The 57,671-nt window shown below is 56.0% G+C and carries 50 protein-coding genes and 1 other annotated feature (2 of these 51 only partly in view); of the genes, 11 read left to right on the forward strand and 39 right to left on the reverse strand.

What is annotated here, in order from left to right:
* On the forward strand, nucleotides 1-76 hold the end of the coding sequence (locus AC0YNU_RS07935) for a helix-turn-helix domain-containing protein (protein WP_475755003.1). 884 nt of this gene lie to the left of the window's left edge; the window shows 76 of its 960 coding nt (coding positions 885-960); the start codon falls outside the window, past its left edge; it ends in the stop codon at nucleotides 74-76.
* Nucleotides 77-83: 7 nt separating this feature from the next.
* Here AC0YNU_RS07935 and AC0YNU_RS07940 read toward each other — a convergent pair whose 3' ends face one another.
* The 4 genes from AC0YNU_RS07940 to AC0YNU_RS07955 all read right to left on the reverse strand — a co-directional run bounded on the left by AC0YNU_RS07940 (nucleotide 84) and on the right by AC0YNU_RS07955 (nucleotide 5,105).
* Nucleotides 84-965 (reverse strand): carbohydrate ABC transporter permease, encoded by an 882-nt coding sequence (locus AC0YNU_RS07940; RefSeq protein ID WP_475755005.1) that lies wholly within the window; start codon nucleotides 963-965, stop codon nucleotides 84-86.
* Nucleotides 966-983: 18 nt separating this feature from the next.
* On the reverse strand, nucleotides 984-1,892 hold the full coding sequence (locus tag AC0YNU_RS07945; RefSeq protein ID WP_475755007.1) for an ABC transporter permease: 909 nt from the start codon (nucleotides 1,890-1,892) through the stop codon (nucleotides 984-986).
* Nucleotides 1,893-1,989: 97 nt separating this feature from the next.
* Nucleotides 1,990-3,762 (reverse strand): type 2 periplasmic-binding domain-containing protein, encoded by a 1,773-nt coding sequence (locus AC0YNU_RS07950; RefSeq protein WP_475755009.1) that lies wholly within the window; start codon nucleotides 3,760-3,762, stop codon nucleotides 1,990-1,992.
* Nucleotides 3,763-4,259: 497 nt separating this feature from the next.
* Complete coding sequence (locus AC0YNU_RS07955) at nucleotides 4,260-5,105, reverse strand: helix-turn-helix domain-containing protein (protein ID WP_475755011.1); 846 nt, start codon at nucleotides 5,103-5,105, stop codon at nucleotides 4,260-4,262.
* Between the two features lie 124 nt (nucleotides 5,106-5,229).
* Here AC0YNU_RS07955 and AC0YNU_RS07960 point away from each other — a divergent pair, with 124 nt between their 5' ends.
* From AC0YNU_RS07960 to AC0YNU_RS07975, 4 genes are all read left to right on the forward strand, one after another.
* Nucleotides 5,230-6,090: a phytanoyl-CoA dioxygenase family protein gene (locus AC0YNU_RS07960; protein ID WP_475755014.1), complete on the forward strand. Its 861-nt coding sequence runs from the start codon at nucleotides 5,230-5,232 to the stop codon at nucleotides 6,088-6,090.
* A 38-nt stretch (nucleotides 6,091-6,128) separates the two neighbouring features.
* Nucleotides 6,129-6,965 carry a phytanoyl-CoA dioxygenase family protein gene (locus tag AC0YNU_RS07965; protein WP_475755016.1) on the forward strand — a complete coding sequence of 279 codons (837 nt, stop codon included), beginning with the start codon at nucleotides 6,129-6,131 and terminating at the stop codon, nucleotides 6,963-6,965.
* A 323-nt stretch (nucleotides 6,966-7,288) separates the two neighbouring features.
* Nucleotides 7,289-8,233: a hypothetical protein gene (locus tag AC0YNU_RS07970; RefSeq protein WP_475755018.1), complete on the forward strand. Its 945-nt coding sequence runs from the start codon at nucleotides 7,289-7,291 to the stop codon at nucleotides 8,231-8,233.
* Between the two features lie 206 nt (nucleotides 8,234-8,439).
* Nucleotides 8,440-8,682, forward strand: a complete 243-nt coding sequence (locus AC0YNU_RS07975) for an NHLP leader peptide family RiPP precursor (protein ID WP_475755020.1) — start codon at nucleotides 8,440-8,442, stop codon at nucleotides 8,680-8,682.
* A 39-nt stretch (nucleotides 8,683-8,721) separates the two neighbouring features.
* On the opposite strand, the gene AC0YNU_RS07980 is transcribed toward AC0YNU_RS07975, so the two are convergent.
* The 4 genes from AC0YNU_RS07980 to AC0YNU_RS07995 all read right to left on the reverse strand — a co-directional run bounded on the left by AC0YNU_RS07980 (nucleotide 8,722) and on the right by AC0YNU_RS07995 (nucleotide 14,686).
* Nucleotides 8,722-10,641 carry an ATP-binding protein gene (locus AC0YNU_RS07980; RefSeq protein WP_475755022.1) on the reverse strand — a complete coding sequence of 640 codons (1,920 nt, stop codon included), beginning with the start codon at nucleotides 10,639-10,641 and terminating at the stop codon, nucleotides 8,722-8,724.
* Between the two features lie 244 nt (nucleotides 10,642-10,885).
* Nucleotides 10,886-11,605: a YebC/PmpR family DNA-binding transcriptional regulator gene (locus AC0YNU_RS07985; protein ID WP_475755023.1), complete on the reverse strand. Its 720-nt coding sequence runs from the start codon at nucleotides 11,603-11,605 to the stop codon at nucleotides 10,886-10,888.
* A gap of 167 nt (nucleotides 11,606-11,772) precedes the next feature.
* Nucleotides 11,773-13,434 (reverse strand): flavin monoamine oxidase family protein, encoded by a 1,662-nt coding sequence (locus AC0YNU_RS07990; protein WP_475755025.1) that lies wholly within the window; start codon nucleotides 13,432-13,434, stop codon nucleotides 11,773-11,775.
* 175 nt (nucleotides 13,435-13,609) lie between these two features.
* Complete coding sequence (locus AC0YNU_RS07995; protein WP_475755028.1) at nucleotides 13,610-14,686, reverse strand: branched-chain amino acid aminotransferase; 1,077 nt, start codon at nucleotides 14,684-14,686, stop codon at nucleotides 13,610-13,612.
* 121 nt (nucleotides 14,687-14,807) lie between these two features.
* Between AC0YNU_RS07995 and AC0YNU_RS08000 the strand changes: the two genes are divergently transcribed.
* Nucleotides 14,808-15,740, forward strand: a complete 933-nt coding sequence (locus AC0YNU_RS08000) for a LysR family transcriptional regulator (protein ID WP_475755030.1) — start codon at nucleotides 14,808-14,810, stop codon at nucleotides 15,738-15,740.
* Here AC0YNU_RS08000 and AC0YNU_RS08005 read toward each other — a convergent pair.
* Nucleotides 15,716-16,891, reverse strand: a complete 1,176-nt coding sequence (locus AC0YNU_RS08005; RefSeq protein WP_475755032.1) for an aminotransferase class I/II-fold pyridoxal phosphate-dependent enzyme — start codon at nucleotides 16,889-16,891, stop codon at nucleotides 15,716-15,718. The two genes, AC0YNU_RS08000 and AC0YNU_RS08005, sit on opposite strands and share 25 nt — an antisense overlap.
* A gap of 55 nt (nucleotides 16,892-16,946) precedes the next feature.
* Nucleotides 16,947-17,187 (reverse strand) — a binding site (T-box leader).
* 205 nt (nucleotides 17,188-17,392) lie between these two features.
* Here AC0YNU_RS08005 and AC0YNU_RS08010 point away from each other — a divergent pair.
* Complete coding sequence (locus AC0YNU_RS08010; RefSeq protein WP_475755034.1) at nucleotides 17,393-18,187, forward strand: SDR family NAD(P)-dependent oxidoreductase; 795 nt, start codon at nucleotides 17,393-17,395, stop codon at nucleotides 18,185-18,187.
* Nucleotides 18,188-18,230: 43 nt separating this feature from the next.
* Here the strand turns inward: AC0YNU_RS08010 and AC0YNU_RS08015 are convergent, their stop codons facing one another.
* Together AC0YNU_RS08015 and AC0YNU_RS08020 are read right to left on the reverse strand one after the other, a co-directional pair.
* Nucleotides 18,231-18,593 carry a DUF948 domain-containing protein gene (locus AC0YNU_RS08015; protein ID WP_475755036.1) on the reverse strand — a complete coding sequence of 121 codons (363 nt, stop codon included), beginning with the start codon at nucleotides 18,591-18,593 and terminating at the stop codon, nucleotides 18,231-18,233.
* Nucleotides 18,590-19,237, reverse strand: coding sequence for a general stress protein (locus AC0YNU_RS08020; protein ID WP_475755038.1), 648 nt, complete (start codon nucleotides 19,235-19,237; stop codon nucleotides 18,590-18,592). Before AC0YNU_RS08020 ends, AC0YNU_RS08015 begins: the two co-directional genes overlap by 4 nt.
* Before the next feature lie 289 nt (nucleotides 19,238-19,526).
* On the opposite strand from AC0YNU_RS08020, the gene AC0YNU_RS08025 reads away from it, so the two are divergent.
* Nucleotides 19,527-19,877 (forward strand): hypothetical protein, encoded by a 351-nt coding sequence (locus tag AC0YNU_RS08025; protein WP_475755040.1) that lies wholly within the window; start codon nucleotides 19,527-19,529, stop codon nucleotides 19,875-19,877.
* 79 nt (nucleotides 19,878-19,956) lie between these two features.
* On the opposite strand, the gene cyoD is transcribed toward AC0YNU_RS08025, so the two are convergent.
* From cyoD to AC0YNU_RS08080, 11 genes are all read right to left on the reverse strand, one after another.
* Entirely contained in the window at nucleotides 19,957-20,307 is a 351-nt protein-coding gene (gene cyoD, locus AC0YNU_RS08030) for a cytochrome o ubiquinol oxidase subunit IV (protein ID WP_475755042.1), read from the reverse strand.
* Entirely contained in the window at nucleotides 20,308-20,931 is a 624-nt protein-coding gene (gene cyoC, locus AC0YNU_RS08035; protein WP_475755044.1) for a cytochrome o ubiquinol oxidase subunit III, read from the reverse strand.
* A 1-nt stretch (nucleotide 20,932) separates the two neighbouring features.
* Nucleotides 20,933-22,906: a cbb3-type cytochrome c oxidase subunit I gene (locus tag AC0YNU_RS08040; protein WP_475755046.1), complete on the reverse strand. Its 1,974-nt coding sequence runs from the start codon at nucleotides 22,904-22,906 to the stop codon at nucleotides 20,933-20,935.
* Between the two features lie 21 nt (nucleotides 22,907-22,927).
* Nucleotides 22,928-23,947: a ubiquinol oxidase subunit II gene (locus tag AC0YNU_RS08045; protein ID WP_475755048.1), complete on the reverse strand. Its 1,020-nt coding sequence runs from the start codon at nucleotides 23,945-23,947 to the stop codon at nucleotides 22,928-22,930.
* A gap of 349 nt (nucleotides 23,948-24,296) precedes the next feature.
* Complete coding sequence (locus AC0YNU_RS08050; RefSeq protein ID WP_475755050.1) at nucleotides 24,297-24,605, reverse strand: hypothetical protein; 309 nt, start codon at nucleotides 24,603-24,605, stop codon at nucleotides 24,297-24,299.
* A 122-nt stretch (nucleotides 24,606-24,727) separates the two neighbouring features.
* On the reverse strand, nucleotides 24,728-25,153 hold the full coding sequence (locus tag AC0YNU_RS08055) for a MarR family winged helix-turn-helix transcriptional regulator (protein WP_475755052.1): 426 nt from the start codon (nucleotides 25,151-25,153) through the stop codon (nucleotides 24,728-24,730).
* Nucleotides 25,154-25,464: 311 nt separating this feature from the next.
* Nucleotides 25,465-27,642 (reverse strand): hypothetical protein, encoded by a 2,178-nt coding sequence (locus AC0YNU_RS08060; protein WP_475755054.1) that lies wholly within the window; start codon nucleotides 27,640-27,642, stop codon nucleotides 25,465-25,467.
* Between the two features lie 170 nt (nucleotides 27,643-27,812).
* Entirely contained in the window at nucleotides 27,813-29,486 is a 1,674-nt protein-coding gene (locus AC0YNU_RS08065; protein WP_475755057.1) for an extracellular solute-binding protein, read from the reverse strand.
* A gap of 123 nt (nucleotides 29,487-29,609) precedes the next feature.
* A complete protein-coding gene (locus AC0YNU_RS08070) occupies nucleotides 29,610-30,506 on the reverse strand; it encodes a carbohydrate ABC transporter permease (RefSeq protein ID WP_475755059.1) in 897 nt (298 codons plus the stop codon).
* A gap of 24 nt (nucleotides 30,507-30,530) precedes the next feature.
* Complete coding sequence (locus AC0YNU_RS08075) at nucleotides 30,531-31,448, reverse strand: ABC transporter permease (RefSeq protein ID WP_475755061.1); 918 nt, start codon at nucleotides 31,446-31,448, stop codon at nucleotides 30,531-30,533.
* A 275-nt stretch (nucleotides 31,449-31,723) separates the two neighbouring features.
* Complete coding sequence (locus AC0YNU_RS08080; RefSeq protein ID WP_475755063.1) at nucleotides 31,724-32,914, reverse strand: GntR family transcriptional regulator; 1,191 nt, start codon at nucleotides 32,912-32,914, stop codon at nucleotides 31,724-31,726.
* Nucleotides 32,915-33,379: 465 nt separating this feature from the next.
* Between AC0YNU_RS08080 and AC0YNU_RS08085 the strand changes: the two genes are divergently transcribed.
* Nucleotides 33,380-35,446: a GxGYxYP domain-containing protein gene (locus AC0YNU_RS08085; protein WP_475755065.1), complete on the forward strand. Its 2,067-nt coding sequence runs from the start codon at nucleotides 33,380-33,382 to the stop codon at nucleotides 35,444-35,446.
* A gap of 465 nt (nucleotides 35,447-35,911) precedes the next feature.
* Here AC0YNU_RS08085 and AC0YNU_RS08090 read toward each other — a convergent pair whose 3' ends face one another.
* Together AC0YNU_RS08090 and AC0YNU_RS08095 are read right to left on the reverse strand one after the other, a co-directional pair.
* Entirely contained in the window at nucleotides 35,912-36,208 is a 297-nt protein-coding gene (locus AC0YNU_RS08090) for a hypothetical protein (RefSeq protein WP_475755067.1), read from the reverse strand.
* Nucleotides 36,209-36,260: 52 nt separating this feature from the next.
* Complete coding sequence (locus AC0YNU_RS08095) at nucleotides 36,261-37,073, reverse strand: helix-turn-helix domain-containing protein (RefSeq protein ID WP_475755069.1); 813 nt, start codon at nucleotides 37,071-37,073, stop codon at nucleotides 36,261-36,263.
* A gap of 116 nt (nucleotides 37,074-37,189) precedes the next feature.
* Here AC0YNU_RS08095 and AC0YNU_RS08100 point away from each other — a divergent pair, with 116 nt between their 5' ends.
* Both AC0YNU_RS08100 and AC0YNU_RS08105 read left to right on the forward strand, forming a co-directional pair.
* Nucleotides 37,190-38,416: an MFS transporter gene (locus tag AC0YNU_RS08100; RefSeq protein ID WP_475755071.1), complete on the forward strand. Its 1,227-nt coding sequence runs from the start codon at nucleotides 37,190-37,192 to the stop codon at nucleotides 38,414-38,416.
* A 99-nt stretch (nucleotides 38,417-38,515) separates the two neighbouring features.
* Nucleotides 38,516-39,292, forward strand: a complete 777-nt coding sequence (locus tag AC0YNU_RS08105; protein ID WP_475755073.1) for an ABC transporter ATP-binding protein — start codon at nucleotides 38,516-38,518, stop codon at nucleotides 39,290-39,292.
* 161 nt (nucleotides 39,293-39,453) lie between these two features.
* Here AC0YNU_RS08105 and AC0YNU_RS08110 read toward each other — a convergent pair whose 3' ends face one another.
* The 15 genes from AC0YNU_RS08110 to AC0YNU_RS08180 all read right to left on the reverse strand — a co-directional run.
* On the reverse strand, nucleotides 39,454-40,773 hold the full coding sequence (locus AC0YNU_RS08110; protein ID WP_475755075.1) for a DUF4179 domain-containing protein: 1,320 nt from the start codon (nucleotides 40,771-40,773) through the stop codon (nucleotides 39,454-39,456).
* The gene (locus AC0YNU_RS08115; RefSeq protein WP_475756220.1) at nucleotides 40,760-41,302 is read right to left on the reverse strand and encodes an RNA polymerase sigma factor; all 543 of its coding nucleotides are present in this window, start codon (nucleotides 41,300-41,302) and stop codon (nucleotides 40,760-40,762) included. Before AC0YNU_RS08115 ends, AC0YNU_RS08110 begins: the two co-directional genes overlap by 14 nt.
* A 190-nt stretch (nucleotides 41,303-41,492) precedes the next feature.
* Entirely contained in the window at nucleotides 41,493-42,239 is a 747-nt protein-coding gene (locus AC0YNU_RS08120; RefSeq protein WP_475755077.1) for a WecB/TagA/CpsF family glycosyltransferase, read from the reverse strand.
* A 219-nt stretch (nucleotides 42,240-42,458) separates the two neighbouring features.
* A complete protein-coding gene (locus AC0YNU_RS08125) occupies nucleotides 42,459-45,617 on the reverse strand; it encodes a discoidin domain-containing protein (protein WP_475755079.1) in 3,159 nt (1,052 codons plus the stop codon).
* Between the two features lie 428 nt (nucleotides 45,618-46,045).
* A complete protein-coding gene (gene modA / locus AC0YNU_RS08130; protein WP_475755081.1) occupies nucleotides 46,046-46,909 on the reverse strand; it encodes a molybdate ABC transporter substrate-binding protein in 864 nt (287 codons plus the stop codon).
* A 163-nt stretch (nucleotides 46,910-47,072) separates the two neighbouring features.
* Entirely contained in the window at nucleotides 47,073-48,983 is a 1,911-nt protein-coding gene (locus tag AC0YNU_RS08135) for an AAA family ATPase (protein ID WP_475755083.1), read from the reverse strand.
* A 136-nt stretch (nucleotides 48,984-49,119) separates the two neighbouring features.
* Complete coding sequence (locus AC0YNU_RS08140; RefSeq protein ID WP_475755085.1) at nucleotides 49,120-50,415, reverse strand: MFS transporter; 1,296 nt, start codon at nucleotides 50,413-50,415, stop codon at nucleotides 49,120-49,122.
* Nucleotides 50,416-50,640: 225 nt separating this feature from the next.
* Nucleotides 50,641-51,804: a winged helix-turn-helix domain-containing protein gene (locus AC0YNU_RS08145; protein ID WP_475755088.1), complete on the reverse strand. Its 1,164-nt coding sequence runs from the start codon at nucleotides 51,802-51,804 to the stop codon at nucleotides 50,641-50,643.
* Between the two features lie 83 nt (nucleotides 51,805-51,887).
* Nucleotides 51,888-52,643, reverse strand: coding sequence for a class I SAM-dependent methyltransferase (locus AC0YNU_RS08150; protein ID WP_475755089.1), 756 nt, complete (start codon nucleotides 52,641-52,643; stop codon nucleotides 51,888-51,890).
* A gap of 63 nt (nucleotides 52,644-52,706) precedes the next feature.
* Nucleotides 52,707-53,252, reverse strand: coding sequence for a QcrA and Rieske domain-containing protein (locus AC0YNU_RS08155; RefSeq protein ID WP_475755090.1), 546 nt, complete (start codon nucleotides 53,250-53,252; stop codon nucleotides 52,707-52,709).
* A gap of 40 nt (nucleotides 53,253-53,292) precedes the next feature.
* A complete protein-coding gene (locus AC0YNU_RS08160) occupies nucleotides 53,293-54,558 on the reverse strand; it encodes an MFS transporter (protein ID WP_475755091.1) in 1,266 nt (421 codons plus the stop codon).
* Nucleotides 54,559-54,883: 325 nt separating this feature from the next.
* A complete protein-coding gene (locus AC0YNU_RS08165; protein WP_475755092.1) occupies nucleotides 54,884-55,426 on the reverse strand; it encodes a YhjD family protein in 543 nt (180 codons plus the stop codon).
* Entirely contained in the window at nucleotides 55,423-56,679 is a 1,257-nt protein-coding gene (locus tag AC0YNU_RS08170; RefSeq protein ID WP_475755093.1) for a DNA polymerase IV, read from the reverse strand. The genes AC0YNU_RS08165 and AC0YNU_RS08170 overlap by 4 nt, the downstream gene beginning before the upstream one ends.
* Before the next feature lie 287 nt (nucleotides 56,680-56,966).
* Nucleotides 56,967-57,395: a hotdog fold thioesterase gene (locus AC0YNU_RS08175; protein ID WP_475755095.1), complete on the reverse strand. Its 429-nt coding sequence runs from the start codon at nucleotides 57,393-57,395 to the stop codon at nucleotides 56,967-56,969.
* 113 nt (nucleotides 57,396-57,508) lie between these two features.
* Nucleotides 57,509-57,671, reverse strand: the end of a protein-coding gene (locus AC0YNU_RS08180; RefSeq protein WP_475755097.1) for an HAD family hydrolase. It continues 500 nt past the right edge of the window; 163 of the gene's 663 nt are visible here — the last part of the coding sequence; its start codon lies off the right edge, out of view — the gene reads right to left on this strand; the stop codon is at nucleotides 57,509-57,511.

Here is a 57,671-nt window from a genome sequence, read left to right on the forward strand (position 1 = left end):
CCGCCTCTTCCAGCGGGCCGAAGGCTGCGCGCCGAGCGAATACCGCAGAAGGTTCCAAGCCGGGCTGTCCCTTTAGGCGCAGCTCATTCCTTGACGGAACCGAGCATGATGCCGGATATAAAGTACTTTTGCAGGAACGGATAGACGCATAGAATCGGAATCGATGCCACGAAAACCTGCGCCGATTTGATCGTCCGGTCGGACACCATGCTCATGAGCTTCGCATACTGCTGCGTCATGACCTGGGAGTTGGACTGCACCAGAATCGTCTGCAAATACGATTGCAGCGGATAATGCTTCTGGTTGTTCATGTAGATCAACCCGTCGAACCAGGCATTCCAATGGCCGACCGCGATGAAGACGATCAACGTCGCTATAATCGGCATCGACAAGGCCAAGTACAGCTGTCCCAGGATGCGAAAATGTCCCGCTCCGTCCATGAACGCCGACTCCTCGATCTCCTTCGGAATGTTGCGGAAGAAGTTCGACAGCAGCAGCACGTTGAACACCGACACCGCGCCGGGCAGCACCAGCGCCCACATGGAGTCAAGGATCCCCGTATATTTGACGATCATGAAGGACGGCACGAGTCCGCCGGAGAACAGCATCGTGACGACTAGATACCAGGCGAACGTCGATTGATGCTTGAACGACGCCTTGTTCTTGGATAGCGGATAAGCGATCAAGATCGTCAACAGCATGCTGACGACCGTACCCAGCACGACGCGTTCCAGCGACACGCCCATCGCGGTCCAATATTCCGATTTGTTTAAAATATACGCATAGGACTTGAACGTCCATTTGACAGGCCACAGCGTCACTTCTCCCGCGTTGACCGCGCTGCTGGCGCTTAACGATACCGACAGCACATGAAGCATCGGCACGACGCAGCTCAGCGAGAACAGAATGAACACCAACCCGTTAAGCGACGCGAAGACGCGCCTTCCCATGGAACGATTCTGCATGATTCCCCGCCTCCCTTCCTAGAAGATCCGATGATCCGAAATTTTGCGCGCGACGTAGTACGAGACCGAGATCAGCACCAGGCTGACGACCGAGCGGAACAAGCCGATGGCCGAAGCCAGCGAATATTGCGATTGCTGCAGCCCCATCCGGTAGACCCACGTATCGATGACGTCGCCGGTCGAATAGACGAGCGGACTGTAGAGCATCAGCACCTGCTCGAAGCCGGCGTTCAGAATGTACCCCATGCTGAGCGTCATCATGAGAATAATGGTCGACTTAATGCCCGGAATCGTAATGTGGATGATCTGCTTGAAGCGGCTCGCGCCGTCCATGACCGCCGCTTCGTACAACGTCGGATCGATGGTCGTAATGGCGGCCAGAAACACGATCGTGCCGAAGCCGGTCACCTGCCACGTCTCCGTGCCGACCAGCAGGAACGGGAACAGCGCGGCTTTCGACAGGAACATAATCGGGGCGATGCCCAGTTTGCCGAGCAGCACGTTGATCAGCCCTTCGCGCGAGAGCAGGTCGCGAAGGATGCCGCCGAGGATGACCCACGAGAGAAAATACGGAAAATAGATGATCGTTTGCACGACGCGCCTGAATAATTTGGACAGAATCTCGTTCAGCAAGACCGCGATGACGATGGCGGCCAGCGTCTCGACGATAATTTTCATCGAAGCGATGAAGAGCGTGTTGAGCACGACCTGCTTCACGTCGGGGATGTACATCAAGCGGCGGAAATTATCGAACCCGACCCAATCGGAGCGCAAGAAACCGAGACTCGGCTCGAACCGCTGGAAGGACATCACGACTCCGAACATCGGAAGATACGCATAAATGAACAGTACGACGACCGGCGCGATCAGCATGGCGTACAAGGCCAGCTGTCTCCGCGGAATCGTAAACGCTTGCAGCAATTTCATGGTTTCCCTTCACTCCCATTCAGCGTCTCGCGCGTCCGCGCGGATAACAAAGCCCGCGGATGCAGCATCCGCAGGCCGTTGCCGCGAGCGTCGTGCTTTATTTGCTCTCGAACCATTTCTGGATGCTGTCCTTGTTCTTCGCTTCGAACCATTTGTTGACGCCCGGATAGACCGCGGACATGTAGAGCGCGTCGTATTGCTTCAGGAAATCGTCGTACTGGGCGATGTCCCCGCCCTTCACCACGTTCAGGAACATGACGTCGTATGCCTTCTTGATGATCGGCGCGTTGTCGATCATCTCTTGCGTCGGCATCGCGGTGTACTCGTTCATTTGAAACGCTTTGTTCTTGATGTAACTGTCGACGACCGCAAGGCTGCCTTGGTCGGTATAGGACAAGTAAGACGGGAAGCCGGCTTTGTCGTTCTTGTCGGCGTAAGCTTTCGCCTGATCGTAGAAGAGCTTGTCGGATTCCGGCATGCCGTCGGCCTTGCCCGTCTTGAACGCATTACCGACGACTTCGAACGCTTCGTAGTTAAACGACGGATTATATACAGGCATCGGATATGCGAGGAAGATGCCTGAATTATCGACCGGATCGGTGTTGTATTTGCCGAACTGCATCGTCTCCGGGTTGTTGTTCAGGTCGTGGAACAGGTTCTCCATCTCGACGAGCGCTTCCGGATGGGCTGCGCCTTTCTTCGCGACGCTCACGCCGAGCACGGTCGCCGCCGTTACCGAAGATTTGGCCTGCTCGCCGTCCGCCGACGGTATGGCGACCGGCAGCCATTTGGAGTCCGGATGCTTGTCGAGGTTCAGGTTAAGCGGCCACCATGCGTCCCACAGTCCGCCGAACACGATCGAGGACTGGTTATTGACGATCGATTCGTTGTACTTCGCATCGTCGAACGTCGCGAAATCCGGATTAATGTAGCCCTTCTTGTAATAATCCTGCAGCTTGAGCAGCGCTTTGCGCGTATTCTCCCTGTGCTCGGGACCGAACATGCCGTCTTCCAGCTCGCCCTTGCCGTTCTCGACCCAAATATTCGGATAGGCATGGAACATATTGAAGAAGGCGTCGCCGATGCCCCAGAACGTCGAAGCGATGTTCGCGTCCTGCAGCGCGATCGGATATTTCTCGCCGCCGCTGTTGTCGTAATCGTTGTTTTTGAACGCATCGAGTATCTTATCCAAATCGTCGACCGTCTTCGGCAGCGTCAATCCTGCCTTCTGCACGTTGTCCGAGCGCATCCATAGCATGAAGCCGGAATCGTGGTACGTCTGTCCGTTTGGAATGCCGTACACCTTGCCGTTCCTCGTGACGCCTTCGAGCAGGCCGGCATAGTCGCCCGTCAAGTATTTCTTCATATATTTCGTGCTGTAGTCCTTCAAGACTTGCGTTAAGTCCTCCAGCTGCCCGGTCGAAGCCAACCGTTCGAACTGCGATGGCGAGACGTAGAAGAAATCGGGCAAATCGCCGCTCGCGATCATCAGGTTCATCTTCTCTTCGCCCTGCGCTCCGGGCGACGTCCAATTGAATTTCATGTTAATGCCGAGCTTCTCCGACCATGTACGCGTGTAAATATTGCTTTCGAGCGTGTCGGGCTTCTTGAGGTTGGATGCGACCTCGTTGTTCGTATGCACGGTCGTGACCGTAATCGGCGGATCGAATTTGCCGAACGGATCTTTCGTCGGCTCCGCGTTCGGATCGAGCAGCTTGGCGATATCCGTTGCCGATCCGGAAGAATTCGAGCCGGAAGCGTTCGAGCCGGAGCCGGCAGAATCGTTATTGCTGCAAGCGGACAACGAAATCGTTAATGTAAGGCAGACTGCAAGCGAAACCGGTTTTACGAGAAGTTTCTTCTTCATCATGCAGATTTCCCCCTGTACGGGCTCGACGATCCCCGTCATTTGTTTGATGCTTCCTTTATTGCCCGCATTGCATGTTCCTGCGAAATGACTCTGTTCCGGCGATACCTGGTGTAAGCATTTCCTCGGGAACGATGTAAGCGCTTTAAGTTCTGATTGAATTATAGAGCACCCGCTGGTGGCAGGATTGTATAATCAGGCGCGCATTTGTATAATTGTCAGAAAAAAATAGACGGCACCCTTCCGGGAGCCGTCTAGTCATTCCATATAAAGAGGCAGCGATTCTATTCTGTTAACAGCCTCTTAACAGCCTTTCATCTGTCTCTTGTTTATCTATTGTCTATCTCTAGCCTACCTCTTGCCCATCTCTTGCCTATCTCTTGCCTATCTCTTGCCCGTTTTTTATTTACCTTACAGAACCGATAATACCCGACATGCTATTGGATATTCCCATAACCCGGGTCCGCGATTTGTAAATTAATACTGCAGTAATCATGCATTTATTGGAACGCATGCCCTTCGCGGTAATCTTGAGGCGTCAGCGACAGATGCGCCTTGAACGCCTTGGAGAAATGCGCCCCGTCGTAGAACCCGCTGACGACGGCGATTTCCGTAATCGGCATGTCCGTCGTCTCCAATAGCCGCTTGGCGATTTCGACGCGCGCGGTCAAGATATATTTGCCGATCGTCGTCCCGGTCACCGTCTTGAAGAGTTGATTCAAGTACCGTTCATTGAGCGAATGGCGGGCTGCCACTTCGGGAAGCAAAATTTTGCCGCCCGCGTCAAGCCGCTCCTGAATATCCTCGATGACTTGGCGGACGATCGTCTCATGCCGGTTAGGCTGTCCGGTATTCTCGAGTTGCTCGACATACATCCGCGCGAAGAAGTGAAGGAAATAATATTTGGCCAGCACGGATTTCTGGCGGTCCATGCGCAGCTCGGCAATAAGCGCCCGAAAGTCCGTCTGCAGACCCGGCATGGACAGCGGCGCTTGGTCGAGCTTCAGCTGCCCGAGCAGCTCCCCGATCTGCGCGTTCAACGCCGGCGAGTCGAATCGGAACATGACATAATACAAATCGAAGGCACCGTCCTCGCAGCAGCTGCTTCGTACGTTATCCGGCACGTAGATCAAATCGCCGTGCTTGAAGTGCAGCGTGCGCTTGTCCTGAACGACCGTGTTCGTCCCCCGGGTATAGTAATTCAATTCGAATCCCGAACCCGAGCCGTTCCACCCTCTGTCTCGCCAGAAGCCGAAGGAATGAATCGAGAACCGCTGCCATTCAGAATCGAGTAATTCAATGACCGACTTCAATAGCGATGTGGATTTGGTCTCGTTGCTCCGCATGGTGATCCTCACTTTTTTCTTACAATTTTACAATTGATAGTCCATCTTTACAATACGTATGCCGTAATGTGATCTATACTCGGTTCATATTCACTAGTCCCATCAAGAGAAGAGGATGTGAAGCATGAAGGACATGAATGGCCTTATTACACAAGCAGATAAAGAATTTTACAAGGAGAACGGTTATTGGGTCAGCCCCGTCCTGTTCAGCGAGCATGAGATCGAGGAGCTGCGCCGTGCCCACGAGCGTATCTGGGCATTCGATTACGACGGCGACGGCTATCCGCTTGACGAATGGCGTCCGTCGAACAACCCGAAGATGCTTCGCAAGATCGACAATTCCTGGTGGATCAACGACGCCGTGCGCGCTGCGGTGACGAATCCGACGCTCGGCAGGCTGGCCGCCGGGCTGATGGATAGCAGTGAAGCGAGATTGTGGTACGACCAGGTCATCTACAAGCCGGGAACCGGCACGGGCGAGAAAGACGCGCTATCCCCGGGCAACGTCGGCTGGCATCAAGATTATATCTATTGGCAGTGCACCGATACCGACAATTTGGTTACGGCTTGGATTGCGCTGCAGGATACGGATCTATCGAACGGCTGCATGTCGGTCGTCCCGGGCTCGCATAAGTGGGGCCTGCTGGCCGGCAGCGACGCGTTCTTCAATCGCGATCTCGAAGCGGTCAAAGACCGCATCGCCCAGGAATCGGGGAAGCAGTGGAAGGAAGTGCCCGTCACCTTGAAAGCCGGCCAAGCCAGCTTCCACCATGCGCTCACGATACACGGCTCCGGCCAAAACTATTCCGAGGACCCGCGTCTCTCCGTCGTCGCGCACCTCATGCCTCACGGCATGGCGTACAAGAAGCACGGCCGTCATAACGTCGATAACATCCGGCTGCTTGGACCGCGTCCGCAGGAAGGACAGCGGTACGATAATCAGTATTTCCCCCTGCTCTATTCCGAGAACGCCGAGAACGAATAATTCACGGCCTGAAGAAGGCTTAACGGAGGTAATCGACCATGAAAATGACATTAACGGCCGAAGAAATCAAAAACGGACGCCTCGAACCGGAGAAGCTCGCGATCGCGATCGAACAAGTGAAGGCGAACGGCTACATCGTATTCGACAAAGTCTATGGCGAAGAGCAAATCGCGGAGCTTCGCGCCGCGTTCGATCCGTTGTTCGACGAATATATCCAGCGCTGCGGCTACAATACCGGCACCAACCGCGCCCAGATGCACCTGCCGTTTCAAGCGCCGTTCAACGATCCGTCCATCATCGAGCACCCGATAGCCTTATCCGTTATCGACGGCCTGCTCGGCGAGTACAGCAAGATCACGTATTTCGCTTCGGACACGCCGATGCCGGGGTCGGACTACCAGGCGGTGCACTGCGACATTAATCCATTATTCCCGGATATGTCCGTTGCGCTTCCCCCGTTCAGCCTCGTTTTGAATATTCCGCTCGTCGATACGACCGAAGAGAACGGCCCGCTCGAAGTATGGCCCGGCGGCACGCATCTGCACGGCGACCGCGCGAACCAGGATACGCTCGGCGGCATCGTCAATCCGCACATGCATATCGTCAGAGCCTCGGAATACATGCATTCCGAGAAAGTCTACATGTCCGCGGGATCCATCGTCATCCGCGACATCCGGATGTGGCATCGCGGCACGCCGAACCGTTCCGCTTATCGCCGCACGAATATCGCGCTGATCTACAATCGCGATTGGTTCGGAACCGGCTATTCCATTCCAATTCCGCGCGAAACGTACGACAGCCTGCCGAAACGCTCGCAGCAGCTGCTTCGCACGGAGAAGGTCGGGTATCCGGTGAGAATGCCTTGGGAAATGTAGGCTAAGCATAGGAGACGAGGCATACAGCAGCGCATGAAAGTAGTTTGATTGGCCTTGCGTAATTCGAAACAGCCCGTTCAATGATGAACGGGCTGTTTCATGGTTGTTCTTGCGGTTACTGAACTAATGAATGCCCTCTCTGATCTAGCAGCCGGACGAGAGAACCCGCGGTAGCATAAAAACGATGGTGCGATACGCCGATAGAAGGTATATTGAAAGAACAGCTATATTCGCCTTAAACGAGCCTATCTGCGGATTCGATATATGAATTGCGACTTGCGTGCAACGTTCGTCATGATAGCGACAATCACGGAGGATGATGAATGATGCCATGGAGATCCGAATACGAAGAAGAACTCATCGCCGTGTTCCGCGAGGCGGAGCATCTGATCGAAGCTTACCCCGCGCCATTGAACGCGAAAGGCCTCTCTTACATGCAAGCCTTCAATCCCCTCCATCCATCCAGCACCAAGAATCATATTTGTTACCTGCTCCCGTTCTGGATGAAGCCAATTACGAACCTGGAACCCCAAGTATACCGGCAGCTCTCGCTCGCGAATGTATTCGTCATGCTTTACTTTTTCATCCAGGACGATCTCATGGATACGGCGCCTGTCGATTGGAAAGAGAAGCTGGCGCTCGGCAATCTATTCCATCTGAACCTGCTGGATCTATATCGAGGTTTATTTGAGCATGACTCGCCGTTCTGGGGCCGTTTCCGGGATTATGTGACGGACTGGTCGTTGGCCGTCGCGTATGAACAGCCGACGAGCAGCTTAAACCCGGCCCAGTTGGCCCGGAAAGCCTCCCCCGTCAAACTGGCGAGCACCGGTGCGCTGCTGCTGGCTGAGCGCCCGGATCTTGAACCTGTCGTATGCGATGCCGTCGATCTTGTGCTCGCCACATTGCAATTCTCGGATGATTGGGCGGACTGGGAGGAAGATTTCGATCTGAAGAGCGCGAACAGCCTTGTCGGGATGATTTCCGCCGAGCGAGATGCCGAGGCCGCTCCTCTAACGAAGAATGACGTGAAGAACGCAATTTACGTGAACGATGCCCTTACCCGATATGCTCAACTGGCCCAAGCGAATAGTCATGCACTGGACAAGCTTTCGCTTCCGCTCCCTCACCTCGTTACATTTCAAGCGAATCTGGCTGACCATTTGACAGCTACGTCGCAGCGTTTGGCACAAACGAAGCGGCAACTGTTGGATGGTGGATTTTCGTATTTGTTGTCGAATGCCATGCCTGCTCGATCCGGTCATTAATGTACGTACAATAGCCGCATCAACAGCAATCCACCTTGCCACGGTAAGGAAAAATCAAACCAATCCGCCTCGAAGAATCGTCCTGGAGCGACGATTCTTTTTTATATCTTTTGTCATATATTAGCGAAAATAGCACTAGATTGAAAGACCCATTAATGGTACACTCTTCCTGATAAAATATTCCTACTAAAAGGTGCGTGTCGACAATGTCCGAACAAGTAACAAGACAACAAATCATCGAGAAAGCCTGGTCCGACGAAGCATTCAAAGCCAAATTGCTGGCCGATCCGAAAGAAGCGCTAAAAGAAGCGTTCAACCTTTCGATTCCGGATGACATCGAAGTAGTCGTTGTCGAAGAATCGCCGAAGAAAGCCGCGCTGGTTATTCCACAGCATCCTTCTGAAGTATCCGCTGCTGACGGCATCGAAGCCGCTCCTTTCACGTGGTAACTTCCGTTCCTAATAGACTGCAATAACTAAACGCGAAGGTCATATGACCTTCGCGTTTGTTTGTATAAACCTGGCTGCCGGGAAACGAATCGTTGCCTCCGTCCCTACCCCCTTCTCACTCTTGTAAGTGAGCGTACCCTTCATCGCTTCAATAATTCGGAACGTGACCATAAGACCAAGCCCCGTGCCCTTCGACTTATTCGTGAAATACGGTTCTCCGAGCCGCTCGAGAATCTGATCGTCCATGCCCCCGCCGCTGTCAGCGATGTGGATGACAACATAGTCCTGCTCCTCATAGGCCCAAACGCGAACGAGTCCCGATCCTTCAAGCGCTTCAATACTATTCTTAATGATATTAATAATCGCTTGTTTTAACTTTGGTGAATTACCCATGATGCGCAGTGACCGCGGCATCTGAATCTCCAATCTCCCTCCTTGTAGATTGGCAAGGGGAATGATGATGCCTTCGACATGCTTGAATTCTTCCGCGAGATTAAGTTCTTTGACTTGTTCCATCTGCGGCTTAGCGAACGTCAAGAAATCGGTGATAATGACCGACGCCCGATCCAACTCTTCGATCGCCAGACGATAGTAATCGTCCTCGTTCGGAGCAGGCTCGTTGCGTTTCCCGAGCACTTGCAGCAAGCCTCTCGTGACCTGAAGCGGGTTACGGACCTCATGAGCGACCGAAGCTGCAAGTTGGCTGATAATTTCCATTTTCTCGGAACGCTGAAGCTCCGTGTTGTAAATTTCCAGTTCTCTCGAATACATAACGATCAGCTTATGCTGGTAAGCGAACCGTCTGCCGAGCACGACGATAAGCGACAGGACGAATGCGGTCAACCCCCACTTCCACCAGGACAATTCATAAGCTTGCTCCGAGGAATAGTACAAAGTCAGCTCCCCTACGCTGATGGCAGTGAAAGTGACAAGACCGCAAGCAATAATGATTGAATCGATATTTCGCTTCCATAACTGGCGGACCAACACCAGGAACATAAGAAGGAATTGAAGCAGCATGATGATGCCGATGCCTTTGATCGAAATGAACCTGTATAACGCCAAGAACGATTTGTCCGTGGCTACGTAAAGGATTAATGCGGCAACACTGCATGATGAGACGCCTGTGACTAACCGTCGGAAATTCTTGACAATGGACCTATAACCGCTTCCGAACAACTGCTCGAAGAAGATCATTAACGCAGGCAGAAACAGATAGAGGGAAAGATCGAACATGTATTGATACTGCTGTCCGTATTGTCCATAGAACGTATACAGGAATGGAGAATAACCGATCATCAACCCGCCGATGGGTAGGATAATGAAGGTAAGCGAGAGCCAAATCTTCAATTGCTGCCGATCTAGAAACACCGAGCATACGAGCATGACGAAAGCGACGAATATATAAGCACAGCCGATAATGATATCGAGAAGATCCTTCTTCGCATAATCGGTGGCCAGCTGCTGGTAATTCCCGAAACGGAGATCCCCGTCCAGACCTAGCCGGCTCGTATTGCTTTCCGCATGAATATAAAGCTCTTTGCCTGAATCATGCTTCTCTAGGCTAATCAGAACACGGTTCTTATCGAATTGATGCTCGTGTTCGGAATGAAATAGCACTTCTCCATCCAAATAGACCGTGACGTTCTGTCCGTAAATGCCTGGAAAGAACGCTCCGCTGTTGTTCGCAAGTTCCGGTAATTTCATGCGGATCCAAGCGGATTCCATGTTCTCCGGACGCAGCTTTATCGGTTCAGCGATCTGAATCTTCTGCCATGCCCCGGCGGCGGCCGCCTCTTCAGGTAAAGACGTTTCCTGGTCAGCGTGTTCCCATCTCATTTCCCATGAGGTCACGCTCGGCGACTCCAGCGAGGAAGCTGCCCATGCTGCCGGGCCTGGCAAGAGCGTAAACAAGCAAAACATTGCGATAAATACGGTTAGCATCGTTTTCAGCTTCATTCGGAACCTGCACCTCGGACTCATCGAATAGTTAATCTGTTTACCTTCACTACATGTTGAGTTTGACTTTTTATGACTTTATTCGACAATTTCAACACACACTCATATAGGCACTATGACTTACATATGGAATTCCTTATCCTGCATCTACCATCTATATTACCTCATATTTACAACGAATGGCACAAAAAAAAGCCGCAAAACCGCGGCTTTTTCATATTTTTAACTATTTTACCAAGCAAGACTATTCCTCGAATTCCACGTTGTGGTAAACCTGCTGCACATCTTCCAAATCCTCGAGCATGTCGATTAGACGCTCGAATTGCGCCTGCGATTCTTCAGGAATCGACACGTAGTTCTGAGCCATCATCGTTTGCTCGGCAACCGTGAAATCGGTAATGCCGGCCTGCTTGAACGCCTCCTGGACCGCTTGGAATTGATTCGGCTCCGCGTACACGATAACCGCCTCGTCCTCTTCGACGATGTCCCGGACATCGACGTCCGCTTCCATCATCAGCTCAAGCACGTCGTCGACTGTTTTGCCTTCGACGCCGATGACGGCTGTCGCGGTAAACATATAGGAGACGGAGCCGCTGACGCCCATGCTGCCGCCGCATTTCGTGAAGGCGGAGCGAACTTCCGGCGCCGTGCGGTTTACGTTGTTCGTGAGTGCATCGACGATCACCATGGAACCATTGGGACCGAAGCCTTCATAACGCAGCTCCACGTAATTGTCGTCGCCGCCGCCTTTAGCTTTGTCAATGGCGCGGTCAATGATCGCCCGGGGCACGTTATATGTTTTCGCGCGTTCCAGCACGAATTTCAAGGCTTGGTTGGATTCCGGATCCGGCTCGCCCTTCTTGGCGGCTACGTAAATCTCAAGACCGAATTTGGCATAAATACGACTCGTATTGGCATCCTTCGAAGCTTTCTTCTCTTTGATATTATTCCATTTACGACCCATCTTGGTTCATTCCCGCTTTCTTTGGATTTCAATAGCCTGCAAAAAAACATTCCGTTGTTTATTATTACATTTTCAGCACGGTCAGAACAAGCTTTACGGCGAAAAATGCGTTGAATTTCAGTGACAAGACGACAAAAAACCGGCTCCTCCGCAGGAACCGGTTTCTTTCAACGTAAATCTTCAATAATCTCGCTGGCTGCGCGTTCTCCGCTTTCAACCGCGCCGTTCATATAACCCTGGAACTCGATGGACGTGTGCTCCCCGGCAAAATGGCAATTGCCGAACATCCCCTCGCGCTCGCCTTCGATGCCGGCAAACTTCGTATACTGGCCGATTTTGCGATAGGAATAGGAGCCGAGCGAGTACGGATTGCCCAGCCAATAATCGCGTACGGCTTTGCCGTTCCACTTTGCCGATATTCCCGGGAGTACAGGCTCGATCTGCTGCAGGAACCGCAGGGCCCGCTCCTCCGCGCTTCCTGTCAGCATGCCTTCTCCGATACTGCCCCCCGTATAATCGACGAGCAAGCCTGCCATCCCCGGCTGCCCGCGGACGACGTCGAAGGTGTTCTGGTAGCCGGTATCGGCAATCGTATCCCCGTTCGAGCCGAGCGACAGCCAGTGGCGGTCCGCGAACTGCAGGTGCAGCTTGCTGTTCGTCCCCATGCCGAGCTCATGGATCGCATCGCGCTTCAGCGATCGGAACCCGGCTTGGCTGATGTCGACGGAGGAGCGAAGGATGGAGAACGGAACCGTGAGCACCACCTTGTCCGCTTCGACGACATCAATCTCCCCGCCTTGCTGAAAGGAAAGACGATAGCTGCCGTCTGCATTCTCGGCGATCGCGACAAGCCGGCGTCCGCGGACGATCGTTTGCTCGTCCAGCTTGGCGGCAAGCCGCCAGACCAATTGTTCATTGCCGCCTTGCACTTGGAATCGCTCGTCGGACAGGCCAAACATGCTGAACGCGTCAGCCTCCTCCATCAATCCATGCAAATAAAGAAAATTCAGCGCACTCTGCATGCCGGCTTCCGCCCCGTATTCGATCGTACAGGCAATGTCCAGCAGCCGCCCGAATCTCGAGCGCATTCCACCAGGGACCGACGCCTCGATCCAATCGGTGACGGACATCTGGTCCAGCTCCTGTCCGCGCCTAGTATGGAGGTTATACAGCGTCGGGAATCCCGCGGCTTGCAAATCGCGGTTGAGCGTCGGCAGAACAGCCTTGAAGTCTTCCGCTGCCTCGGCAAACGTGTATGGCTGATCGTCGAAGTAATAGCATGGCTCCGATCCCGGCGGCTCCGCCGCAAGCAAATCGGTCAGCTTCAACCCCAACTCCCTTGCGAGCCTTCGGATCGCGAGGTGGCCGGTATCGATGAGCATGCCGCCGCGTTCGGCGATCTGCCCTTCCTCAAAATCATCATACCGCGTGCTGCAGCGGCCCGCGGCTAGTTTATCATCCGCTTCATAGAGCATCGCTGTATACCCAGCCTGTCGAAGCCGGTACGCGCATGTCAGGCCTGCCAGACCGGCGCCGACAATCACAATTCGCGGCTTAGTTGAATTTGGTCGCATGCGTTTCTCCCACGACTTCGCCTCCGTCTGGAGCACGGGCTTCAACGAATAAGCCGCCTTCTCGTCGCTCTTCCCGTTTCCTCTCCGTTTCGCCGTCAACGTATGCCACTCTGACCATTCCCGGATCACTTCTTCTACCGGTAGCTTGCTATGGCTTGACCCGCTTGCGACGACAACCATTTCTCGCAGTAATCTAGCTAATGGCGTGCGCGGCATCCAATCATCCTTTGAAAACTCCGATTTGCTCGTCAGCATGAGTTGTCTTGCTACAGCATATGCGGTGCGCAAATGATAGGAAGTACGCGCTCGTCTGTTTTTCATAGAGTTATAGAATTGAATCATCGAGCAGGCTTCTGCGCAAACAAAAAAACGCCGGACAGATCCAATGGACCTACCCGACGCTTCGGGACCGCGCGGTGCGCAGTCAAACTTATTTCACTTCGACCATCCAGTTGAACGGATCTTCCAGCTTGCCGTATTGAATGCCCGTCAAGTTGGTGTACAGCTTCTCGGATACTTGGCCCGTTACGCCGCCGTTGATGACCAGCTTCTCGCCGAGCCAGTTCAACTCGCCGACCGGCGAAATGACAGCCGCGGTGCCGGTGCCGAATGCTTCCTCCAGCTTGCCGCTGCGGCCCGCTTCGTAGATTTCTTCGACGGAGAGCACCCGCTCCTCGACCGGGATGTTCCAATGCTTCAGCAGTTGGATCGTCGAATTGCGCGTGATGCCGTCTAAAATGCTTCCGTTCAGCGCCGGCGTGTAGACGGTGCCGTCGATTTTGAAGAATACGTTCATGCTGCCGACTTCCTCGATATACTTATGCTCCGCGCCGTCCAGCCAGAGAACTTGCGTATAGCCCTTCTCGTGAGCCGCTTCCTGCGCTTTGAGACCGGCTGCATAGTTGCCCGCCGTCTTCGCTTCCCCGACGCCGCCGATCATGGCGCGTACATAACGGGATTCCACGAAGATTTTGACCGGGTTGATGCCTTCCGGATAGTAAGCGCCAACCGGCGACATGATGATGATGAACTGATATTCATGCGATGGATGAACGCCAAGAAGAGGCTCCGTCGCAATGACGAACGGACGGATGTACAGCGAGTTGCCTTCGCCGTCCGGGATCCATTCCTGGTCGATGTTCGCGAGCGCCTTGACGGCTTCGATTCCCATTTCCACGGGAATGGGAGGAATGCTCATCCGATCGTTGGAGCGGATCAGGCGCTTCATGTTCATGTCGGGGCGGAAGAGCTGCACGCGGCCGTCTTCGGTGCGGTACGCTTTCAAGCCTTCGAACACGGTTTGGCCGTAATGGAACACTTTCGCGGCCGGATCAAGCGTGATGGGCTGGTAAGGCACGATGCGGGCTTGGTGCCAGCCTTGCTCGGACGAATAATTCATGATGAACATATGGTCCGTAAAATAGACGCCGAAGCCGAGTTTGTCCTGAGGCGGTTTTACTTTAGGCGAAGTCGTGCGTTCGATCGTGATCGGAGTAGATGCGATCATGGGAATCCCTTCTTTCGTCATATTCGTTGTTTAATTGCATTTTACTATGACCGTAGCTATATTAATAATATCTATTTTATCCATTTTGCATACCCTGAAGGTATGGAAAGGAGCGATTCCCATGGACTTGAAACAATTGAAATATTTCCTCGCCATCGCCGAGGAGAAGCAGATCACGCGCGCTGCCAAATTGCTTCATATGGAGCAGCCGCCGCTCAGCCGCCAATTGATGCTCATGGAAGAGGAGCTGGGCGCGAAGCTGTTCGAGCGCGGCCGGAAGCAGCTGACGCTGACCGCGGCAGGCGAGCTGCTCCGCTCCAAAGCCGAATCGCTGCTGGCGCAGCTCGACGAGACCATGCTGGAGGTCAAGGAATTAGAGGAAGGCGTCCGCGGCACGCTCTCGATCGGCGCCGTCGTATCCTGCGTGTCGATACTGCCGAAGCCCATCCAGCAGCTGCGTGCCGCTTACCCTCAGATTACGTTCAAAATTACCGAGGGTGACCATTTCCTGCTCGGCGAAATGCTGGAGAAACGTTCGATCGAGCTCGTCGTGTCGCGACTGCCGTTCGAAACCGGCATATTGCCGGCCAAGCTCGCGACCCTGCCTTTGCCGTCCGACCCTTATGTAACAGTCTTCCCCAGTTCTTGGGTGCCGCAATCCGGCGATGACAACCAAAGCATCAGCATGCATGAACTGGCCGAGTATCCGCTGCTGACGCTCAAGACGGACAAGACCATCCGCATGCACGAGCAAGTAGTGAACGAATTCAGACGTCACGGCTTGGAACCGAACATTATATGCGAATGCTCCAGCGTGACCGTTATCATGTCCTTGATCGCGTCCGGCATCGGCGTGACCGTGTTTCCCAAATCCATTCTTGCCTCCTTCCCGTATGGCGACGTGACCATGCTGCCTATCCGGGATGCCAACTTCCAATCGGATATCGGCATCCTGTGGCTGAAGGATCATCTGCTGTCGAAGCGCGCGCAGCATTTTATCGATTATTTCCAAACGCCTTCATCGTTGATTCATAACGTGCGCAAGAACGTATGAATCCGCTCCAGCGCCGCATCCAGTTGTGCCTGCGAGGCCGCATAGCAGCAGCGGATGAAGCCTTCCCCTTGCGCGCCGAACACGTGTCCGGGCACCGTGACGACGCCTGCATCATCGAGAAGACGTCGCGCGAATTCATCCGAAGAGAGTCCCGTAGGCGCGATCGACGGAAAGGCGTAGAACGAACCGAGAGGTTCATGACATGGAAGACCGATCTCTCGAAGCCCCGACACGAAGCGCTTCCGGCGCCCATCGTAGGACTCCACCATCCGATCCTTCTCTTCCAGCCCGTTCGTCAGTGACTCCAAAGCAGCGATTTGACCGATAATCGGCGCGCACATCGCGGTATATTGATGGATTTTGAGCATGACCGACACCAGCTCTTCGGGTCCGCATGTATAACCCACCCGCCAGCCCGTCATGGCGAATGCTTTGGAGAAGCCGCTGATGAGCAGCGTCCGCTCCTTCATGCCTGGCAGCTCCGCTATGCTTTCGTGCTTCCTTCCATACGTCAGCTCCGCATAAATCTCATCCGTGATGATGATCAAATTGTGCTCGACGGCAAGCTGCGCAATAGGCAGCCAGTCTTCGCGCGTCATGATGCCGCCTGTCGGATTATTCGGATAGCTCACCATGAGAATCTTCGAGCGCGGCGTTAGTTTGCTTCGCAGTGCATCGGCCGTCAGCTTAAACTGATCTTCGGCTCTCGTATCGATCGGTACCGTTACGCCGCCGAACAAGGCCGCAATCGGAGAATACGCGATGAAGCACGGCTCCGGAATCAAGATTTCGTCGCCCGGCGTAATCAAAGCCCGCAGCGCAAGATCGATCGCTTCGCTGCTGCCGTTCGTGACCAACACTTCGTCAGACGGTTCGTAGTTCAGCGCGAACGAGGAGGACAAGTAGTCCGCGATCGCTTCCCGAAGCTCCGGTAGCCCGGAATTCGGCGTGTACGACGTGCGCCCCTTCTCGAGCGCCAGGATGCAGGCATCCCGCACTAGCTTCGGCGTCACGAAATCCGGCTCGCCCACGCCGAGCGATATCACGTCTTTCCGGCCCGCCGCGTAATCAAAATACCTCCGTATGCCCGATGGCTGCATCTCGCGAGCCGCCGGCGACAATAAATCCGATAACGTTGTTGTTCCGATCATCCGTTTCTCCTCCTTGTTTCGAATCGACGCCTAAGAACGCAAAAAACCCGTCCCTAAAAGGGACGGGTATATACCCGTGTTACCACCCTAGTTCCGCTTTCCGATCAGGAAAACAGCACTCGTTCACGTATCCGACAATACGCGTCCCGTTAACGCTGGACCTGCGGCGCCGCTTACTATCATTTCAGCTGGCTTCTCGGAGATGGCTTCGGTCAGCGCCTGAATGTTGGTTTGCACCTGCCCCAACTCTCTGTGAATCAGACGGATGACGTACTCTTTCTCGTCAACGAATTTGTGGTTCATGTGAAGTTTGAAGTCATTATAGCGATAATGTCGGGTCAGCGTCAATAGGCAAATGTCAATTAAGCGAATCCAATTAATCATTGACGGTCCAAGGCACGTCCATTATTGTTTGAGTTAGAGGAAAATCGTTCCCGTCAGGATGGCGTATTCCGCAGCCGCGAGCGCCGCCCGGTTCTAACTACGAAGGAGTGAAAGCGCATGCAAGGTCAGCATAAACAGCTTCAGGGGCGGGTCGCTTTGGTGACAGGCTCGGCTAAAGGAATCGGCAGCGGGATCGTTCGCGAATTGGCTGCCCAAGGCGCATCGGTCTGCGTGAACTATGCAACCAGCGCCGAAGCCGCCGAACGGCTTATTCGGGAGCTTCATGCTCAAGGCTGCCCCGCATTCAGCTATCAAGCCGATATCGGCGTTCCGTCGCAAGCATCCGCGCTCGTCGATGCGGTCGTCGAACGCTTCGGCCGCATCGATATTCTCGTTAATAATGCGGCGATCGATCCGGTTATTCACTGGGCATCCGTAACGGAGCACAATTGGGACAGCATTATGAATGCCAATTTGAAAGGCACGTTCTTCGCGGCACAGGCCAGCGCAAGGGTTATGCAAACGCAGGGGTTCGGACGAATCATTAACATCAGCTCCGTTCATGCGAATACGACGATGCACGGCTATGCCGTCTATGCCGCCTCCAAGGGCGGAATGAATGCGCTCACCAGGCAGCTGGCGCTCGACCTGGCCCCGCTGGGCATCACGGTGAACGCCGTCGCGCCAGGCCTTGTCGAGGTCGAGAAGCACAGCTACGACACGGAGGCAGAACGCGAGTACGATGCGGTTCAAATTCCGGTCAAGAGAGTCGGCGTACCTGGCGATATCGCCCCGCTCGTCGCTTTTCTCGCATCGGATGCTTCTTCGTATATCAACGGGCAAGTGTTCACCGTCGACGGCGGCTCCAGCGCGCGTTTCTATCTGAAGCAAGGGCCTGTCGAAGCGGAATAAAGGAACTGCGGCCATCGCTTGCACCTTTAGCCCATAGCTCTTCTCACCATTTCTTAAACCCGCTCTTCCGCACGGACACATCGTTTGGCTCGATGCCGTCATTCAGTCCGACAGCTTTCTTCACCGACATCGTCACCTTGTGCAGCACATCCCCCATATCGTGGGCGCTCTCGAGCAGCGGATCGACGTTATTGAGCCGTACTTTCACGTCTTTGACGGTTTCGTTCAGCGTATGAATCGTCGACGTCGCTTCCTGCACGACGTTCCTGGCCGATACCCGCACCTCGGCAATCGTCCTTCGCGTCTCGTCCAGGGAGGTCATGAGCTTCTTCATCGTCTTGATGCCATAGAAGACGAGACAGGAGAAGGAAGCTGCCGCAACGGCCGCGCTTATGCCCGCGATCATCCTTCTTCACCTCCGATGGATGGATGAACGATAAATTCCTGTACGGGAGCAAGCGCATCGAGCGTATATTCCGAAGCCTTCGTTCCGATCACGACTCGAATATCGTCCGGCGCGTGCCGCTTCGTTATTTGCTCGAGCGCAGCGGTTGACGCTGCCTGCTGCTGCAAGGAGCCATACGCCAGAAAAATCCGCTCGACGCTCGAACGCTCCGCCTCCGTAACCGATGCTATGACCAGAAAATGATCATTCTCGATGAGCAGCCGGTAGTCTTCCGCTTCCGTCTCCGGAATGCCGAGACCGACCAGCCCGCCGACCAGCGTGCCCGTGCTTCCGCCGACCGCCGCGCCGGCAAGGAATACGGCCGCGGGACCTGCGGCAAGCAGCGGCCCGATTCCCGGAATGAGCAGCAAACCCGTCGTCGCCAAGATACCGACCGTGCCGCCAAGCACAGCCCCCGTCACCGCCCCGGCAGCCATTCCCTCCGCTCCGTTCGTCCCCGTAACGACATCCACCTGCCGCACCACTTCCCGACTGCGGCTGATCACGGACAGATTCTCCTCGCTCCAACCCATCGCTTTCAGCTCTTCGATGACATCGAACACGTTCTGTTCATTGCGAAATATCCCGACAATTGGCGTCTTCATGGTTATCCCTCCGTCTCTTTTTCGGTTCCCCTGCTAGCAGCTCTCGGCTGATTACTAGCTTTTTCACCAGACTGCCGGACGGGAAAACAGGATGGACAAGCCGGGAACGAACTATATTTTTAGAACCTGTTTCCGTCATTTTTTTGAACAACCATATCATGCTGAACGGAGGGCATTCGATTTCAGGCCCTGAAGCTGCGCGGCAGCAGCGATTCCGATCCTGTACGGCGGCTGTATGCTGCGCTATAATCAAGCCAATGTAATTAAATCCCAGTTGCCGAAAGGGTGCTTGGACATCGCATTCCTGACTTTCAAACCGATTCAATGGCTTGGCTTCGTCGCTGTCCTCCTGTCGATCGCCTTATGGATTCCTCTCGCCTGGACCGATCCGTACTTCGAGGGCATGAACAAGCTTAGCAGTCCGTCCATCTCATTCACGATGCTGGTCCTGCCGGCTTGCCTATTCTTCTACGGTCTATTGCGAGCCAGAGTCATGCCGCTCCTGATCGCCTTCATCTGGAGCTTCCCCTTCAATGCCATCCTGCTGTTCAGCTCGAACATCTATGCGCTGTTCGGCGTGAGCGGCTGTCTCTATCTGCTCTGCATCCTGCTGCTCCGGTTGAAGCAGGTCCGGTACTAGTAAACGACAAAAAGCGCGGCCCCCATATCGGAGACCGCGCTTTTCTTGCTTTCTAGCGTCTATTCAACGCCGTTTCGCATTATTGAACAACCGAGTTAAACGACATGATCCATACGGAGCCCGCGACGATAACGACGACGATAAACAACCCCACGATAAGCGCCATGACGTTATACTTCGGCCCTTCTCCTTCGCGGATGTGCATGAAGAAGAAGAGCTGCACGATCAGCTGAATGACGGCCATCGTAATGATGGTGATGATGACGCCGGTTTTGTTCATGCTCGTCTGGAAGACGACCAGAAGCGGAATGACGGTGAGGACGATGGAAATGATGAAGCCGATGACGTATGCTTTCAGCGAACCGTGATCCTCATGCTCGCCGTGTTGGCCATGACTATGATCGGCCGCGCCTGCCGGATGCTGACTCATTTACATCACCCCCATCAAGTATACGATCGTGAAGAGGAAGATCCACACCACGTCGAGGAAATGCCAATACAAGCTGATAACCGTGATTTTACGGCGCGTGACCGGCGTAATGCCGCGCATTTTCAGCTGCACCATCAGGCCGATCATCCAGATCAACCCGACCGATACGTGAAGTCCGTGCGTGCCGACCAGCGTGAAGAAGGCGGTCAGGAACGCGCTCGTGGAAATTTTCGCGCCTTCGTGAACCATGTTCACGAACTCGTTGATCTCGAGTCCGACGAACGAGGCGCCGAGCACGGCGGTTACGATCAACCAACCGATAAGCTGGTTGACCTTGCCTTTATTCATGGCCAGCACCGCCAAGCCGCTCGTGAAGCTGCTCGTGAGCAGGATGAACGTTTCCGCCACGAAGCCCGGAATTTCGAACAATTCTTTGGCTGTCGGCCCGCCGTCGACATGTCCCTTCAGGACAACATACGTGGCGAACAACGTACCGAACAGCAGGCAGTCGGTGACGAGAAAGATCCAGAAGCCGAGCACTTTCATCGATTCTTGATCGTGATGCCCGTGATCATGCGACGCATCCGCGTGCTGCGAATGGCCGTGTTGCATGGCTTGCTGCATATTAAACCGCCCTCCCTGCCGCTTTTTCGGTCTCGATGACTTCTTCGAGCGGAACGTAATAATCAGTGTCGTACGTGAACGATCGGACGAGCAGCGAGATGCCTACGCCGGCCAATCCGGCGAACGCCATCCAATTCCAGCCGAAGACGAAGCCGAAGCCGGCGACGAACCAGCAAGCGGCGAAGATGATCGGAACGCCGGAGTTCTTCGGCATATGAATCGATTCCAGCTTCGAGACCGGAACGGGATCCGCCGGAGCGAAGTCGCGACGTTCCTTCTCTTCCCAGAACGGATCGCGTTCGTCGACGACAGGCACGACCGCGAAGTTGTACATCGGCGGCGGCGACGGAATCGACCATTCCAACGTCCGCGCGTTCCACGGATCGCCCGTCGTGTCGCGTTCGCCGTATTTTACGCTGTACAGAATCTGCCACACTTGGAACACGAATCCGATGCCCATAAGGAAGGCGCCGATCGTCGAGACCAGGTTGAGCGGTCCCCAGCCCATGTCCCAACCGTACGTATACACGCGGCGCGTCATGCCCATGAAACCAAGCGCATACTGCGGCATGAAGCAAACGTAGAATCCGATATTCCACAGCCAGAACGCGTATTTGCCAAGCCGCTCGTTCAGCTTGAAGCCGAACAGCTTCGGCCACCAATAGTAGATGCCCGCCAGATAACCGAAAACGACGCCCCCGATAAGCACCTGATGGAAATGCGCGATCAGGAAGTAACTGTTATGGTACTGGTAATCCGCCGGCGCTACCGCGAGCATGACGCCCGTTGCGCCCCCGACGACGAAGCAAGGAATGAACGCGAGCGTCCACATCATCGGCTGCTCCAGGCGTATTCGGCCTCGGAACATCGTGAAGAGCCAGTTGAACACTTTGGCCCCCGTCGGGATCCCGATCGCCATGGTCGCGATCGCGAAGGCGACGTTGACGTCCGCGCCGGAGCCCATCGTGAAGAAGTGATGCACCCAGGTGAAGAAAGATAGAATGCTGATGCTCATCAGTGCGAAGACCATCGATTTATAGCCGAAAATCCGCTTGCGGGAGAAGGTGGCGACGATCTCCGAGAAGATACCGAACGCCGGCAAGACGACGATATATACCTCGGGGTGACCCCACATCCAAATCAAGTTGATGTACATCATCGGGAACCCGCCACCGTCCATCGTGAACAGATGGCCGCCCATATAACGGTCGATGAAGAGCAATGCCAGCGTGACCGTCAAGATCGGGAACGCGAAAATAATGATGATGCTGCTGGAGAAAACCGACCACGTGAACATCGGCATTTTCATGAATTTCATGCCTGGCGCGCGCATCTTGAGGATCGTGACGATGAAGTTGATCCCCGTCGCGAGCGACCCGATCCCGGAGATCTGGATGCCCCAGATGTAGAAGTTCTCCCCGACCCCCGAGCTGCCTGACAGCTCCGAGAGCGGCGGATAGCTGAGCCAGCCCGCATCCGGCGAACCGCCGATGACGAAGCTGATGTTGAACAGCATGGCGCCGAAGAAGAACAGCCAGAAGCTGACGGAATTCAAGAACGGATACGCGACGTCGCGCGCGCCGATCTGCAGCGGCACGACCATGTTGAACAGCCCGAACATCATCGGCATCGCCATGAAGAGAATCATAATCGTGCCGTGCGTGGTAAATACTTCGTTATAGTGATCCGCCTGCAGGAAATGCACGTTCGGAAGCGCGAGCTGCGTCCGCATGAGCAAGGCATCCACCCCGCCCCGGAAAAGCATGAGCAAGGAGGCGATTAAATACATGATCCCGATTTTTTTGTGATCGACGGTCGTCAGCCATTCCCGCCACAGCCAGCCCCACTTCTTGAAATAGAAGAGGACGAACAGGACGGCGATGGAGGTCAATGCGATGGAGACGTCCGCGCCGTAGATCAGCGGGTCGCCCGTCACAAAAAACGAGGAGGCGAAAGATTTTATACTGGCATACATATGATGTGCTCCTCCCTCAACCTACTTGTGATTCATTTCACTTGAATTCATATTGCTCATATCCATATTGCTCATGTCCATGTCGCTCATATCGTCCATGTCGTGAGCGCCTTTCGAATCGGACTTTTGTTCGTCCGTGTCGACCTTGTCGTCTTTGTTCTCGTCCATATCCATGTCCATGTGATGGCCGCCGTTCTTCTTCACGATGGAATCGAACAGCTCCGTCGGATACGAGGAGAAGGTTTGTTCGTCGGATTTGCCCGGTATCGCGAGCTCGTTATAACCGGCTTCCGTCAGCTCGTTCGACTTGCCTTTGACGGAATCGACCCATTTATTGAAGTCGGCCTGCGACTCGGAGGTTACGTTGAAGCGCATATGCGCGAATTCTTTCCCGCTGAAATTGGCGCCCGTGCCGTAGAAGCTGCCCGTTTTATCGGCTTGCAGCCACAGCGACATCGCCATGCCCGGCATCGTATATTCCTGGCCGCCCAGCTGCGGAATCCAGAATGAGTTCATCGGCGCATCGCTCGTCAATTCGAAATGCACCTGCACGCCGGCAGGAATGTGCACGTAGTTGACGGTCGCGATGTTTTGGTCCGGATACATGAACAGCCATTTCCAATCCAGCGACGTGACCTGGATTTCAACCGGCTTGACGTCCGTGACCGCGGTCTTCGGCGTTCTCGCCAGCGCATACGTATCGCGGGCCGTGTATCCGCCCAGGATCGCGATAATGACGATCGGAATGCCCCACCAGAGAATCTCCAGCACCTTGCTGTCGTCCCAATGCGGTTTGTACGGCGCGGTGTTGCCCGGTTTGTCCCGGTAGCGCAATACGATGAATACCGTAATGGCCAGCACCGGAATGACGACGATCGCGCATAAGATCGCCGACAATATAATGAGCTTGTACTGGGTCTGCGCCACGGGTCCCTGCGGATCGAACACGACGAATTTGCCGTCGCAGCCCGATAGGAGCACGGTCGTCAGCAGCCCGGTTATCAGCAGCAGCAAGCCGCGGAGGTTGGATCGTTTCTTCATTTGCTACTCATCTCCTTACACATGCAAGCGTCCTTGTATGGCCCTTTGACGCTAGCATATCAGATCGCGTCGCGATTGGAACCGCCGTTCGCCGTCGTTAACAATTCCGTCAACGTTCTGTTTCTTTTCGGACACTTTTCGTTCAATAGTCGTTCAAGAATAGCGCTGCAAAGGCTTTCAATTGGCTTCCGTTACCTGCAGCGATAATCCGATAAAACGCCACTGAGGACAACCTTTGGTGCATGCTGGCCGAACATCTTCCTTATTTTCCCGAATGCGGATACAACAAAAAGAGGCAGCGACGATTCGCTGCCTCTTGCTCTATGCGTCCTGTTCGAACGCCGTACGATTATTGGTGAACGCGTTCCACTTGTTGACGCGCCGGCGCCGCGGAGGAGCCGGTAACGAATTTCGGCTGGAGCGCGTGGAACAATGACCCCAGCAACAACACTTGAATGCCGCCGATGATAAATCCGAACCCGATCATCAATCCCAAATTCGTATCCTTGAACTCGTATGAGAAGCCTGCGCTCATAAGAACACCGATAATCATAAGGGCCAATCCCAGCTTCGGCATCAATGAAGTCCAGTAATTGATCTTATCGTTCTGGGTTGGATTCTGCATGTCCGCACTTGCCGGTTGTTGGTGGTCGTTCATTGTGCAACACTCCCGTTGGCATAATATAGTTATACTATACCACAAAATCGTCACGAAGCGTTCACTTTTTGTTCAAATATTAAAAAAGGGTAAATTTCGGCGCTTGCCTACATCCGGCCGTTCTATGCTTCCTTCTCGTTCGAACCCGGGTACAGCTCCTTGAATTCCAACAGTCCCGCGCGCTTCAGCTCTTCCATATGGATTTCCGACAGCTCTTCCAAAATTTCCTTCGAGGTATCCGTCAGCCGAATAAATATACTGCGGCGGTCGCTCGGATTCGGAAACCGCTGGACAAGGTTCAACTCCTCGCAGCGCTGAATCAATTCAATGCAGGCATTCGGCGTAATCTGCAGCCGTTCCGCCAGCTCCTTCGGCGTCGCATGCTCGCGACCGGGAAAGCCCATGATCGACAGCATCAGCTGATGATACTGCGGCGTCAGCCCTTTGCTGCGGGCGGCTTCCTCGCTGAAGCGGATGAATTTGCGAATCTGGTAACGGAAATAAGCAAGCTGCTCGTAAATATGTTTGGGCAATCGTTCCTGGCTCATCTTGTTGCTCCTTCCTCGTGTACAAGCATCCCGCTTAGCGTTCATGTTATATAACATAACATAAACCATTCCACTTGGATTGACAATCTTTATTACCAGGATATACGCGTCCGCCCAACAGGATGCTTCTATAAAAGAAGCGCCCAACCGGCGCTGCATATGCGAGCGGTTGAAGCGCCTAACTTGGATGGCCTCGCTTGGATGATCTCATTCGTTCCTACATCTATTCTATATCGATCTACATCTATTCTACATCGATCTAAAGATAACGTTATTTCATATAGCCATTATTCCAATGCAACCTTCTTCATTTAGAAGGAGATCTTGACCTGTACGCCCGTCGGACTGCTTGCATGGCGGACAAGCAGCGTCCCTGAAGCTGCATCGTACTGTACCGCGATCTCGTCGCCGTCCGCCGTGACCCGACGAGGTGCATCCGAGAGGCGAATACGCGTGCTGACCGTCATGTCCGACGGGGATTCCGACACATAACGGAATTCCGCGGAATTCCGCTCTTCGTCGCGAACGCGGGACGAGCTCGCGAGCACGGCCGGCGATTCGCCTGCTCCATGACGCAAGTCGTAAAGCAGGCAGTTATCGCCCGGCTTCAGCTCGATGCCGTCACGGACCGGCAGATCAGCTTCGAACAGATCGAGGAACGAGCCCTGCAGCTCTGTCCCTGTGTCCGACTCCGTCTCATCCAGCGCCTGCGCGATGACATAAGGTCCGCGCTGGATGCGCAGAACGCCGCTCTCGCGATAGTCCGCTGCTTCTCCACGGATTCCGAGCGCGCGCTTGATGCTGTCCGTTACCCGCTCCGCGCCTTCGGCAGACTGCGCGAGAGACGCCGGATTGACCCGCAGGTACATGACGGCGCCGCTGCCTACGGCATGCTCGCCTTCTTGCGGCTCCCGTCCGAGTCCAAGCGATTCGAACAGATGCTCCTCTGCCCGATCGTACGTTTTGCTGCCGGCTCCGCGGTTCCACCACTCGCTTACCCCATGGAACGGGTCGGTGCCGTCGCCGACGTAGATGAGCACGCCGCCGTCCCGCACCCATTGCCCGAGAGCCTGGTGAATGCCCGGATGCTCCGGCTTCATGAACTCGTAGCTGAGCAGCAGCACGCGGTAATCGTCCATGTAGCCCGGGAAGGTAAGAATATTGTCCAACTGCACCGGACGCAGCGGAACGCCGCTCTTCACCAGCGGCAGCGCCAAGCCGTAGAACGCCGACCAATCCAGCAGGTCGCGCTGCTCTTCCGACAGCTTATCCGCCGATTCCGTACCGTCGTACTTGAATGCTTCGCGGCCGTCGTCCTCGCCGATGACATCCCCCCGCTGATACATGGCCGAATTGGCCAAGCAAAGACCGATGCCGCGCGTATACTCGGTTCCGGCATCCGCTTCCTCATGATTGTGCATATCTCGCAGCACGTTCATGACCGTCAGCAGCACCGTCGCGTAATCCGCCGGAATCGTCTCTTTGCCCTTGCCGTCTTCTTTGGGATACGGCAAAGAGAATACGCGCCAAGGCCAAGGACAGACTTCGTATTGGCTGACGCCGGGATGCAGCAGCGAAGCAACGACGGTCTGACGGTAATTGAAGCGATAGTCGCTCCACGCATAACGCGGGTTATCTTCGATCGGATCGTGCAGGAACCACATCTCCCGCCCAGTGCCGCGCGTCAGCTCCTGCATAATGCCATACTCGAGGTAAGCCGTCTCGAACGTGCGCTCGCGGCGAACGCCCTTGTAGACATTCGGCGTACGCGCTGTACCCGTCCAGATCTGCGCAATGAATCCATCGCAAGCAGGCATGGACACGAGCAGCGCTTCCGGACTGACGATCCGCCACTGCGTATAGTTGATAAGGCTGTGCGTCGGCACGTAGAAACGGACCGTTCGGCCGTAGGTGACAAGCGCGTACTCCTTCATTTGGCTGCAGATCCGGTCGAGCGCTCTGTAATACATAGCCGCCTTGAGCTTGGAAGCGCGGTATTGCGCGTCCGGCGTCACATGCGGAGGAATCCAGTCTTCGCCGTAGTAGTTGAGCCATTCGCGCTTGAAAGCTTCTTCGTAACCAGACTGCGCCCAGAATTCCGGCTCTTCCATATGGATGGCTTCAATGCCGCAGTCGATCGCTTTCTTAATATAGGTGGCCAGATACTCTGCAAACGAAATCGTCGGCACCATGTACGGCACGTCCTTGCCATGCAGCATGTGACTGCCGTCCCGAATCGTCTGCGCCTCGTCCCAGTGATCCCGTCCGTCGAACTTGCCGTACAGATAATCCTGATATTCGCCCCATGAGACGCCCGTCATCAGATGGATCGTATAGCCGGCTTCCTTCCAGCCCTCGATCCGTGCGGGCAAATCGTCGCCGATGCCATAAACCATGACGAAATCCGTGCGCAAATCATATTTCGTTCCATAGGGTCTCGATTCCTGAAAACCTGTCCATTCGGGATTCGTTTTCTTCTTGCGGCTCAAATCCGTCGCCTCCTATAGAAAGGCCGGGCCGGCAATTATGCAGGCCCGGCCTTTGCGATTAGTATTGCGTTCGTGTTCGACATTCGGTGCATCCGGACACCGAATGGTTGGCGGGTTCGCCGAAAGCATGGTCAATATCTATTTAAGCATGGTCGATACTTAGGAATGAATTAGTTCGCCATTTGCAGCTTCACGACTTCTTTGCCCTTCAGGCTGTCGTTGACGAATTTCATGGCATCATCGTAGCCTGTTTTCTTGATTTGCGTACGCAGTTGGTTGATGACTTTAAGCGCTGCTTCGTCCGACTTCGCGAACACGGCTTCTTTCCACACGTCGCCGATTTGGTCCATCGACGGCTTGAGCGTTTCCCATTGCGGCGATTTTGCGATGAAGTCGCCGGCGTTGTAAGCGGAAATCACTTGAATGCCGTTCGGACGGAGAATTTTGCGCGCGCTGTCCATGGCAGCCGTACGCTCTTGGTCAGCCCAAATGTCGCCGCCGAGCGTGTTGGTACGATCCAGGCCAGTCATCGATTCAAGACCGATGCCGAAGCCTTCGTCTTTCTTCGCTTTGCCCGTCGTATCCGCATTGAACTTGTCGAACACGTCTTTCTTCGCTACCGGTTTGCCATCGACCATGTCATAGTCGGTGCCTTCGATGCCGTAATGAACGAGCTTGAAGCCTTCGTCGGAAGCCAGGAAGTCAAGCAGCTTCAGCGCAGCGTCGACGTTCTTGCATTCTTTGGTGATGACCGTAACGTTGTTGCCTTGAATGCCGAGATCGACCGGACGGTTATCTTCGGCGCCAGCGCGCTCCAGCGGACCTACCGGCACGTAATCGCTGCCCGGATGCGCTTTCACGTATTCTTTGGAAGCGTCGAGAATGGCCGGATAGTGGGCAGCCAATACCGCGATACGGCCTTGGTTGATTTTCTCCTTCGCGATCGGGTCCGTCTGCGTGAACGTTTCCGGATCGAGCAAACCATCGGAAATGAGCTTACGGTAGTAGAGCGTGTAGTCTTCGTAAGGCTTCGTGAAGAAAATATGCTCCAGCGTGCCGTCGCCTTTATCGGCATAATCGGAACCGTAGAACATCGTGTTGCCGATGCCTACCGCCCAGCCGTTCGAGAAGCCGCCCAGCGGGAATACCGGCATGCCGTTCTCCTGCAGGTTCGCGTCTTTGATTTTTTGCAGGAAAGCAACCAGTTCGTCCTTCGTTTTGACCGATTGCGGGTCAACGCCGATCTTCGTCGCGATGTCCTTGCGCACGTAGAAGCCGTAGAGCCAATCCATGGCATCCTTGTCGCTGGCCGGCTGGTTTTGGAACAGCATGTACTGCTTGCCGTCGATGCCGCCGATCGCTTTGTCATACAATGCCGGCGGAACGTTCTCTTTTTGAACTTCCTTCGCCAGGTTCGGGTATTTGTCCAGCTTGTCGGTCAGGTCGACCAATTGGTCTTCCTTCGCCGCTTTGATTACGCCGTCCAACTCGCCGCCCCATGCCGGGCCTGTATAAATATCGGGCAAATCCTGCGTTGCGAAGATCGTGTTGATCTTCTCGACCTCGCTGCCTTTCGTATACTCGAATTTCACGGTAACGCCCGTTTTCTCTTTGATGGCTTTCGCGATCGGCGTCATGTCGGGTTCGACGTTGCCGGCTCCCGAACCGTTCCAGTTATGAAGCAGCTTGAGCGTAACCGGTTTGTTATCGCTTCCGCCGTTGCTTGCTCCGTTTGTCGATCCGTTCGTGTCCCCGTTGTCGTTGTTGCCGCAGGCTGCCAGCAAACTTCCCAGCATCGCCGTCGTCAAGACGGTCGCTGCCACTTTGCCTCTTGCATTCCACATATGAACCCCTCCGCATTATCGTGGTTTTATGATAAAGATTCTTGCCCGCCCATCCAGGCCGCAAAGCCGGACGGGGCGAGCACGAAACCGATACCCGAGCTTTAACTTGCGCTTGATGCGAAATTAGCCTTTGACCGAACCGATCATCGTCCCTTTAACGAAGAAACGCTGCAGGAACGGATACACGCATAGAATCGGGAATACGGCGATAACGAGCAATGCCATTCGCAGCGACTCCGGCGTGGAACCCGCTCCATTCATGTTAACCGTCTGCCCGCCATTCTGGGATGCCTGCTGCGCGGCGTTTGACAACGCTTCCGCTTCCGTCAACATTTGCTGAAGCATCGTTTGAACCGGAATGAGATCCTTATTCGACACGTAATAAGCGCCGGTAAACCAGTCATTCCAATGGGCGACCCCGACGAACAGCCCGATCGTCGCCAGCACCGGTCCCGACAACGGCAGGATGATGCGGGTGAAAATTTGAAAATCGCCGTATCCGTCGATGCGCGCCGATTCCTCGAGTTCCTCGGGAATGCCCTGCAGGAACGTACGAATAATGACGATATGCATGAAGCTGAACAGCGACGGAATGACGTACACCCAGAACGTATTGATGAGATGCAGCTTCTGCAGCGTGATGAAGTACGGAATGAACCCCGCGCTGAAGATCGTCGGCAAGAAGATGTAGAAGGTGAAGAACGTCCGGCCGGGCAGCGTCTTCTTCGACAGCGCGTACGCCATCAGCGTGCTTAGCAACACGGAGAGGAACGTCCCGAGCAGCGTCCGCAAGAGCGTGATTTTGTAAGCCGCCCAGATCTTCGGATTGTCGAACACCTGCCCATAGTTGTCGAACGTGAATTTGCGCGGGAAGAAGTAAAGCGCGCCCATCATGGAGTCCTTGCCGTCGTTCAGCGAGTAGACCAGGATGTAGATAAACGGATAGATCATCGAGAAGCCAAGCAACGCCAAAACCGTATAATTGAGCCAATCAAATGGCGAGATACGTCGTAATCTCATGTCGGTATTCTCCTTCCTGCGGGTTTAAAAGAGGGACACATCGCTGACCTTGCGAGCGACCCGGTTGACCGTCAAGATCAGCACGAGCGCGATAACGCTTTGGAATAATCCGACTGCGGCCGCATAACTGAGCCGGCCTTCGTTGATCCCGGCATTGATGACGTGTACGTCCAGTACGCTGCCGATCGCCGCCGTCGCCGGTCCGTTGAGCAGGAGGAGCTGTTCATAACCCGCGCTCATCAAGCTGCCTGTTGCCAGGATGAACAGAATGACGGCGATGTTGCGTATGCCGGGCATCGTTATATGCCAGATTTGGCGGTAGCGTCCGGCGCCGTCCATCTTGGCTGCCTCGTACAGCTGCTGATCGATGCCCGCGATGGCGGCGATATAGATGATGGAATTCCATCCGATGTTCTTCCAAACGTCCGAGCCGAGAATGACTTGATAGAACCAGCTCGTGTTGTTCAAGAATTGAACGGGATCCTTGACGAAATCCGCCGAGACGAGCAAATTGTTGACCGGACCGCCGTATTGCGATAACAAACGCTGCATCAAGGTGACGACGACAACCCACGATACGAAATACGGCAAGTACGAAAGCGTTTGCACGGTTTTCTTAAATCTAACGTTCTTCACTTCGTTAAGCAGGATAGCCAGCACGATCGGCATTGCGAAGCCGATCAGAAGCTTCATCAAGCTGATAAGGATCGTATTGCGAATGAGCTTGCTGGATTGGTAGTAGTCGAAAAATTGATGGAAGTATTTCAGTCCGGCCCATGGGCTTCCGCTGAAGCCGCCGGAGAATCTGAAATCGCGGAACGCGACCTGTACGCCGTATAGCGGTACGTAAGAGAATAAGAAAAACCAGATGATGCCGGGCAGCATGAACAGATAGAACAGCTTGTGCCGCCAAATTCGCTTCCAAAGCAATGATGCGGTCATATCGCGACTCCTCCTTACGAATGTTATGACTGGTTCGTACGCCCCGCTGCGGGACCGAACCAATGTCTTCCTTATCTATTTATCAATATATATTAAATATTATATATATTCAATATGTTTTAGAAATCTTTTAGCATTCAAACGATTAAAAATTTCTCAATCCCGTTCCCACGGCTTTCGCAAGCCTTCTGGACAATTGTCCACTTGTCCGTCCCGATTCGACAACAAAAAACCCGGTTTCCGTCGATACGGAAAACCGGGTGGTACGAACTTGCCTATTCGTGCGTGCCGCGGGGAGGTCCGGATGTCTGACGAACGACGAGCTCAGGCTCGATAAGCGTCTTCATGAATTTACCGCCATTCGCGCCGTCCGGGCGAATGATCTGCAGGAGCATCTCCGCCGCGCGGCAGCCCATGTCGTGCTCGAACTGCTTCACGTGCGAGAAGAGGCTGAAATCTTCCACCATCGACGTCGGGTCGTCGAAGCTGACAATCGACAGATCGCCCGGCACGTCGAGTCCCGCATGGCGCGCCATCTGATAGATTTCCACGGCCAGGCGTCCGTTAAGCGTAATATACGCCGTCGCCATCCGGTTGCGGATATAGCGATACAGCGGATGCTTCTCGGGTCCCTCCATGTTGTCCATGCGGAATTCCGTGATGATATGCGCCGGATTGATCATCGCGCCTTTGTTCTTGAGCGCGTTCATGTAGCCTTCGATCCGTTCCTGAACGGTGATGGTCTGCAGCGGAGAATCCGAGCAAATCGCGATTTCCCGGTGGCCGAGCTCCCATAGGTGCTCGACCGCCAGGCTCGCCCCCATCCTGCCGTCTGCCGCGATGTAGCTCGTCTCTACCCCCGGAAGGAACCGGTCGATCAAGACGAACGGGAAGCCTGAGAATTTCATCGCAAGAATTTCCTCATTGTACCGCTCTTCGTCGACCGGGAAGATCAGAAGCCCTTCGATGCCGATGTCCTTCAGCGTCTTGATCGCATCGATTTCTTTCTGCAGCTCTCCCCCGGACAACAGAATGAGGCAGCGGAAGCCTCTCTCCTCTAACGTGCTGCGAATGCCTTCCACGAGCCGAATCGCGAAAAAGTCGTAAATCGAAGGCATCACGAGTCCGATGACGCCCGTCCGGTGACGAGATTCGCCGTGGTCGGCTAAGCCCGAGCTTGACAAGCCAGCCGGCACCGCTGCGGATAACGCAGCCTGCGCATCAGCCGCCTGTTCTCTCCCCTTCCCGCTCACGAAGCTGCCGCGGCCAGGAACGCGTGTAATGAACTTCTCATTCGCGAGTCCCGACAACGCGTTCACAACTGTAATTTTGCTGACGTTGAACTTCTCCATCAGTTCTTTCTCGGTCGGGATGCGGTCGCCTTCCTTCAAGCCCTCCGATACGATCAAATCTCGGATGTAATCCTGGATTTTCTGATATAACGGTATCCGATCTGCCGTACTCACTTCGCATCACCAAGTTTCGTTATCATATTAGTATATATAATATATTCTTACCTTCAGCTATGCAAGGGTGATTCCTTGATCCTAAACACCCTTATTTTTGCACAAAACCACCTCCTTCGGCCTAGCAATACCCGGGATTATGCGAAGTTTCATAAGAAGTTTTGTCGAAAGTATTGAAAGATTATATAGAATATATTAAACATTAACTGAACATGTAAGCGGTTAAAATGTTCGATTTCGTACATGAAGGAGGCGAAATCCAGGATAGGCGTAACAGCCGCCCGAGAAAAGAGGCAGAACATGCGGGATGCCGAAATCGGCACTGCCCGAATGAAAGCGCGTTCAATGACAAGTGGCACGATCAAGCGATGGAGAACTTGCAGGACCTGAGATTTTGAGGCATGACGATTGAGGAAGCAGATGTACGCTATTCCTTCCAAATTTACGAGACGAGGTGTTCGATTCATGTTTCGAAAGCTTACGACCGCGGGCCTTGCGCTGGCATGTACATTGACCTTTACGATCGGCGCATCGGCGGAAGCGCCGGCGCAGACTGCCGCGAGCAAGAACAACAGCGCTGTATCCTGGCCGACCGGACAAGCCTTGCCGAGCTTCGCCAAAGTGAAATCGCTTGAAGTCGCCGATATCTACGACGCACCGGGCGACGTCAAGATCATGCTCGCTTCCCTTCAAGGCATCGTCAATCGCCAGGAGCCGCGCGTCTATCTGCTCGAGAGCAAAGAAGAAGGCAAATTCACTTGGCTGAATGACCTGGATGTACCCTATAAAGTTCGCGACAACTACTGGGACATCGTCCGTACCTTCAAGAAAGAAGTCAAAGGCATGATCATCTATGATCCGAACGTTCCGGATTCCATTAACGTGGCCACTACGCTGGCAGGTCTGAAGGATGCCGTCGTCGCCAGTCCGGAGCTGGCGCAGAAGCTAGCCGCTGCGCCTTACGGCTTGAAGACGCTGGATGATCTGCGCGGCAAATTCAAAGATCGCCTCGATGCCTATACATGGCAATACGAGAATCTATGGAGCCAGACTACGCACCGCATGCTGGTCGGCCTGAGCCCGGATACGTCCATCCGCATTCCGGATGGCATGCCCGCTTCCTTCAAGACGATCGCGGCGGACAACACGCAGGAGCGCGACGGGAAGAACCGTAAAGTGTATGATCTCGATTTGACGCCTTTCCTGGGCAAAGACTCGGCATTCCTTCGTTTCGACGATGCCTTCACGCAGGACGGCTGGGGCTCGGCGGTACATGAAGTGACTGTCAAGGCGGACGGCCAGACGATCGCTCATTTCATCCCGGGTACCGAGGAAGAGAAACCGTTCCTCTACGACGCGCAAAGCTCGCAAGTTTCCACGGGCGACGGCGGCCACCGTTTTGCCGATAACGGCCGTTACTTCGTCTATAAGTTCACGCCGCCAGCCGGCACCAAGCAGCTGACCGCTTCCGTCGATATGTGGAACCAATACAAGGTATCCGCAGGGAACGAACAACCGCTCTCTTCGGAGAAGAAAGAGCCTTACGGCTACTTAAGAGATTATGCCGTAGCTAATAAAGCGATGGTGTTCTGGCTGGACGCGAACGTGCCGGAGCAGCGCGAGCTGTTCGAACGTATCCTATCGGACGTCAAGCCGGGCACGCCGTATCTCGGCTGGTTCAGCAACGACGTCGAAGGCGAGTTCAATTCCGTCGAAATCACGTCGCGCCACAGCGTCTACGTGCTTGCGGCCGATTGGTTCAGCAACATGACCGTGTTCTCCGGCTCGTCGATGAAAGCGAAGCTTCCGGCTCCCGCGAAGACGCCGAAGCTCGAGAACAAAATTTACGTTACGTATACATTCAGCGAGGGCGACAACTTCCAGTACAACCAGCATCGGATGCGCGTGTTATGGGATGATCCGAACCGCGGCAAGGTTCCGCTCAACTGGACGTCGAGCCCGCTGCTCTATGACGGCGCGCCGGTCATGCTCGATCACTACTTGAGCACGGCGACTGCCAACGACCAACTGATCGCAGGACCTTCAGGCTCCGGCTATTTCTACTCGAACGCTTGGCCGGAAAACACCTTCGCTTCTTTCCTGAAGCAAACGTATCCGTATATGAAGAAAACCGGCATGACGATTCCATACGTGCTGAACCGAGTCGACGGTCAAAACGTACCGCTCAGCGAAGCTAAGGTGAATGCCTATACGAACGAATACCATGTTCCGGGACTGTTCCTGAGCTGGGAAGATCGCTACGGCGTCTCGATCGAAGGCGGCAAACTGCCGGTCTCGACGATCCAAGGCATCAGTACCGCACAGGACGGCAAGCGCATCCTGGACGAGGCCAAAGCGAAGTGGGACGGCAAGTCGCCGCTCTTCGTATCGCTCGGCCTGCTCGCTTGGAGCATGACGCCTACCGACGTTGCCCAGTTGAACGAATCGCTCGGCAGCAAGTATCAAGCGGTCAGAGCAGACCAGTACTTCGCTCTTGTGCGAGAGGCCAACGGTTTGCCGAAGGTGAAGTAATTTGCGCTCGGTGTTAACTTGTAGTTAACTACAGGGCAATAGAAGGAAAACCAACAGCTCCCGGTGAACCTCTCCGGGAGCTGTTGCTGTTGCTGAGATTACCGCATGGCGGCTTTGCAAAAGTAGCGGCATTGGGGACTATTTAAGATGTAGCTCGGAATTTTGTATTTTTCCGGCAAAGTGGTGCACGGGGTGCACCTCTTGCTCGGGATTTGCTGGTTTTCTGGCAATGTAGTGCACGGGGTGCACCTCTTGCTCATGTTGTTCTAGCTCTGCTGCTTACCTGGCAATGCGTAGTGTGCCGGCATCGGTGCCAGAGCCAAAAAGCTGCTAAATTGCAGCTTTCGGAGCTTTGAGTGGTCATGGGACGCCGAAATTGTGCCATATGACAGAATTTGGTCCATCTGTTGTGGTAATGTACTCCGAAAGCTGCTCGATAGCAGCTTTCGGAGCTCTAACTGGCCATTAGACGCCGGAAAGCTGCCATATGGCAGCTTTGGGCCATTTGTTGCGGTTGGTGAGCCAGCCCAAAAGCTGCTGCTGGTAGCTTTTCATCCGCTGAGCGGCCGACTGAAGCTCGCAAGAATGTTTTCTTCTGTTCATTTTGATCAGTTCGTATTGATGAGTTCGTATTGAACAGTTCGTTTTCTTCAGTTCATTTTTGCTTAGTTGGATTTCTTCAGTTGTGTCCAGATCGCTCCAACAACAGCCTTCCATTTGCTCGACGGCATGCAGAGGCAGCACCTGCATGGAAAAGACCAACAACCCGGAATCCCAATCCCCGGGTTTGTTGGTCTTTTTCGTTTCAATAGCGTCAATGCTGACGGAACGCCTGCGGCGTGACGCCGTTCATTTTCAGAAAAACCCGATGAAACTGGCTCGCGCTGGAAAAGCCGAGCTCCTCGCTGATCTGTCCGATGGTCGCTTCCGTGCGGCGAAGCCGGTTCATCGCTTCTTCCATGCGCAGCTTCAGCAAATACTGGTACGGCGTCGTACCGGTTGCCGCACGGAAGGAGCGAATGAAATGAAAGCGGCTTTGCAGCGCGATGCCGGCCAATTCGTCGACGCTCACCGTCTTCTCGTAGCATTCATGCATGAAGGCGAGCGCCCGCCGCAGATGCGGGTCGGTTACCCCCCTCGGCGGAGCAATCCGAAGCGCGCCTTCCGAACCGACGCCAACCAGTCCGCCGATATAGGCCAGGACGTCATCCTCCACTTCCTGCACGGCGAGCGGATCCGCCAGAGCCTGGCTTTGCAGCAGCGCCAGCATCCAATGTCGGAAACGGCCGATCAGATCGTCCGTGTCGAATGCCTGCCTCACGTCATGCCGCGCTCCGGCCTCGAAATGCGGCATGATACTTTCCATTCCGCCCACTCCGCGTTCGCGCACCTTCAATATAATGACGGACGTCCGCTCCCCGATATGAAAATGATGGTCCGTGCCCGGAGGCTGAATGAGCCCGCTGCCCTGGTTCAGCGCGAAACCGCGATTTTCCTGTGTAAAGTGGCAGGTCCCTTGGATCGGCATCGTGACCTGCATCCATTGATCGTGCTTATGCGGAACGTTCTTGAAGTCTCCGCTGCCCTGCCATAGCTCGATCCATTCCGTCTCTGCTTTCATCTCCATCTGTCTTCACCTGCACCTATTATAGCAAAAATTGCTCCGCTCGCAGCACTTTTCGCTAGCGACTCGTATCCGCGCTTCCGCTACAATTTAGAAAATGACGAAAGGGGTTATGACCCATGATACCATCCACCGCATTAACGGCAGCGCGCAATCCGGCCACGCTGATGCTGCTCGGCGTCAGCTTCGCCCATCTGCTCAACGACGCGATGCAGACAGCCGTGCCTTCCGCTTTCCCGCTGTTTCAATCCTCGCTCCATCTGACGTTCACCCAAATCGGCTGGGTCGCGTTCATGCTCAATATTACCGCCTCGCTGCTGCAGCCGTTCATCGGCTACCTGTCCGACCGCCGGCCGATGCCGAATCTGCTGCCGCTCGGCATGGTCTTCTCGCTCGCCGGCGTGCTCGGCTTCGCCTATGCGAGCTCGCTATGGATGCTGCTTGCCGCCGCCATGCTGATCGGCATCGGCTCGTCCGTGCTGCATCCGGAATCTTCCCGCGTCGCGCGGATGGCCGCCGGCCGCGGGCGCGGCATGGCGCAGTCGGTCTTCCAGGTCGGCGGCAACACCGGCCAGGCGCTGGCTCCGCTGCTTGTCGCGTTCGTGCTGATGCCGCATGGACAGCTCGGGTTCCTGTGGTTTACGATCGCGGCCGTGCTCGGCATCGCGGTCCAGGTCGTCATCGGACGCTGGTACGCGGAGCAGCTGGCCGCAGCGCCGGCCAAGAAGAAGACTGCCGCAGCAGGCGCACAGGACCATTCACCGCATACCAAGCTGTTCATCGCCGGCACGATGGCGCTCTTGATTGCCCTGCTTTTCTCCAAATTCGTATATATCGCCGGCATGACAGGCTTTTATTCGTTCTATTTCATGGACCATTATCATTTGCCCTTGTCCCGCGCGCAAATCTGCTTGTTCGCGCTGCAATTTGCCGGCATGATCGGCACCTTGCTCGGCGGGCCGCTGGCCGACCGCTTCGGACGCAAGACGATGATCTGGATCTCCATCGCCGGCACGGCACCGTTCTCACTGCTGCTGCCATACGTGGGCCCTGGCGCCGCCCTGCTGCTCTGCTGCGCGATCGGACTCTTCCTGATGTCCGGTTTCTCCGTCATCATCGTCTACGCGCAGGAGTTGATGCCGCGCCATGTCGGCACGGTGTCGGGCTTGTTCTTCGGCCTCGCTTTTGGCATGGCGGGACTCGGCTCCGTTCTGCTGGGCTTGCTCATGGACAAGGCAGGCGGCGATTTCGTCATCGGCCTTTGCTCTTTCCTGCCCCTTCTAGGCCTCTTCGCCTTCCTGCTGCCGCGCGAATCCAAGCTGATGCGAGGCTCGGACGCGGCTTGAACGATTGAGTAAACGCGCCTTCGGGCGTACAATAGAGGGAATTGGTTGGTTACCGCATGCAGGAAAGCTGGCTTCACGAAAGGAGATTTACGGAATTCTATGATGATCGACATTCAACACGTGACCTGGCGCCGCGAGCAATTGACGCTGCTGAAGGATGTAAGCTGGCAGGTCGCTCCCGGCGAGCATTGGGCGCTGCTCGGGCTGAACGGCTCCGGCAAAACGACGCTCCTCAATCTGGTGAACGGCTACTTTTGGCCATCGGAAGGCTCCGTCAGCGTACTCGGACATCGGTTCGGCGAGGTCGACCTGCGGGCGCTGCGCAAGGAAATCGGCTGGGTCAGCACGTCCTTGCAGGAGAAGCTGTACGCCTCGGACCGGACCCAGCACATCGTCATCAGCGGCAAGCATGCGACGATCGGGCTATATGATCTCGTCTCCGAGGAGGATCTAGATCTAGCCCGCTCACTAATGGAAACGCTTGGCTGCGCTCACCTGTGGGACCGCGAGTTCCGCACCTGCTCGCAGGGCGAGAAGCAGAAGCTGCTCATCGCCCGCGCGCTGATGGCCAAGCCGCGCATTCTCATTCTGGACGAGCCTTGCAACGGCTTGGATCTCTTCTCCCGCGAGCGGCTGCTTGCCAGCATTCGCGACTTGGCGGAAAGCCCGGATGCGCCGACGTTGATCTACGTCACCCATCACACGGAAGAGATCTTGCCGGCCTTCACGCATGCGCTTCTCATCCGAGGCGGCGAAATCGTCCGCAGCGGACGAACGGAAGACGTGCTGACGACGGACGGGCTGAGCGATTTCTTCGAAGCGCCGGTAACGGTGGAGAAACATGGCGAACGGGTCTATGTGCGGGTAGCCGAATAGCAGTCAATCGGCGTCCCACAGCCCCCCATAGCAACGGCGGCCGGTCAATGACCGGCCGCCGTTGCTTGCGTATAAGCCTACCTTGTCGCGCATCGACAGCCATGCCACTCTTGCCATGTACCTTTCGTTATCCGTCTATCGTGCCGCATCCCTGAAACGTTCTATTTCTTGGCGTCGACCGGAATTTCTATCGTCTCGCGATAAGGCTTAATGTAGTGAAAGCCTTGCAGCAGCAGAAACTCCGGTTTATCCGTCGTCTTCACGGTATACGTCTGCTCCCAGAACACGTTATTGTTGCCCAGATCCCATGGACGCGCCTGTGAAACCGAAGCGATCGGAACTCGCTTGCCTCCGGCTTGCACGAATAACTGGTCGGTGTCGAACTGCGTAAACTGCGCCCTTGCGATATCGATATCGTAGCCGGACGCGGTCTTGGTCACGCTTCGAACGAATACCTTCTCCGTGTTGATCCGGATCGATCGATCTGAAGGCTTCGTAAGCGGAATCGGCTCCGTCACTTTCTGGTACCCTGTAAAGCTCTCAAGTACGATATCCATCGTTTCGATCTTGTCGGTCGGCAGCACGTCGTAATCGAGCTCGAAATTCGTAATCCCTTGTTCGTGCGATCCGCTTGACCTCATTCCCCAGGAATTCACTTCGACTCCATTCACCAGGAGCTTCATCGTGCCCGGATATCTCGGAGGTTCGCCATTGTCCATTTCGTAGTGCCCTTTAATCACCGTTGAAGTCGGCGAAGCCGTGATCGAATCATAACTCACCACCCCTTCGTCTACGGGCACGGATTTCGCGATATCTGCGCGAAGGATGCTCTTCATCGCCTTATTCGCTTGGAATTTGAACGAAATCGGATAGGTCGCTTTCTTGCCGACTTCCAGCCACTCGCTGAATTCGGCGGTTAACGTCCGCGAGAACGGGCTGACGGGCTCGAATTTTTGAATGCCCCGCAGCTGGGTCCGATTCTGATTGTAACTGCTGCCGCCCTCCGTCGAATCTGAATCCGTCAGAAATCCTTTTACTTTGAAGATGTCATACCGGCTTGAGGCACCGACCGCAAACGTCTGGCCCTCCGGGAGATCAATGGTATAATACATCAGAAAAGCATTATCGTCCGCGATTACGCCGGTTATGGTAAGGACGGTACCGTCCTTGAGCGTCTTGCTTTTGCCGATGGTTTGCCCGTATCCCTGCTCGGCGACTTCGGCGAAGCTAAGCGAGTACAGATCGTTCCGATTGAGCAGCTTGCCCCCGTAATAAGCGAAGGCCGGGTACTGATACACGAGGACGAAGAGCAGCAGCGCCGCGGCCGCCGACAGGCTCCAGGTCAAAGCCCGATTCCGTTTGCGCTTCTTGGCCGGAGCGCGATACAGCGCTTGGCGCAGCCGATCCTCCATCTCGCTAGGCGCTTTGATCTGATTCAGATTTTGTTTATGCCGATTGAACTTCTCTTCAATGGTATTCATTGCGCTCACCTCCGATAAAATCCTTCAATTTCCGCATGCCGAGCGAAATGCGCGACTTGATCGTGCCAAGCGGTACGCCAGTCATGTCTGCAATCGTCTGATACGGAAAGTCGTGCACGTAACGAAGCTCGATCGCTTCCCGCTGCTGCGCGTTCAAGTGAGCGAGCAGCATGTGCATATCCATCTCGGATTCCGTGCTGCGGTACGGATTTTCTTCCGTTAACGTCGGCGCCGTCGCTTCAAGCTCCTCATCCAGCGGTTGAAACTTCCCGTTCTTGCGAAGCAGCGCTTTGCATCGATTGACGAGAATGGTTTTGCTCCAGCTGTAGAACGCTTCCCCCTTCTGCAATTGCTCGATCTTCTCATAAAGCGTGACGATCATATCCTCCATCGCATCCATCGCGTCATGCTCGTTCCCCATGTAGGAGTAGGCAAGGCGATAATAAGCGTCCCGGTCGGCCATGATGAGTTGCAGCAATGCATCCTTATTTCCTTTTTTGGCTTGTCTGACAAGACGGCTTACCATCAGGTTCTCTCCCCTTTCATAGCTAAGAGCATACAGGAGCGTAAAAAGTTCATTGCAAGCGCAATAAAATTCGAATGGCATAGATTCCCGAATCCAAAATAAAGAAGCAGCCCCGCAGGCTGCCTCGTTATCATTTGAATGAACGCTGCTTTTACTAGCATGCAAAACCCATCGAATTCCATACATGACGAGATTAGGACAATCCGCCGCGCTCCCTGTAGAGCAATGCCTTCAGCGCGAACCTGGGCAAAATCAGCTGGCGGCGCCAGCGCGACGGCTGGTTGAGCAGCCGGAAGAGCCACTCGGCGTGAAGCCGCTGCCAGATCCGCGGCGCGCGCCGGACGGTTCCGGCCACGATATCCAGGCTGCCGCCTACGCCGACGGCGACCAACGCCTGCAGCTGGTCCCGGTAGGCGTGGATCCAGCGTTCCGCTTTCGGGGCGCCTAGCGCGACGACGAGCACATCAGGCCTCTTCGCCGCGATGTCCGCTACGATTCGCTTATCCTCCGCAGGATCGAAGAAGCCATGCTGCCTGCCGACCACTTTCGCCCGTGGATAGCGGGCTTCGATAACATCGACCGCGCGTCTGCTGGTCTCCTCGCTTGCACCAAGCAAGTAGAACGACCACCGCTCGCGATTGCCGGCTTCCAGCAGCTCGAAGAGCAGATCGCAGCCGGTTACCCGCTCGGGAAGCGGATCCTTCCGCAAGCGGGACACCATCACGATGCCGATGCCGTCCGCCGTAAGCAGGTCCGCCTCGTCGACGATGCCGCGCAGCTGCCGGTCGTGCCGGCAAGCCATCGCGATCTCCGGGTTCAACGTGACGATATGGAACAACGCCTGTTTCTTCCCCGCAATAACGCCTTCAACCTTTGCCACCGTTTCCGCCATCGTCAGCTTCGGAACCGGAATGCCCATGATGCTGGAGTATTCATCCATCGCTAAGTGCCACCTTTATGCAAATATGCAAACATTGCCCCAATCGTATCACAGCGCTTGCCTGCAGGGATACAGAAAATGGAACTCATCCGATTACGAGCGCAGCGAGAACCCGCATATGCATAAGAAGGATAAAAACATGCGGCCGCAAGCAAAGAAGCCACCCATCAGGGCGGCTTCTTTGCTTCCGAGCCGTACGTGCCGGCCATCGCGCCAACGTTAATTAATCTGCACGTCATCCACGAAATCCGTCGTATCGCCCAGCACCGTGCCCGCGAATTTAATCGTATGACTGCCGGCCGTCGCAACGAAACTGTTCGTCGTGAAAGAAGAGAACCCGGTCGACGTCGGCGAGAACGTGCCGATCAGCGTCGCGTCGTAATACACGTTGAAGATTTGTGTGCCGCCCGTCGGACGTTTGGCGGCTTTGAACGTGACGGCATACGTGCCGGCGATAAAATTCACCGTTTGGCTGAATTCCCCGTCGTTCTGGACGAGCGCGCTTTGCACGCCCTCCGGAGCCGACGCTGCCCCGAACGCGCTGCCATTGTGCTGAATACCGGATGTGCCGGCGAAGTTCCAGCCGTTCGTGAACGGACCGTACTGAAAGCCGGAGATGCCCGGCGACTCGAAACCGGCATTCGCGAGCGGAATGCTCGTGCCCAAGCCGCCATACGCTTCGATTTCCGAGAATTGCATCCGGTACGGCGTTCCCGCTTCCGCCGCGATCTGACGAAGGCTCGTTCCTTCGATCTTCACGTAACGCGCGGTTTGCGCGGCAAAGGAGAAGCTTTGCACGGTTCCGCTCGGCTGCGCGTATCCGGTCTGCGTGACGACCGTTGTCCACGGACCCCCGGCATTCTTCGCTACTTGAATCGTGAAATTGACCGGAAAGCCGGCGCCGACGTTGCCGTTGTCGTTCCGCGGATAGAGATCGACTTTATTCACCGACCTCGTCGCCTGCAAATTCAACGTCACCGATTCCGTGTGATTCGCGTTCAGGCTCGAGCTGCTCGACCAGCCATTCGATCCGGGAACACCGTTCCGGATATGATCGTTCGCCTTGGCCAAGCCCCAGCCTTCACCTTCAGCCGAACTGCTGGCAGTCAATGTCGCTCCCTTCGCCAAATTCGGCGCCGCATAGATCTCGACTTCGGCGAACTGCATCCGGTACTGACCGGAGGTCTGCCTCAGGTTCGTGCCTTCGACCTTCACGTACCTGGCCGATACAGGCGCGAACGGGATCCATTGGGCTGCAGACGCTTGCGGCTGTCCCGTCTTCGCGGCCACCGTGGTCCAAGGACCGCCGGCATTCGCCGCGACTTGAATCGTGAAGTCGACCGGATAGAACGCGCCCCCGCCTCCCCGCGGGAACAGGACGACTTCGCCGACCGTTTTCGATGCGCCAAGATCGAAGGTGATCGACTCGGCATGGTTGGCGCCCAAGTTGCTTTTGCTGCTCCACCCGGAGGAAATCACGCCGTTGACCGTACCGGAGCCTCGATTGTCGTCGTGAACCTTCGCTGCGCCCCATCCGTCGTCGGCCGTGCTCTCGTAGGAGCTCGTGGCCGACACGGCAGCTTCCGCGGCAAGGTTGGCATAGGGTGAAAATCCTGCCGGCAGCGCGAACAATCTGCCTTCGCCTTGATTCAGCGTCAAGCTCAATACGCCGGTAGCCGCATTGTATCCAGGTACGCCGACCTCAAGCCCTGTCGACTTGGATATTTCCGTGAGCGAGGCCGGTTTCGGACTGAATTGGAAGGCAAGCGTTCTTGCGTTCGCGTAATCGCGGTTCGTCAGCATGACATACTTGTGCCCGCTCGCGTTCGTAAAATACCCTTCGATCATCGGCTGGGTCAAGTCGCTCGGTTTCACGAAGAAATCGTCGGGAACGGCGATCGTCTTGGACGGAATGGAGGAACCCGAGTGATAGACGCGTACGGACACGAGATCTTTTAACGTCCCGCCCAGATTGCGCATTTCCGTATTCAAGGTTTGGATCTGCGTATACCCCGCTTGCAGCCCGCCCGAGGCGCTGACCGGCGCGTTCTGGAACGTTTCTCCTCCGGCCGCATCCGGCGTCCAATAGGTGAACCAGTTCAATTTTTTGAATCCGTAAGCCAAGTAGGAATATACATTCATGCGTTTCTCGTTCAAGCTGGTATTGCGGTAAGCCCCCGGAATTTCCACGCTCTGCAGGAATGCGCCGTAAATGACGTCGTTCGCAAGTCCCCTGCCGCGTACCGATTCCATCCGGTCGAAATACCCGGCGTCGTCTCCGGTGGTCCGGAACGGATAATTATCGTAGAGCAAGGTGTCGGCACCGCTGTATTGCAGCCAGTCGTCGAGATAGTTTTCGAAAGGAGTACCGCCGTTCGTTCGTTCCGTATATAACTGGAAGTTGAAGTCGTAGGCTTTCGCAACCCCGTTCTCGTAAGCCTGCCCGCCGGCATAGGTGTCCGCGTTGGACCGTACCGCCCAGCCGACGGAGTTGTCGCCGCCGCCGTTGTGGACGAGTTCGAGGTAATACGCGGCCCCCGGCGTCACCGTTTTCCCAAGCGAAAAATACTTGTAGTACTCCCATGCGTTGCCGCTGCCGTTGCCGGCAATGCTTCCTTGCCCGATCAACGTCGTCTTCGCGGGACCGTTCCACAGCTTTAACGTCAGCGTTTCATTGGCGGCCCATTGGAGCGAATCGATATAGAAAACGACGCCGTCCAGATAGCTGATGTTCGCCGGGATCGTGATCGTCTGTCCGATCGGCGCGCTCGGTCCAATGTAACTTCCGAATCCTTGCGCGGTCGAATTGGCATAGAACAGCTTGCCCGGATAGGGATTCGTACCGACTACGGCCGGCAATAAGTTCACGTAAACGTCCAAATCCGGGTCGACCGCTTTAATCGCTTTATAGGCGTTTGCGTAGCCGAGTAATTCATGGGTCATCGGTTCGTCTTTCAGATTCATGCCTTCGACGCGCGAATCGGAGGCATATGGCGTTACCGCTGCCTGCAATGCCGCAATTTCGGTCGTCGAATGGACCGAATGGCCATAAATGCCGGAATCCGTGACGAGCAGCTTCACGTTATTCGCCGAGCTATTGGCAATGCCGGTCTCGTTGGCGGCTTTATCCAGATTCGTGCCGGCAGGTACCCGAATGGCGGTAGCCATGTCGATTTTCGCCGCGGCCATATTCGCCCAGTTCGCGTTCGTGTTATAGTCCGCACCGATATACTTGGGCGGCTGCCAGTAGCTCCCGATCTCGAAAGTCCCCGTGCCGTCGGCGTTCGCGCGGCTCGCGGCGACGATGGTCAGCGCAAAAGCAAGCGCGCCGGCAAGCATCCATTTGACCCCTTTCACAAGATAAACAGAACGGTCCAATTGTCCATCTCCCTTCACTTACTAACGTAATCGGTGCGTTTACTGCGGAAGGTCACACTCCTCTCGGCTTACGCCTCATCCTCATTTCATCTATGTATGGTTCTGGTTGAGAACCGTAAGCGCTTCCATATGTTTCCGAGGCGAAAGCACAGGTTGGGATTTCAAGCGAAGCCGCACAATCGTGATGAAGGATCTAGACATTCGGAGGCAGAAATCGCGATGCCGTGAATGAAGCCGGCTCACTGAGGATCATACGTATGTTTATGTCGGAGGCAAGAGCGAAATGAGCGGAAGCCCGGCCGCGGAGAAGGTTTTTAAACGCTGACAAGCGTTTGCCGGTCATGCTGCATGCTTCGAACGATTTGAACGACCGCGCGCAAAGAGACCCGCCTGGGAGAACGGGTTTCTTTTGCATAAGGGACGGCTGTTTATTTCGCGGCGACGAAGCCGTAGGATTCAAACACCTGCATAGCCTCTGGCGATCGCAAATAAGCGTAGAAATCCTTCGCTTCCTTGCTATGCTTAGTTCCCTTCACGACGCCGGCAGGGTATAGAATCGGCGCATGCGACGCGGGATCGACGACGAAGGCGATGCTGACCTTCTTCGAGGTCAGCGCGTCCGTCTTATAGACGAAGCCCGCATCCGCGTTACCGGTTTCCACGTATTGAAGCACCTGCCGGACATCCTTGCCCTGAACGGTCTTGGCTTGCAAGGTGTCCCACAGCTTGGCTGCGCTAAGCGCTTCCTTGGCGTAAACGCCTGCCGGTACGCTCTCCGGAATACCCATGGCCAGCCGGTTCACGCTTGCCGCGGTCAGGTCGGCCAATTCGCCGATGCGCGCCTGCGCTCCCGCCGGAACGACGACGACGAGCTCGTTCGAGAGCAGCTCGCCTTCATGCCCGGAATCGATCAAGCCTTTATCGAGCAGCGTCTCCATATTCTTCGGAGAGGCCGACAAGAACAAATCGGCAGGCGCACCCTGCTCGATCTGCTTCTGCAGCGTTCCCGATGCGGCGAAGTTGTACCGAATCGCGACGTTGCCGCGGGCCGCCTCGTAATTCTTCTTGATTGCGCCCAGCGCATCCGTCATGCTGGCCGCAGCCGAGACGATCAGCTCAACCTGCCCTGCCGGCGGCTTCGCATCGTTCGATTCTCCCTGACCGACAGCTGCCTGTCCATTATCCGCCGCTGATTCCTGAGGATTCCCATCGCCGTTCGCGCAGCCTGACAAAGCGACAGCCAGTGCCAGGCATCCGATCCAAATGCAGCTTATGTTCTTGATTCCTGACATACCGATCCTCCTGTACCGCATCTCCGAATGTCACGCAAAATGCTTCGGCTTTGGCTGTTCATCCCCAGCGGCCAATTGGACTGGGCTGTTCCGTACGGCAAAGAACCCGCTGAATTAGCGGGTTCTTACTCGCGCGGTCGTATGCGCCGCAGCCTGCCTGCATCTAATCCTTCCCTCGATCGCCATCCAAACCTTTGTCGCCAAGGTCCGCGTCATCGTCTTCGTCATCTTGCGCTTCATCTTGAGCTTTATCTTGAGCTTCATCTTGAGCCTCTTCGGCCTCGCCCGACTCCTTGGCTTCTACCGCTTCGGATCCCGTCTCGCCCGATTCCTTGGCCTCCGCCGTCCCTTCGGCCTCCGGCTCCGTATCCGCCATCGCTTCGGCCTTGGCCCTCGCCTGCTCCGTATCCTTATCCGCCTGCGTCATCACTTTCGGCGGGTCCGGCCGCGTGCGCCCATAGATGGACAGATAGATTCCTTCGATCTGCTCGCCCGTCAGATCGCCTTGCTTCAGCAGCTCATCGGCGATGATGTGCACGAATTCAGCATGATCCCTCACCAGCTTCTTCACCTGCTGCATTTGGTCCTTCAACAGCTCGTTGATCTTCGGCCGCAGCGACTTCAGCGCCTCCTGATGCGAGCCCGCCGCGAGGAAGCTGAACAGCTCGTCGCCCATCCCGACTGCGCCGAGATACGCGCCAGCCATGTTGGTCGCCTGCTGCAAATCGGAGGTCACGCCGTTCAGCTTCTTTCCGAGAAACTCCTCCTCGACCGCCCGGGCGGCCAAGCAGACCTGAATGGCAGCCAGCATCTCGCTGTCGCTTCGGTTATACCGCTCATGCGTCGGCTTCGTCGCCGCCAGGCCGAGCGCGCTGCCGCGACGAATGATCGTCACCTTCCAAACCCGCTCATGCGGCTTGAGCAAATATTGCGCGACCGCATGGCCCGCCTCATGGTAAGCGACGTTGCGTTTCTCATCTTCGCTCATGGAACGCAGCGGCTGCTTGAGTCCCCACTCGTACGTTTCCATCGCGACGCGGAAGTCCAGGTAACTCGCCTGCGGGGCTCCCCGCTGATGGGCGATGACGACCGATTCGTTCACGATGTGCTTGATCTGCGCCGGGCTGTAGCCGATCGTATCGAGCGCGGCCTTCTCCGGCGTCAGCGTCTCGTCCGCCTTGACCTTCTTCAAATAGTATTGGAAAATATCGACGCGTCCGTCATAATCGGGCGAATCGACCCAAAGCTGCCGATCGAACCGTCCCGGCCGCAGCAGCGCCGAGTCCAGCACATCGGGCAAGTTCGTCGCCGCCACGGTCAGCACGGCCGGACGCTCCGCCTTCTTGCGCCGCAGCCCCATCGAACGGAGCATTTTCGCGATTTTGCCATTGTCGAGATTGGGCGGATCCATCTGCAGCAGCAGCTCGTTGAGCAGCCCCGAACCGCCGCCCATGCCCATCATGCCCATCATGCCTCCGCCGCCGCCGTTTCGCTTCATGCCGATCGCATCGATTTCGTCGATGAAAATAATGCAGGCTCCGTACACGTTCGCCAGGTTGCGCGCTTTCTTGTACAGCCGCATGACCTTCATGTTGCCGACGCCGAAGAACATGTTCTGGAAGCTCGGCGCCGAAGCATAGGCGAACGGCACCTGCGCCTCGTTGGCGATGACCTGCGCGAGATACGACTTCCCGGTACCCGGCGGACCGCACAACAGAAAGCCCCGGATCGCCTCGCCGCCCATTTCCTTGAAATCCTTCACGCCCCGCAGCAGCGTCACGATCCGTTTCGCGTTGTCCACGATCTCGGGATTGCCCCGATAATCGTCCCACGTGGCGCCCGTCTCCCCGGGCAGCACCCAATACGTTCGTCCCCTGGCCAGGAACCAGAAGAGCGCGACGAACTGGACGATCATGAACATCATAGCGAACAGCAGCTGCAGCAGCAGGCTGAGAATGCTCACCGCCACCGACACGACCGTCGGCCCGCCGGTAGCCACGTACCAGATCACAAGGCCGATCACGAGCAGCCAGAGGATACGTTTGCGCCACTGCTTCCATCGATATCCCCTCATGGCCACACTTCCTTCACGTTTAAAAGTCATACCCAAATTTATTAGTCTATGGATTGAAATATTCGCGTTTGGAAGAAAGAATCCGGCGTGATCCCCGACGCAAAAAGGAAGGAGCCGCAGCCCCTTCCTCTTAATCTCACACGGTATGTGATACCTTTGATCGCGCATCTACGGCATCTGCTCGTCCCCACAACGCCGGCGCGAAAATCAATCCGACGGCGCCGATGGCCGCCGTCGCCCAGCCGAAGCCGGCGAACACCGGGCCAGGGCCAAAGGCTTCTATCAGCACGCCGCCCGCAAGCGGCGCGCCAAGCATGACCAAGCTCCCCAGCGCTTGCTCGACGCCGAAGACGCGGCCGATGAACGACGACGGAATTTCGCGCTGCAGCATGTAAATCTTCGTCGTGATATACGCGCCGTTGCCGATGCCCAAGGCCAGCCCGAGCACAAGCACCCAAACAGTCGGAGCATCCTTGTGCAGCATGCCGAGTCCCGCAAGCGCCGCTCCGAGCCCGATGAATCCGCCGCCAAGCCCCGCACCGTAATTCAATTGCTTCCGCTTGTTCAACGACAGCATGACGGCAACGGATCCCGAACCGATCGCGGCCATGAGCCAGCCAAGCAGCGACGGCCGGCCGGGCGCGATTTCGCGCATCAGCGTCGCGAACTGGTAGTCCACGGTTAGGATCGCGGTCAGCCCGATGAATCCGAAGATCAGCGCATGCAGCACTGCTTTGGTCCGTACGATGACCCGCAAGCCTTCTCGCCATTCGTCGGCCGCCGACAGCCGGATTATCGGCAGCTCCGGCGAAGTCGACCGCCGTTCCTCGGCTCGGACCGTCCATAGCAAGCCCGCCGACAGCAGCCTCGTCGCCGCATGCAGCAGGATGCAGGCGCTTGGCGACAAGGCCGCGAGAACGGCCGCGCCCGCGAGCGGACCGACGATTTTGGCGCCCTGCTGCACCATCCCGTTCCAGGCGGTCGCCTGCAGCAAGCGATCTTCCGGCACGGCCCTCCGCGTCGCGGCCTGTTGGGCCGGCCCGATAAACGCGGCAGCAGCGGCACGCATGGCGAGCATGGGCAAGAGCCAGGCCAAGCTTGGCGCGGCCAGCAGCGCCACCGTGACGGCTGCCGTGAACGCGTCGCAAATCAGCATCAGCTTGATTCGCGGCAGCCGGTCCGCGGCCATCCCCGCCAGCGTTCCGAGCAATAGACCCGGAAGCGCCATAACGACGGGGATCCAGGCCAGTTCAAGGGGACCGGCTCCCCAGCGGTAGGCGATTAAAACCTGCACGGCGATGGCATCGAACCACTCGCCTGTCGCCGCCCCCGCATAGGCGGCGAACATACGCGAGAACGCGCGGTTCCGCCATAGTCTCGTATTTTCAAGCTTCGTTTTCGTTAATCGGGCAGACGGTTCCGTTTGCTGCATCCTCCGAGCTCTCCTTTTCGACTTCAGCTGTAAGCTTGCCAGGATTCAGTCTAAAGGAGATTTATCAGAGGACTGTCAGACCGAACGTACAGGTACTGCTTCAATCAAAACATTCGTAACGAAGTCCAGCATTGTGTTATAAGGATGAGGTAATGAAGACTAGCGTGATGTTATGAAGACCAAGGTGACGTAATGAAGATCAAGATATGACGTGCGCTATTCAGGTCAGCCTACAGCACGAGCGAGCCACGCCATCATCCCCCCATGAAGCCGGTCAAAGCCGTGCTCCCGGATAAGGGCATCCCATTGTGCCGTCAGCTTATTCTTCAGCGCGGCCAGCTTGGCATTGCGTGGAGCCGCGCCGATTACGCGGTCCAGACAGCGCAGCAGCTGCCGGAGCGACATCAGCGCCAGCGGCACGTTCTGCGCCTGACGGAGGATATGCATCCCATGGTCGACGGCCTGCAAAGCATCCTTGTGCCGTCCGGCGCGCAGCTCGAACATCGCACGCACAAGCTGATACCGCGCGATCTCCCGCAAATACGGCGCTTCCCTCAGCACCTCCTCCACGTTCGCCATGCCGCGCTCCGCTTCGACCAAGTCGCCTTTGGCCGTCTGCACGTACAGCTCCGCAATCGCCACAGCCATCTTGAAGCTCGTGAGATTCTCCCGCTCCACGGTGTCGCGCGCGATGCGAAGCCGCTCCTCCGCACGCTCGAATTGCCCGGTATCCGCATATAAGTCGATGATATTCAGTATATACAGCTCCCGGCTTTGGTCCGGAGGAAGCAGATTCAGCTCAAGCACCCGCTCGAAGAGCGCCAGGCTTTCGTTCGGCTCCGCCAGATAGGCGGCATAGAGCAGCACCCAATACAGCCTGTCCCCTGCCGGCGCTTCGTCCGTATGCAGGAACCAATCCAAATCGCCTTGGATGAACCGCATATACGCGTCGTAGAAGGCATCTACCTCGATGCCCAGCACGTCCCGCTGCGCGGCCAGCGTCAGCATGGATTGGCCCTGACCGTAGAGATGGTATTTTCGGAACAGGCCTTGGACGGTCGAATGCATCTCCGTGTCCCTCACGGACGGATTCGGCGCTGCCGGAGCGCCCGTCAGCTTCAGGACATAGCCGCTGCCGCGCAACGTTGCGATGGCGAGCTGCGGAAAGCGGGCGAGCTTCTTCCGCAGGCGGTAAATATGGTCGTCCACGGTTCGCTCGTCCGGATATTGCCCGGGCCACACGTGATCCAGCAGTTGCTCTCGCGAGAAGACCTGACCAGGGCGTGCATACAGAAATTGCAGCAACGCGTATTCTTTGGCGAGCAAAGCAATGGATTCCGATCCGCCGCTGACGGTCAGGGCACCGGGATCGAACCAGATTTGCGTCATGGCATCATCGCCCCCTCTTTGCAGCTAATCTGCTAAATGTCCGGACTGTTGCCTGCGCTGCGGATGTACCGTCCCCGAGCGGCCTATACTTCGCCCCAATAGACTTCCGTCTCGTAATCGAACGCAATCGTCCCGTCCTCGCTCGTCTCGTCGAACAACTGCCGAAGCGCCGCGATCATGGGCTCATGGTTAGGATGGCCCGGCATCGGAGCGTAGGAAGAAGACAACAGCCGCCCCTTCAAGCCTTCGTAATCGAACGCCTGCGTCATGGAAAAGCGCTCTTCCCGCATGGCTCCCGCCTTGAAGAAGGAAGCCAGATCGGTTGGCGAAATGTTCTTATGCGTCATCTGTTCGTAATCCGTCGCATAGTTCTTCAGCAGCCGGTCGTAGCCTTCCCTGAACGGCGTGCCCTCCGTCAAACGCGAATTCCAGATCAGCGCCGCCTTCCCGTCCGGCTTCAGGATCCGATTGAACTCTTTCTGCGCTGCCGCCCGGTCGAACCAGTGGAACGACTGCGCGCAGACGATATAGTCGACGGACTGCTCCGTCAGCGTCGTACACTCGGCCGAGCCCGCGACGGCAAGAAAATTCGATTCCTCCGTCAGCACCTCGACCGCGGCCGTCCGCATCTCGTTATTGGGTTCCACCGCGATGACCCGGCTCCCGCGTTCCAGCAGCAGCCGGGAGAAAATACCCGTTCCTGCGCCGATATCCGCCACCGTCGAACCCGCATCCATGCCGACGAGGCTGTATAAATAATCGATGGCCGCCTTCGGATAGCTCGGCCGATATTTCACGTACGTATCCACCCGGTCAGAAAATCGTTCTTTACTATTCATGACGCTTGCTCCTTCTTGTTTTGTCGGATGCCCGCTCTGCCGCGCGTTCGCTAACGCATGCAGCTACGCTTTCTCCGTTCCCATGATTGGCTTCATGATGTCGAAATAAACGCTTCCGTCCGAGATGATGGGCTCGAACCGATCCAAGCCCCGCGTGACCGCATACACCGCACCGCCCTGGCTGTCAAAGCCCGCGCCGTGGCAGGGGCACCAGAAGAACATGTCGTCGTTCCCGCCTTGCTGCGCTTCCTTCGCCGGCACGACCGAGCACCCTAAGTGGGAGCACGCGGGTGACAGGATCAGCAGCTTGCCGGCCTCGTCGATGGTGACATAAACGAAGTCCTTCACCGGCTTCGTATACCAAGCGTCAACGTATTCGGCTTCATAGTTCATCCTCTCGACGCCTTGAAGCAACTTTAGATCCGCAACCCTGCCAAGCCTTACTATACTCTTCGGCGGTGCCTCAACGCCAACCTTCCGATGGGTTACGGCTCCATAATAGAACAGTCCCGTGGAGCCGGCCAAGAGGCCTGCAGCACCGATCACCACTTTGGCGGTCGTGCTTAAGAACGCTCTACGGGTGATTTGCTGCGGAATTTTGCGATTCATTTCGATCACTCCTTTAGGAACGAACAATCGCGCAGCTGCATTAAGTCTGGCTTTGCAAGCTGCGATCCAGCTTACCTTGCACGAACCAAGCATAGACGACATAGCCGGCGATTACGGCGGCAGCCGTCAGAACGAAAGGCAGGGAATAATGGTTGCCCGCCAAAATATAGCCCGCCCAATAGGAAGCAACCGTGTTGCCGATGCTGCGGGATACGGTTCGCATGCCCGCGAACAGATTACGATCGTCTTCATTAACGGCCGACATGCATTCGCTGTCCGTCAGGTTGTTCAGCATCGTAAAGCCCGTCCCGCGCAGGAGCAGCAAGACGGCAAAGACTGCGGCCGGCATCGCAAATGCCATTAGCGCCACGACAAGCGCATTGTAGAGGAACAAGACAACGAACGTCCGACGGCCGCCCCACCGCTCGACGATGTACGGCATCGCGATGGAACCGATGAAGAAGAAGAAACCGGACAGCGCCAGCAGGCCGGATATGCTGCCATCCTCCATGCCGAACCGGAATTTCAAAATGACGTTCAGGAACGGACTCAGCAGCCCGAACGTAAAGCCGGAGCTGAATATCAGCAGCGACAGCAGCAGCAGGAAACCGATCGCCGGCCGTTTCTTGGGCTTCCCTGCCGGCAAGCCCCCTTCGGCTTCGCCGGTCTTCGTTCCGTCATCGCCGGCCGCGGCGATTTCCTCCCTCGCATGCACGGACGGAAGCAGCAGACCGCGCAAGATGCCAGAGAGCGCGAGACAGCCGCCGGCCACGAAGAACGCGTACTGATACAACGTCGTATGTCCCGGTATCCAGTCCGGCAAATAGCCGGCCAGCCATGTCCCAACGCCGGTGAAAAACGTAAATACGGCGAATAGCAGCGAGTACGCGCTCGTCTCTTCCTTCTTGCTGCGGCAATATTGGAATATAAGCTGGATTTCCGAATTAACGACCGCCGCGATGCCAAGCGACCAGATCAGCTGCGCGGCGGTCAACGATGCCGCGGTCGTGCCGGTGCCGAACAGAATAAGGGAAGCGAATGCAAGCAGCATGCCGGTAACAAGCATCGGCTTGCGTCCGACGCGCCTGACGATCAGGCCTGCCGGCAGGCTCGTCAGACCGACTGTCAACGCGCCGAGCGACGTCAGCTGGCCGATGAAGGCCTTGGAGTAGCCCAGGTCCAGCAGATGCAAATTCAGAATCAGACTGAATATGCCGGCTCCGATGCCGAATAAACTCTCCGTCGCAATGAACCGCTTCACGCCCGGGGATAAGTCACGAACTAAATTGATGGTATAGGTCCACATGATGCGCCTTTCTTCTTGCTGGTTGTAAGACTAATCTTACATGGCGCTTCCTTCATGTTCAATCCCCGTCTTCCTGTCTCCGTGCTTTAAGCCGCGATGGGATGATTGAATGTTCATATGGAAGCCATAAAAAAAGACGCCCGCAGGCGCCTTATCGAACAGGTTGAGGCTGGAGCTGGAAGGCTGGCGACAAAAAAGAAAACTGGCGACACGTAGCTGAAGACCAGGCCACTGGAGACAGACGCCACGAGCATGAAGACAGACGCCACGAGCAAAGACAGATGCCACGGGCATGAAGAGACGAACGTCATCACACGCGGGGCGGTCACTTGGATCTCGGCTGCCTCGTCTGGCCTTCCTTCAGCAGCGTCCCCAGCTCCGACGTGTACCGGGCCAGCTTGACGCTGATCTCGGAGCGCATCACGTCGCGGGTCATGCCGAAGCGGTCCTCGTAGCCCCGGCAATAGTAGCGGTGATACACGACCAATTCCGACTGTTCCTCGTTCAGTATCCGAATGTTCCGCTGCTTCAGCTCCCGCCGCAGGCCGTACAAGTCCTGCACGACCCGGTCGAGAATCGTCTGCCCCGCCATCAGGTAGGCGCGCTTCAAAATATTCGTGGTGTTCTCCACGTCGGCGATGCTCTTCTGGACCATCTTCTCCATATGCGGGAGCAGAATATAATCGCGAAGCATCGTACGCTCCTCCATCGTAATGAGATTCCGCTCCCTGGGCGCGCGCGCCTGCTCATCGACGGCCGGGCTTTGGCTTTGTCCGCCGCCCGCCGCGTGCTGCTGGTCATAACGCTCCACGTGCTCGGTCAATAACATTTTGGATTTCCAGCGTTCGTTGCCGTCCAGCTTGCTCATTTGTAGTGTCCTCCAATTTGTTCCGCCCTTTCCCGCGCCACGCCGGATTCCAGCAGCGACGAGGCGCGCATGATGGCCGTGCTCCCGTACCGCTCCTTCAGGGCGTCTATGACGCGCTCCTTCCGGTAGGCGCGGGCCCGGTCCTCGAACAGCGTGAGCTGAATAACGTTGTCGTCGCTCAGCTGCGACAAGGCAATGCTGAGGCGGCTGATGGGCAGCCCGTTCCAATGCTCCTTGAACAGCTTCAGCGCGGCGGCCGCCACCTCGTGCGTCAAGGATGTCGGCTCCAGCAGCGTCATCTGCCGGCTGAACCAGCAGGAACGGATGCCGTCCGTCTCCGCCGCGGCTACCGACACGACCGAGCCGAGGAACCGGTTGCGCCGCGTCCGCTGGCAAACCTCCACGACCAGCTCCAGCAGCACGACCTCGATATCCTTCAGCTCGCGGTACAGATTCCAGCGCAAGGCCTTGCCGTGGCTGACGGACTTGAGCTGGCGCCGGATGCCGGGCTCCACGGGGCTCGGATCGATCCCGCGGGCGGTCTGCCAGTAATACCCCGCTTGGATGTCGCTCTGCTTGCCCATCTCTCGCCGCATGCGCCGCTTGAACTCGCCGAACTCCATGCGGGCGATGTCGCCGATGCTCGCCAGGCCCATGCGGGTAAAATGCCGGGTCATCGCGGAGGCGACCATGAACATCTGATGCACGGGAAGCGTCCACAGCGTGGATTCCAGCTTGTCGTACGAGAGCTCGTAGACGCCCTCCTCGCTCTTCTTCGCGTAATTGTCGGTCGCCATCTTGGCGAGAATCTTCGTCGGGCCGATGCCGACCCGCGACCAGACGCCCGTCGACAGCAGAACCTCGTGCTGGATGCAAGCGGCCAGCTGCTCTGGGCTATAGTCGAAATAATCCAATGAATTCGTCACGTCGAGAAACTGCTCGTCGATGCTGTACGGCTCCACGCGCTCCGTATACGATTCGAAAATACGGGTAATCAATAAGGAAACTTGAATGTAGGTCCCCATCCGGGGACGGATCACGACGAGGTCCGGGCACCGGGCCATCGCCTCCCCGACGCGCGACGCCGTAGTCACGCCCTTGGCCTTGGCAATGGGGCATGCCGCGAGCACGATGCCGTTCATCCTCGTCGGATCTCCGACGGCAACCGGCATATCGCGGTACTCCGGATGGGCCGCCTTCTCCACGGATGCGTAGAAGGACTGTCCGTCGATCAGGAAAATATGCCTCGACATCGATGTGCCCCCTCAGGAAAGCGAATGTATGTTCGTATATCGCTATTATACACCGAATGTACGTTCTCCATGCAAGGGAAAAATCTGACTGTTCGTCCGGCGTCCGCGCCCGTTTCCCGAACCGTCCGAAAAGAAAAACAGAGAGGCCCCATCGCGGGGCCCCTCTGCCTTTTCCTATTGAACAACGTAAACGATCACTGCCGCGACGCCTTATTTCTTGAAAATAGGCTTGAAATAATTAGATTCCGGGTTCACGAGGCAAATCACGAATCGTGATCCAGTCCGTTTTATCGGGTCTTCGGAACGATGCCGACCGTGCAGCGGGAGACGCTGACCAGCCGTCCTTCCTCGTCGCTGATCTTGATGTCCCAGACCATCGTCGTCCGCCCCTTGTGCAGCGGCGTCGCGACGGCGGTCACGATGCCGTCCCGCTTGGGACGAATATGATTGGCGTTGATCTCCATGCCTACGGCGACCTGCTTGTCCTTGTCGATCAAATTATACGTACCCACGCTTGCGACGGTCTCGGCGAGCGCGACCGACGCTCCGCCGTGGAGCGCGCCGAAATATTGACGGGAAGCCGGACCGACCGGCATCGTGGCGACGACGCGGTCCGGCGTGCATTCGGTAATGCGCATGCCCAGCACCCCGAACATCGTCTGTTCGTAGGCTATGCCATCGCCAAGCATAAACGGGTTCTCGGTGCTTTGTTTCATCTGTGTGATTCTCCTTCGTTTTGCCGCATTATTCTACTTTACCGCTGTGCGGCCCGCGAAGCAATGCGGGAAAACCCGGGACAGGACGCCAGCGACTCGCCCCCGCCCTATCCTTACAGCAGCGCCAGCAGCTCGTCCAACCGGTCGATCGTGTGCATCGGCTCCGCCGCGAGGCCGTCCGGCCAAGGCCGGCTTGACCGCAGCCAGATCGTTGCCATGCCAAAGCGGGCGGCTCCATCCACGTCGTTCACCGGATGGTCGCCGATGAACAAGCAT

Source organism: Paenibacillus sp. J31P316 (assembly GCF_056269105.1).

What these genes read in the sequence shown, in the direction of transcription:
- AC0YNU_RS07940 (WP_475755005.1), bottom strand. Translation starts at nt 965, where the DNA reads ATGCAGAATCGTTCCATGGGAAGGCGCGTCTTCGCGTCGCTTAACGGG.
- AC0YNU_RS07945 (WP_475755007.1), bottom strand. Translation starts at nt 1,892, where the DNA reads ATGAAATTGCTGCAAGCGTTTACGATTCCGCGGAGACAGCTGGCCTTG.
- AC0YNU_RS07950 (WP_475755009.1), bottom strand. Translation starts at nt 3,762, where the DNA reads ATGATGAAGAAGAAACTTCTCGTAAAACCGGTTTCGCTTGCAGTCTGC.
- AC0YNU_RS07955 (WP_475755011.1), bottom strand. Translation starts at nt 5,105, where the DNA reads ATGCGGAGCAACGAGACCAAATCCACATCGCTATTGAAGTCGGTCATT.
- AC0YNU_RS07960 (WP_475755014.1), top strand. Translation starts at nt 5,230, where the DNA reads ATGAAGGACATGAATGGCCTTATTACACAAGCAGATAAAGAATTTTAC.
- AC0YNU_RS07965 (WP_475755016.1), top strand. Translation starts at nt 6,129, where the DNA reads ATGAAAATGACATTAACGGCCGAAGAAATCAAAAACGGACGCCTCGAA.
- AC0YNU_RS07970 (WP_475755018.1), top strand. Translation starts at nt 7,289, where the DNA reads ATGATGCCATGGAGATCCGAATACGAAGAAGAACTCATCGCCGTGTTC.
- AC0YNU_RS07975 (WP_475755020.1), top strand. Translation starts at nt 8,440, where the DNA reads ATGTCCGAACAAGTAACAAGACAACAAATCATCGAGAAAGCCTGGTCC.
- AC0YNU_RS07980 (WP_475755022.1), bottom strand. Translation starts at nt 10,641, where the DNA reads ATGAAGCTGAAAACGATGCTAACCGTATTTATCGCAATGTTTTGCTTG.
- AC0YNU_RS07985 (WP_475755023.1), bottom strand. Translation starts at nt 11,605, where the DNA reads ATGGGTCGTAAATGGAATAATATCAAAGAGAAGAAAGCTTCGAAGGAT.
- AC0YNU_RS07990 (WP_475755025.1), bottom strand. Translation starts at nt 13,434, where the DNA reads ATGCTGACGAGCAAATCGGAGTTTTCAAAGGATGATTGGATGCCGCGC.
- AC0YNU_RS07995 (WP_475755028.1), bottom strand. Translation starts at nt 14,686, where the DNA reads ATGATCGCATCTACTCCGATCACGATCGAACGCACGACTTCGCCTAAA.
- AC0YNU_RS08000 (WP_475755030.1), top strand. Translation starts at nt 14,808, where the DNA reads ATGGACTTGAAACAATTGAAATATTTCCTCGCCATCGCCGAGGAGAAG.
- AC0YNU_RS08005 (WP_475755032.1), bottom strand. Translation starts at nt 16,891, where the DNA reads ATGATCGGAACAACAACGTTATCGGATTTATTGTCGCCGGCGGCTCGC.
- AC0YNU_RS08010 (WP_475755034.1), top strand. Translation starts at nt 17,393, where the DNA reads ATGCAAGGTCAGCATAAACAGCTTCAGGGGCGGGTCGCTTTGGTGACA.
- AC0YNU_RS08015 (WP_475755036.1), bottom strand. Translation starts at nt 18,593, where the DNA reads ATGATCGCGGGCATAAGCGCGGCCGTTGCGGCAGCTTCCTTCTCCTGT.
- AC0YNU_RS08020 (WP_475755038.1), bottom strand. Translation starts at nt 19,237, where the DNA reads ATGAAGACGCCAATTGTCGGGATATTTCGCAATGAACAGAACGTGTTC.
- cyoD (WP_475755042.1), bottom strand. Translation starts at nt 20,307, where the DNA reads ATGAGTCAGCATCCGGCAGGCGCGGCCGATCATAGTCATGGCCAACAC.
- cyoC (WP_475755044.1), bottom strand. Translation starts at nt 20,931, where the DNA reads ATGCAGCAAGCCATGCAACACGGCCATTCGCAGCACGCGGATGCGTCG.
- AC0YNU_RS08040 (WP_475755046.1), bottom strand. Translation starts at nt 22,906, where the DNA reads ATGTATGCCAGTATAAAATCTTTCGCCTCCTCGTTTTTTGTGACGGGC.
- AC0YNU_RS08045 (WP_475755048.1), bottom strand. Translation starts at nt 23,947, where the DNA reads ATGAAGAAACGATCCAACCTCCGCGGCTTGCTGCTGCTGATAACCGGG.
- AC0YNU_RS08050 (WP_475755050.1), bottom strand. Translation starts at nt 24,605, where the DNA reads ATGAACGACCACCAACAACCGGCAAGTGCGGACATGCAGAATCCAACC.
- AC0YNU_RS08055 (WP_475755052.1), bottom strand. Translation starts at nt 25,153, where the DNA reads ATGAGCCAGGAACGATTGCCCAAACATATTTACGAGCAGCTTGCTTAT.
- AC0YNU_RS08065 (WP_475755057.1), bottom strand. Translation starts at nt 29,486, where the DNA reads ATGTGGAATGCAAGAGGCAAAGTGGCAGCGACCGTCTTGACGACGGCG.
- AC0YNU_RS08070 (WP_475755059.1), bottom strand. Translation starts at nt 30,506, where the DNA reads ATGAGATTACGACGTATCTCGCCATTTGATTGGCTCAATTATACGGTT.
- AC0YNU_RS08075 (WP_475755061.1), bottom strand. Translation starts at nt 31,448, where the DNA reads ATGACCGCATCATTGCTTTGGAAGCGAATTTGGCGGCACAAGCTGTTC.
- AC0YNU_RS08085 (WP_475755065.1), top strand. Translation starts at nt 33,380, where the DNA reads ATGTTTCGAAAGCTTACGACCGCGGGCCTTGCGCTGGCATGTACATTG.
- AC0YNU_RS08095 (WP_475755069.1), bottom strand. Translation starts at nt 37,073, where the DNA reads ATGGAGATGAAAGCAGAGACGGAATGGATCGAGCTATGGCAGGGCAGC.
- AC0YNU_RS08100 (WP_475755071.1), top strand. Translation starts at nt 37,190, where the DNA reads ATGATACCATCCACCGCATTAACGGCAGCGCGCAATCCGGCCACGCTG.
- AC0YNU_RS08105 (WP_475755073.1), top strand. Translation starts at nt 38,516, where the DNA reads ATGATGATCGACATTCAACACGTGACCTGGCGCCGCGAGCAATTGACG.
- AC0YNU_RS08110 (WP_475755075.1), bottom strand. Translation starts at nt 40,773, where the DNA reads ATGAATACCATTGAAGAGAAGTTCAATCGGCATAAACAAAATCTGAAT.
- AC0YNU_RS08120 (WP_475755077.1), bottom strand. Translation starts at nt 42,239, where the DNA reads ATGGATGAATACTCCAGCATCATGGGCATTCCGGTTCCGAAGCTGACG.
- modA (WP_475755081.1), bottom strand. Translation starts at nt 46,909, where the DNA reads ATGTCAGGAATCAAGAACATAAGCTGCATTTGGATCGGATGCCTGGCA.
- AC0YNU_RS08135 (WP_475755083.1), bottom strand. Translation starts at nt 48,983, where the DNA reads ATGAGGGGATATCGATGGAAGCAGTGGCGCAAACGTATCCTCTGGCTG.
- AC0YNU_RS08140 (WP_475755085.1), bottom strand. Translation starts at nt 50,415, where the DNA reads ATGCAGCAAACGGAACCGTCTGCCCGATTAACGAAAACGAAGCTTGAA.
- AC0YNU_RS08145 (WP_475755088.1), bottom strand. Translation starts at nt 51,804, where the DNA reads ATGACGCAAATCTGGTTCGATCCCGGTGCCCTGACCGTCAGCGGCGGA.
- AC0YNU_RS08150 (WP_475755089.1), bottom strand. Translation starts at nt 52,643, where the DNA reads ATGAATAGTAAAGAACGATTTTCTGACCGGGTGGATACGTACGTGAAA.
- AC0YNU_RS08155 (WP_475755090.1), bottom strand. Translation starts at nt 53,252, where the DNA reads ATGAATCGCAAAATTCCGCAGCAAATCACCCGTAGAGCGTTCTTAAGC.
- AC0YNU_RS08160 (WP_475755091.1), bottom strand. Translation starts at nt 54,558, where the DNA reads ATGTGGACCTATACCATCAATTTAGTTCGTGACTTATCCCCGGGCGTG.
- AC0YNU_RS08165 (WP_475755092.1), bottom strand. Translation starts at nt 55,426, where the DNA reads ATGAGCAAGCTGGACGGCAACGAACGCTGGAAATCCAAAATGTTATTG.
- AC0YNU_RS08170 (WP_475755093.1), bottom strand. Translation starts at nt 56,679, where the DNA reads ATGTCGAGGCATATTTTCCTGATCGACGGACAGTCCTTCTACGCATCC.
- AC0YNU_RS08175 (WP_475755095.1), bottom strand. Translation starts at nt 57,395, where the DNA reads ATGAAACAAAGCACCGAGAACCCGTTTATGCTTGGCGATGGCATAGCC.